52 protein-coding genes and 6 pseudogenes are annotated in these 53522 nt (G+C 36.8%); 44 read left to right on the top strand and 14 right to left on the bottom strand.

Annotated features, from left to right (window positions below; translation table 11 throughout):
* Positions 1-606: 606 nt before the first annotated feature.
* On the top strand, positions 607-1446 hold the full coding sequence (locus RMB03_RS02825) for a hypothetical protein (RefSeq protein ID WP_311073711.1): 840 nt from the start codon (positions 607-609) through the stop codon (positions 1444-1446).
* Between the two features lie 152 nt (positions 1447-1598).
* On the opposite strand, the gene RMB03_RS02820 is transcribed toward RMB03_RS02825, so the two are convergent.
* Positions 1599-1985: a hypothetical protein gene (locus tag RMB03_RS02820; RefSeq protein ID WP_311073708.1), complete on the bottom strand. Its 387-nt coding sequence runs from the start codon at positions 1983-1985 to the stop codon at positions 1599-1601.
* A gap of 889 nt (positions 1986-2874) precedes the next feature.
* On the opposite strand from RMB03_RS02820, the gene RMB03_RS02815 reads away from it, so the two are divergent.
* From RMB03_RS02815 to RMB03_RS02745, 15 genes and pseudogenes are all read left to right on the top strand, one after another.
* Positions 2875-3138: a hypothetical protein gene (locus RMB03_RS02815; RefSeq protein WP_311073717.1), complete on the top strand. Its 264-nt coding sequence runs from the start codon at positions 2875-2877 to the stop codon at positions 3136-3138.
* A gap of 102 nt (positions 3139-3240) precedes the next feature.
* Positions 3241-3387 (top strand): hypothetical protein, encoded by a 147-nt coding sequence (locus RMB03_RS02810; RefSeq protein ID WP_311073706.1) that lies wholly within the window; start codon positions 3241-3243, stop codon positions 3385-3387.
* 70 nt (positions 3388-3457) lie between these two features.
* Complete coding sequence (locus RMB03_RS02805) at positions 3458-4480, top strand: DnaJ family molecular chaperone (RefSeq protein WP_409070630.1); 1023 nt, start codon at positions 3458-3460, stop codon at positions 4478-4480.
* Positions 4481-4595: 115 nt separating this feature from the next.
* Entirely contained in the window at positions 4596-5708 is a 1113-nt protein-coding gene (locus RMB03_RS02800) for a hypothetical protein (RefSeq protein WP_311073702.1), read from the top strand.
* Positions 5709-5803: 95 nt separating this feature from the next.
* On the top strand, positions 5804-6097 hold the full coding sequence (locus tag RMB03_RS02795) for a hypothetical protein (RefSeq protein ID WP_311073700.1): 294 nt from the start codon (positions 5804-5806) through the stop codon (positions 6095-6097).
* 67 nt (positions 6098-6164) lie between these two features.
* A complete protein-coding gene (locus RMB03_RS02790) occupies positions 6165-7214 on the top strand; it encodes a DUF932 domain-containing protein (protein WP_311073698.1) in 1050 nt (349 codons plus the stop codon).
* Between the two features lie 152 nt (positions 7215-7366).
* Positions 7367-7762 (top strand): annotated as a pseudogene (locus RMB03_RS02785) (YqaJ viral recombinase family protein); the annotation flags it as partial.
* A 578-nt stretch (positions 7763-8340) separates the two neighbouring features.
* On the top strand, positions 8341-10044 hold the full coding sequence (locus RMB03_RS02780) for a ShlB/FhaC/HecB family hemolysin secretion/activation protein (RefSeq protein WP_311073697.1): 1704 nt from the start codon (positions 8341-8343) through the stop codon (positions 10042-10044).
* Between the two features lie 31 nt (positions 10045-10075).
* Positions 10076-16153, top strand: a complete 6078-nt coding sequence (locus RMB03_RS02775; protein WP_311073695.1) for a DUF637 domain-containing protein — start codon at positions 10076-10078, stop codon at positions 16151-16153.
* Between the two features lie 23 nt (positions 16154-16176).
* Positions 16177-16572, top strand: coding sequence for a hypothetical protein (locus RMB03_RS02770; protein WP_311073693.1), 396 nt, complete (start codon positions 16177-16179; stop codon positions 16570-16572).
* Positions 16573-16726: 154 nt separating this feature from the next.
* Positions 16727-17308 (top strand): imm11 family protein, encoded by a 582-nt coding sequence (locus RMB03_RS02765; RefSeq protein ID WP_311073691.1) that lies wholly within the window; start codon positions 16727-16729, stop codon positions 17306-17308.
* A gap of 100 nt (positions 17309-17408) precedes the next feature.
* Complete coding sequence (locus RMB03_RS02760; RefSeq protein ID WP_311073690.1) at positions 17409-17693, top strand: hypothetical protein; 285 nt, start codon at positions 17409-17411, stop codon at positions 17691-17693.
* A 399-nt stretch (positions 17694-18092) separates the two neighbouring features.
* Positions 18093-18365, top strand: a complete 273-nt coding sequence (locus RMB03_RS02755; RefSeq protein WP_311073688.1) for a hypothetical protein — start codon at positions 18093-18095, stop codon at positions 18363-18365.
* Between the two features lie 22 nt (positions 18366-18387).
* A complete protein-coding gene (locus RMB03_RS02750) occupies positions 18388-18792 on the top strand; it encodes a hypothetical protein (protein WP_311073686.1) in 405 nt (134 codons plus the stop codon).
* Positions 18793-19049: 257 nt separating this feature from the next.
* Positions 19050-19490, top strand: a complete 441-nt coding sequence (locus tag RMB03_RS02745; RefSeq protein WP_311073684.1) for an outer membrane beta-barrel protein — start codon at positions 19050-19052, stop codon at positions 19488-19490.
* A 651-nt stretch (positions 19491-20141) separates the two neighbouring features.
* Here RMB03_RS02745 and RMB03_RS02740 read toward each other — a convergent pair.
* Positions 20142-21047 carry a LysR family transcriptional regulator gene (locus RMB03_RS02740; protein ID WP_311073682.1) on the bottom strand — a complete coding sequence of 302 codons (906 nt, stop codon included), beginning with the start codon at positions 21045-21047 and terminating at the stop codon, positions 20142-20144.
* 249 nt (positions 21048-21296) lie between these two features.
* Between RMB03_RS02740 and RMB03_RS02735 the strand changes: the two genes are divergently transcribed.
* The 4 genes from RMB03_RS02735 (at position 21297) to RMB03_RS02720 (ending at position 24960) form a co-directional block, all read left to right on the top strand.
* Complete coding sequence (locus RMB03_RS02735; RefSeq protein WP_311073681.1) at positions 21297-22595, top strand: citrate:proton symporter; 1299 nt, start codon at positions 21297-21299, stop codon at positions 22593-22595.
* A gap of 12 nt (positions 22596-22607) precedes the next feature.
* Positions 22608-23960, top strand: coding sequence for an acyclic terpene utilization AtuA family protein (locus RMB03_RS02730; RefSeq protein WP_311073679.1), 1353 nt, complete (start codon positions 22608-22610; stop codon positions 23958-23960).
* Between the two features lie 5 nt (positions 23961-23965).
* Positions 23966-24286: a hypothetical protein gene (locus tag RMB03_RS02725; RefSeq protein WP_311073677.1), complete on the top strand. Its 321-nt coding sequence runs from the start codon at positions 23966-23968 to the stop codon at positions 24284-24286.
* A gap of 500 nt (positions 24287-24786) precedes the next feature.
* Complete coding sequence (locus RMB03_RS02720; protein ID WP_311073676.1) at positions 24787-24960, top strand: hypothetical protein; 174 nt, start codon at positions 24787-24789, stop codon at positions 24958-24960.
* A gap of 57 nt (positions 24961-25017) precedes the next feature.
* Here the strand turns inward: RMB03_RS02720 and RMB03_RS02715 are convergent, their stop codons facing one another.
* Together RMB03_RS02715 and RMB03_RS02710 are read right to left on the bottom strand one after the other, a co-directional pair.
* Positions 25018-26079: a hypothetical protein gene (locus RMB03_RS02715; protein ID WP_311073674.1), complete on the bottom strand. Its 1062-nt coding sequence runs from the start codon at positions 26077-26079 to the stop codon at positions 25018-25020.
* Positions 26080-27322: 1243 nt separating this feature from the next.
* A complete protein-coding gene (locus RMB03_RS02710; protein ID WP_311073672.1) occupies positions 27323-27553 on the bottom strand; it encodes an AlpA family phage regulatory protein in 231 nt (76 codons plus the stop codon).
* A gap of 549 nt (positions 27554-28102) precedes the next feature.
* Between RMB03_RS02710 and RMB03_RS02705 the strand changes: the two genes are divergently transcribed.
* Together RMB03_RS02705 and RMB03_RS02700 are read left to right on the top strand one after the other, a co-directional pair.
* Entirely contained in the window at positions 28103-28978 is an 876-nt protein-coding gene (locus RMB03_RS02705; RefSeq protein ID WP_311073670.1) for an inovirus-type Gp2 protein, read from the top strand.
* A gap of 167 nt (positions 28979-29145) precedes the next feature.
* Complete coding sequence (locus tag RMB03_RS02700; protein WP_311073669.1) at positions 29146-30054, top strand: hypothetical protein; 909 nt, start codon at positions 29146-29148, stop codon at positions 30052-30054.
* Positions 30055-30120: 66 nt separating this feature from the next.
* Here RMB03_RS02700 and RMB03_RS02695 read toward each other — a convergent pair whose 3' ends face one another.
* Complete coding sequence (locus tag RMB03_RS02695; RefSeq protein ID WP_311073667.1) at positions 30121-30342, bottom strand: hypothetical protein; 222 nt, start codon at positions 30340-30342, stop codon at positions 30121-30123.
* A 640-nt stretch (positions 30343-30982) separates the two neighbouring features.
* Here RMB03_RS02695 and RMB03_RS02690 point away from each other — a divergent pair.
* From RMB03_RS02690 to RMB03_RS02625, 13 genes and pseudogenes are all read left to right on the top strand, one after another.
* Positions 30983-31246, top strand: a complete 264-nt coding sequence (locus tag RMB03_RS02690) for a hypothetical protein (RefSeq protein ID WP_311073665.1) — start codon at positions 30983-30985, stop codon at positions 31244-31246.
* Positions 31247-31345: 99 nt separating this feature from the next.
* Positions 31346-31492, top strand: a complete 147-nt coding sequence (locus tag RMB03_RS02685) for a hypothetical protein (RefSeq protein ID WP_311073663.1) — start codon at positions 31346-31348, stop codon at positions 31490-31492.
* A 70-nt stretch (positions 31493-31562) separates the two neighbouring features.
* Positions 31563-32585 (top strand): molecular chaperone DnaJ, encoded by a 1023-nt coding sequence (locus RMB03_RS02680; protein WP_311073715.1) that lies wholly within the window; start codon positions 31563-31565, stop codon positions 32583-32585.
* Between the two features lie 81 nt (positions 32586-32666).
* Positions 32667-33365, top strand: coding sequence for a hypothetical protein (locus RMB03_RS02675; protein ID WP_311073661.1), 699 nt, complete (start codon positions 32667-32669; stop codon positions 33363-33365).
* Positions 33366-33425: 60 nt separating this feature from the next.
* Positions 33426-33755 (top strand): hypothetical protein, encoded by a 330-nt coding sequence (locus tag RMB03_RS02670; RefSeq protein ID WP_311073659.1) that lies wholly within the window; start codon positions 33426-33428, stop codon positions 33753-33755.
* A gap of 92 nt (positions 33756-33847) precedes the next feature.
* Positions 33848-34141, top strand: a complete 294-nt coding sequence (locus RMB03_RS02665; protein ID WP_311073657.1) for a hypothetical protein — start codon at positions 33848-33850, stop codon at positions 34139-34141.
* Between the two features lie 55 nt (positions 34142-34196).
* Positions 34197-35241 (top strand): annotated as a pseudogene (locus tag RMB03_RS02660) (DUF932 domain-containing protein).
* A 183-nt stretch (positions 35242-35424) separates the two neighbouring features.
* Positions 35425-36026, top strand: a pseudogene (locus RMB03_RS21035) (chromate transporter).
* A 389-nt stretch (positions 36027-36415) separates the two neighbouring features.
* A pseudogene (locus RMB03_RS02645) lies at positions 36416-36722 on the top strand (hypothetical protein); the annotation flags it as partial.
* 320 nt (positions 36723-37042) lie between these two features.
* Positions 37043-37342 carry a hypothetical protein gene (locus RMB03_RS02640; RefSeq protein ID WP_311073651.1) on the top strand — a complete coding sequence of 100 codons (300 nt, stop codon included), beginning with the start codon at positions 37043-37045 and terminating at the stop codon, positions 37340-37342.
* A 307-nt stretch (positions 37343-37649) separates the two neighbouring features.
* Complete coding sequence (locus RMB03_RS02635) at positions 37650-37985, top strand: type II toxin-antitoxin system HicB family antitoxin (protein WP_311073650.1); 336 nt, start codon at positions 37650-37652, stop codon at positions 37983-37985.
* A gap of 833 nt (positions 37986-38818) precedes the next feature.
* Positions 38819-39037: a hypothetical protein gene (locus RMB03_RS02630; protein WP_311073648.1), complete on the top strand. Its 219-nt coding sequence runs from the start codon at positions 38819-38821 to the stop codon at positions 39035-39037.
* Between the two features lie 151 nt (positions 39038-39188).
* Complete coding sequence (locus tag RMB03_RS02625) at positions 39189-39320, top strand: hypothetical protein (RefSeq protein WP_311073646.1); 132 nt, start codon at positions 39189-39191, stop codon at positions 39318-39320.
* A 70-nt stretch (positions 39321-39390) separates the two neighbouring features.
* Here the strand turns inward: RMB03_RS02625 and RMB03_RS02620 are convergent, their stop codons facing one another.
* A complete protein-coding gene (locus RMB03_RS02620) occupies positions 39391-39606 on the bottom strand; it encodes a hypothetical protein (RefSeq protein WP_311073644.1) in 216 nt (71 codons plus the stop codon).
* Positions 39607-39696: 90 nt separating this feature from the next.
* Between RMB03_RS02620 and RMB03_RS02615 the strand changes: the two are divergent.
* The 3 genes and pseudogenes from RMB03_RS02615 to RMB03_RS02605 all read left to right on the top strand — a co-directional run.
* Positions 39697-40008, top strand: a pseudogene (locus RMB03_RS02615) (putative metallopeptidase); the annotation flags it as partial.
* 172 nt (positions 40009-40180) lie between these two features.
* The gene (locus RMB03_RS02610; protein WP_311073642.1) at positions 40181-40354 is read left to right on the top strand and encodes a hypothetical protein; all 174 of its coding nucleotides are present in this window, start codon (positions 40181-40183) and stop codon (positions 40352-40354) included.
* A 149-nt stretch (positions 40355-40503) separates the two neighbouring features.
* Entirely contained in the window at positions 40504-40812 is a 309-nt protein-coding gene (locus tag RMB03_RS02605; RefSeq protein WP_281833926.1) for a hypothetical protein, read from the top strand.
* Between the two features lie 1373 nt (positions 40813-42185).
* Here RMB03_RS02605 and RMB03_RS02600 read toward each other — a convergent pair.
* Positions 42186-43142 (bottom strand): alpha/beta hydrolase, encoded by a 957-nt coding sequence (locus RMB03_RS02600; RefSeq protein WP_311073639.1) that lies wholly within the window; start codon positions 43140-43142, stop codon positions 42186-42188.
* A 710-nt stretch (positions 43143-43852) separates the two neighbouring features.
* Here RMB03_RS02600 and RMB03_RS02595 point away from each other — a divergent pair.
* On the top strand, positions 43853-43909 hold the full coding sequence (locus RMB03_RS02595; RefSeq protein WP_311073713.1) for a hypothetical protein: 57 nt from the start codon (positions 43853-43855) through the stop codon (positions 43907-43909).
* 62 nt (positions 43910-43971) lie between these two features.
* Here RMB03_RS02595 and RMB03_RS02590 read toward each other — a convergent pair whose 3' ends face one another.
* The gene (locus RMB03_RS02590; protein WP_311073637.1) at positions 43972-44916 is read right to left on the bottom strand and encodes a helix-turn-helix domain-containing protein; all 945 of its coding nucleotides are present in this window, start codon (positions 44914-44916) and stop codon (positions 43972-43974) included.
* A gap of 237 nt (positions 44917-45153) precedes the next feature.
* Between RMB03_RS02590 and RMB03_RS02585 the strand changes: the two genes are divergently transcribed.
* The 3 genes from RMB03_RS02585 to RMB03_RS02575 are packed head-to-tail and all read left to right on the top strand — an operon-like array spanning position 45154 to position 48097.
* Positions 45154-46173, top strand: coding sequence for a carbon-nitrogen hydrolase family protein (locus tag RMB03_RS02585; RefSeq protein ID WP_311073635.1), 1020 nt, complete (start codon positions 45154-45156; stop codon positions 46171-46173).
* 2 nt (positions 46174-46175) lie between these two features.
* Entirely contained in the window at positions 46176-47231 is a 1056-nt protein-coding gene (locus RMB03_RS02580; protein ID WP_311073632.1) for a phenylacetaldoxime dehydratase family protein, read from the top strand.
* A complete protein-coding gene (locus tag RMB03_RS02575; RefSeq protein WP_311073630.1) occupies positions 47228-48097 on the top strand; it encodes a transporter in 870 nt (289 codons plus the stop codon). Before RMB03_RS02580 ends, RMB03_RS02575 begins: the two co-directional genes overlap by 4 nt.
* 687 nt (positions 48098-48784) lie before the next feature.
* Here the strand turns inward: RMB03_RS02575 and RMB03_RS02570 are convergent.
* The 6 genes and pseudogenes from RMB03_RS02570 to RMB03_RS02545 all read right to left on the bottom strand — a co-directional run.
* Positions 48785-49231, bottom strand: a complete 447-nt coding sequence (locus tag RMB03_RS02570; RefSeq protein ID WP_311073629.1) for a hypothetical protein — start codon at positions 49229-49231, stop codon at positions 48785-48787.
* Positions 49232-49240: 9 nt separating this feature from the next.
* Positions 49241-49459: a hypothetical protein gene (locus tag RMB03_RS02565; RefSeq protein WP_311073627.1), complete on the bottom strand. Its 219-nt coding sequence runs from the start codon at positions 49457-49459 to the stop codon at positions 49241-49243.
* A 115-nt stretch (positions 49460-49574) separates the two neighbouring features.
* Entirely contained in the window at positions 49575-49736 is a 162-nt protein-coding gene (locus tag RMB03_RS02560) for a hypothetical protein (RefSeq protein ID WP_311073626.1), read from the bottom strand.
* Between the two features lie 38 nt (positions 49737-49774).
* Positions 49775-49966: a helix-turn-helix domain-containing protein gene (locus tag RMB03_RS02555; RefSeq protein WP_311073625.1), complete on the bottom strand. Its 192-nt coding sequence runs from the start codon at positions 49964-49966 to the stop codon at positions 49775-49777.
* A gap of 544 nt (positions 49967-50510) precedes the next feature.
* Complete coding sequence (locus RMB03_RS02550) at positions 50511-50696, bottom strand: hypothetical protein (RefSeq protein ID WP_311073623.1); 186 nt, start codon at positions 50694-50696, stop codon at positions 50511-50513.
* A 95-nt stretch (positions 50697-50791) separates the two neighbouring features.
* Positions 50792-51481, bottom strand: a pseudogene (locus tag RMB03_RS02545) (alkane 1-monooxygenase); the annotation flags it as partial.
* Positions 51482-52183: 702 nt separating this feature from the next.
* On the opposite strand from RMB03_RS02545, the gene RMB03_RS02540 reads away from it, so the two are divergent.
* Together RMB03_RS02540 and RMB03_RS02535 are read left to right on the top strand one after the other, a co-directional pair.
* Positions 52184-52564, top strand: a complete 381-nt coding sequence (locus tag RMB03_RS02540) for a VOC family protein (protein ID WP_311073620.1) — start codon at positions 52184-52186, stop codon at positions 52562-52564.
* A gap of 306 nt (positions 52565-52870) precedes the next feature.
* Positions 52871-53071: a hypothetical protein gene (locus tag RMB03_RS02535; RefSeq protein WP_311073619.1), complete on the top strand. Its 201-nt coding sequence runs from the start codon at positions 52871-52873 to the stop codon at positions 53069-53071.
* Positions 53072-53522: the final 451 nt, after the last annotated feature.

Raw genomic sequence — 53522 nt, 5'->3', positions numbered from 1 at the left:
TCCAACTCATATCTATATCTAATAAATATATTCATATATAAATATAATAATTAAATTAATAACCCAAACATCCAAGCCGAAACAAATCAAAAATCCATAAGGATATCCATTAAGTTTTCATTCATTTGTTGTGGTGAGCACTTAAATAGTTAGTCTCCTTTTAGTAGAAGTGGCTCATATAAAAAAATACGTATTTGGTGATCGGGGGCTAACAGGTCCAAGTATCAATTTGCCACTGCAGATCATCTTGTTGACTGAACAGAAAGATGTCAGAACATGAACAAGATTAGTAGATGGAAATCCAAAATTCACGGACTGAAGCCAAATCTAAAATAATATAGCTAGCGTCATTTATTACTTATTGATTTATATGTATTAATTGCTTGAAAAAAATTTACCTTTACAATTGAGGTGATTAGTGATTTCATCTGACTCAAGTAGATAAATTTGAGTTTATTGATCTCCTTGAGCTGACTTGAAGAGTGGATGATACTAAAATTGATCATTGTTTGTTAAAGGTGGATAATCCTATCTTAAGGTATTGAAATATCATTGAAAGATATTAACTTTAGTGATGTGGGTACTAACTTTGGAAGAGGTGACTAAGTGGCTGTAGTGATTCCAAGCATAGAGGAACTGAATGAATTGGAGCAGCATCTTTATGCCCAAGCATATTATTGTTTTGGTGTAGGGGCTAATAAAGAAATTTATACTGAGATTGAAAAGCAATCCATTCTAAGAAAACTGAGAGATAGGATACAGGCAAAAGAAGGTGCTGCATGTACGAGTAGTATTTTACTGGCCGAACTCATAAAGACATTCGAAAAACTAAAAGAGAGTGTAGAGCAAGCATCAGAGTTGAAAGAAAAAAAAGAAATTTTAAGTATGGTATTTAACCAGTATGATGATGCTTTCGACGATCTATATGGGTTACCAGAAGCTTTTATTCGTCGTGTAAGTGGGTTGAGGGGGGTAAAAAAGCGTAATCGTAAATTTTTAGATCGAAAATATGAAGTTTTTTATGGCATTTTAAGGCAGTATGTTGAGCAACATGGGAAATTTGATAATGCGGCACAAGCAGCTAAAAGTGTAATTCTAGAAGTTAAAGCAGCATTTCAACAATTTGATCGTGAGTATGCCTTAGAAAAAGTGGCTGAAATAGATGAGAAAATCAGAGATGAAAAGCAAAACTTAGAAAAACCAAAGTCTAAAGAATTTCCGATTAAACCTGTCTCGATTGAAAAAAGGATAAAGAAGTTAGAAAAACAAAAGTCCGACTGGTTGACTGCCATGAAGCAAAAAACTTTGTATAAATATTTCCCAACGATATTTATACTGAACTCTGAGAACTATCCTGAGGAGATACTTGCAAGACATCTTAAAGTTAAAGCTAATAAAACTATTTATGATCAAATTATTGAAAAGCCTCAGACAGAGAGTGTTTGATTTTAAACATTATTCAAAATGACAAACATAATCTACAACTTTATGGGTAAGGGGCTTGAACTGGCTATGTTCGGTGCAAGAGTTGATTTCTAAAAAAACATGCTTTAAAAAGTGAGAAGCTACGGCAGAGCCTCAACTTTATGAGTTGAAAATTAGACATCGATTGAGATTCTTTTTATAAAGCGCTGAACATAACTCTCACTTGGAAATACTAAAAAATGGGCAGATGTATTTACTTGGTTTTTTAGATAAGTTGGTAATGGATACTTGATCATTTCGAAAGCTTTAAAGAAGCTTCCGATTGATGACAAAGCTAAGTTGTGTTCGGTATGAAACTCTGACCATATTGTTAAGTCACTTGAGTCAAAGCCATGATCCCAAATCAAGTGAATTCTTCTTTTTGAACCTGGTTCTATTGTTCTTTCTACTTCTAAAATGATATCGATACGTTCAGAATGAGTCAGGTCTTTTGCTCTAAAAGTGAGAAAAATATAGCTTTCTGAAGCATTGGATAAAACAAATAGAAGGTCGTTATTCATTACTAAGGTTGAAATATTAAGTTAAGTTTAATGTGAGAGTTAATTTTATTGGTTAATTTGATTTAGTTAAAGTTAAATTTTGATAATTCAATCGAAACAAATTAAGAACAACTGCATAGTTAGGCCAAAGCTAGTTATTTTATTGCGTAGTCTGGTCTGGTGTTGAAGAGTCAGATCACTAACACGTTGATAAAAAAAGCCTGACTTATGGGTGGTCAGGCTTTCATTAAGTTTGTTTACAGGCTAGTAACCGCAAAGGATTTAATAAAAAATTAGTGAAATGTAAAGAGTTTCTATAAATTAGTTCTATGTCAGAAAATCAAGCTAAGAATACTCATTAGGATGAATAAGAGTGCAAGTATGTAGATTTAATGAGTCATTAGTTTTAAGGTCTAATCTAATAAAAAACAATAACAATCACTTTACGACTTAGTCGATAGATCATTGACACCTTAAATATTGCAGATTATCCTTTGCTTGCTGGCCTACATTGCCAGTCGGCTTTGACAGGCCGAATAGTAAAGTGCATTGAAAAACTTGTTTTTCGATGTAGGTACACCCGTCCCTCTTTTTGTTGCGGTAGGACGGAAGGGGGACGCCTTGTGCGTGCTGATCCTTTACTATCAGTCTGTCAACCCACTTTCGTTCTGCCACCATAATTCTCTAATGTTTTGGCAGAACTCCCCAAATAAAGGAGTTGGCTATGCATATTCTTTTTATACCCCCTGATTAGTTTTTAATCGGGCTTGATGAACTTCTGGTTCTTCAAGCTTTAGGTCTTTTCGTCTAAAAATTTAACTTAAAAAATGTCATGTGAGATACATCGTGGCAGGGCTTCGTGTTGCCAAAAAAAAGCCTGAGCTCCATGACGACATCACTGGATAAAATGATGAAAAATAAAATTTTGATGGGTCTGGTTGGTATCAGTGTGTGGATGATTACTGGTTGTTCTTCCGATTTTGAAAAGGGTATGAAACAAAGTTGTAGGAATACAGGAGGGAGTCGCAGTTTCTGTTCCTGTTTCTACGACAAGATGGAAAAACATTATGGCGAAGAGAAGCTGGAGGTGATTGGCATGATGCAAGTCAGGATGCCAGAAGACTTCGAAGAGGTGTCCTTTAAGTCTGGTCAGCAATGTGCACATAAACTTTAGAACAGCACATCTTCACATTCAATCTTAGTTTGCTTTTTGATTTCACCTGCTGCCATAGGGCAGCGGGTTGGACAGGCTGACCTAAAAAATGAGGAATTTACAATGAAACATCCCTTGATTGGCCTTTATTTCACAATTGTCATTGGTTATTGGCTGTATTTGATTTGGCAGTATCCCATTTATTCTGGTGGATATGCCTTGGGGCGGGCGCTTGTTTGGCCTGCTGATTTTCTACGTTGGATGTTTTAGTACCTAAATTGGGGAGGTTGCCATGACCATCATATCGAGAGAATCACTCCAGAAAAGCCGTTGGATGTTGATGCTAAGAGCAAGTGATAATATTTATTTTGCACCTGCTATTCCTTATAAAAAATTGCAAGGGGCCATGAGTTATCTCCCTCAAGGGATTCACCCAGATGAAATCCTCATGCTGATTGACGATACGGTATTTGGCAGTGCCAAAGCTGGACTTTGTGTGACGGCGACAGGACTCTTTTATAAAGAAAGCTTTGGAGATGAAGTGACTTACCTCTTTAAAAATATTCATCACGTCGAGGCAGAGATTGGGGTCATTAATCATGGCATCGTACTGAATCGGATGGAAACCTTAACCTTTACCCAACTGGATAAGGGGATCGTACGGACATTGGCTGAATTTTTAAATGAAGTCTGTCAATCCCAAGCTTCTCAATTAGGGCAGCAGATTCCAAATGCGAAACCTTTCATTCATCTCTATACCTATTTCATGTTGGGATATCGGGGAGAATGGCATGATAAAGCTCGTGAAGTCATGGCAACCATATTTGATCGGGATATTTTTAAGGCAACAGATAAACAATATCTTATCCATTTTATGCAATCGAATCAGCGTCAAGATCTCTATGAAATTGTTGATGAATTAAAAAGTATAAGTTTGGAGCTTCCGTTACAGATCAGAATGATGTGTCTGGATGATGCTATGGGGATTATTGTTTTACGTCACTTTCCAGATACAAATTGGGTTCTTGAGTTTGCTCCAGTTTGCCAAGCTTTAAATGTCTCTGAACAGATGGCTGAGTCGTTAATTAATAAATATGAACAATACTTTTCTTACACGGTAAATACCAAACAAAGCAAACCAAAGTTAACAGTTGAACAGCAACATGCATGTGAAATTTTAGATATTCAGCCTGAATCACTGACTGAGCAAAGCTTGCAATCTGCTTACCGAAAAAAGATGGCTGAGTTCCATCCGGATAAATACCAGAATTTACCTGAATCCGTTCGTCAGCTCATTGAAAGCCAAGCCCAGCAACTCAATCAGGCGAGGGCCATATTAAAGCGTTATCTGGACAATAACTGAAAATAAAGAAATTTTACTTACATATTACCCCTGTGAAGAGGGTACAGATCCTGATGGAAATCTCCTCATCAGCCTTGCCTATCACGAGAATAAATTCAAATTCAGAGGACTTAGCATGATGAAAAAACAATTACTTTGCTGCTGTATTGCCAGTATTTTATTTTTAGGTGGCTGCTCAAAAAAAGAGGAACTGCAAACGGCCCAGGATGAATATAGTGATGCCTCTGGTTCAGTTGAGACTGAAACCGAAACAGGAGTACTTTCACGAGTGATTCTTTCAAAAACCGCTGTTCAACCGTTGCCTTTGATTGATGGTGATATTATGGGTAACTTCCCAGAGGATGATTACCGATATGCGAGCCCAGCTAGATTCCCACTTAATCTTGTTGAAAGACAGAGTGATCAAGATATTCGTTCATTTGACCAAATCGCTGCAATATTAAAACGTAACTTGAAATTAGGTGACGATCAGATTTTAGTAATGGGGCGTGAAAGCGGACCGATGGAAGGGATGGATCAGGTTCTGTTTGATTTAACCAATGATCAGCTTTATCAGTTTGCTAATAATCTGGCGATCAACTATGTCCGCATGTTAAAAACACCGATTATTAAACCAAAAGGTGAGTTTGAAACCACGGAACAGTACCATTTACGTGTAGAGCAGACGAAAACAGAGTTGGAGGCTGATCAGGTTGATTATGATATCCATCTATTACAAAACGCATTAAATAAAGCCATGCGTCGACTTTATATCAATCAGGGATCTGTAAACCCAGATTATGAATATGATGCCGATAAAGGTATTCTGACCTTGAAGTTTGAAGAGAATGCATCGTCTCGAAAAGTGGAAACCTTATTAACTCTCCCTATGGCAGCAGCGGATGCACAGGAACTGGTAAAAGGTTCAGCAGGTTCAGGTTGGGCGCGAGCCTATATCATGGACTTTAAACAAAATCGCTTAAAAGTGTCAGGGGTACTGTTCTTTAAGTTTCGTTCCCAGATTACCCAACAGTACCGGGTAGGTGGTGAATCACTTCTCTATACCCAAGTGTATAAACCACTTAAGTTAGAACAAAAATCGAGTGATTCATGGCTAGAGCCGAATGTCGATTTTGCAACGCTACCATTACAGGATGTATTGAACTCACCAGCGAACCAGTTTGAATTTGGTATAAAGCATTATCTTTCAGCCGAGACTTATACCAAACAATGGGAAGCAAAACGTTAACAGGCTGAATAGCGCTATTTAAAACTTACCTATAACCGAGGACTTGCCAATCAGGCAGGTCCTTTTTTTATGCCTTTTATTTAAGGGAGAAGTACATGCACCAGTGTCCTTACTGTCACTCACTACACATCACATTACTCTGCAAGACTGAACCTACGTCAGGTGTGTTCGCAAAGCTTTCATCGTTCTCACCGATGTCTTTGGCAGCAGCCTGTATGCAATTGTCAAAGCGAAGTCCTGTTCATCCTTTGGTGGGTGGCTTTGCGGGCTTGGTTATTGGAGGGATGTTTCTACTCTACGTCCAGCACCAAGACAACATGGTGACGCTGTTTTACCAGTGTGAGCAATGCTTACAGCATTTTGAAATCCAGCAATCAGGCTTCGCGTAATTTTCATCGTTTACACCTTTCAAATTATTTAAAACACTTAATTTATATCACTTAAAGGAAAACAATCATGGCGCATCAATTAGAAACTATGGCTTTTGTTGGTCAAACCCCATGGCATGGCTTAGGCAATCAACTCACCCAAAACCAACCTATAGAAGTCTGGGCTGAGCAGGCAGGAATGGATTGGAAAATCGAATCATCCAATGTCAGTTATATGGCAAAGAATGAACGGGGACAGAGCATTATCATGCCGTATGAAGAACAGCGAGTGCTTTATCGTTCAGATACTCATGCACCGTTGTCGGTGGTGAGTCAGCGTTATCAGGAAGTCCAACCGATGGAGATTCTAGAGTTTTATCGAGACTTAACGGAGCAATCAGGCTTTGAGCTGGAAACGGCGGGTGTACTCAAAGGTGGTCGTAAGTTTTGGGCATTGGCAAGAACAGGCCAATTGGCAGCGTTAAAAGGCAAGGATGTCAGTCATGGCTACATTTTATTAGCCACGGCATGTGATGGGACACTCGCCACTACGGCACAATTTACCTCAATTCGCGTAGTGTGTAATAACACTCTGGCGATTGCCTTACGTGGGCAGAATAGCAGTGCTGGTGTGGTGAAAGTTCCACATAGCACCAAATTTGATGCTGAGAAAATTAAACAGCAATTGGGTATTTCAGTGCGTGCATGGGATGAACACATGTATGAAATGAAACAACTCAGCCAACGTAAAGTGACCCAGCAGGAAGCAGCCGCCTACTTTGATGCTGTGTTTAATAATACGAACCTGAGCATTGCTGAACAAGATGAAAGTATCATTCAGTTCTACCGTAATGTGGCAAGACCTCAACCACCCCATTCATCCAAAGCTGACAATAAAACTGAACCGAATGGTCGGGCTATGTCTAAGGTGATGACCATGTTTAACGGACATGGCCGTGGGGCCGAGTTAAGTTCAGCCAAAGATACGGCTTATGGGTTGCTTTGTAGTATTACGGAGTTTTGTGATCATGAGCGCAGAGCTATAAGTCAAGATCATCGGATGGATTCAGCATGGTTCGGGGCTGGAGCCAATATCAAACAACGCGGGTTAGAACAGGCATTAAGAATGGTGTCTTAATCATACAATCAATGATTTATTTAATTTAAGTTTGTCGATTTAGCCTAAGTCTATTAATTACGTTGCGTTTTAAAATTAATTCAAGTCTACCTTTAGCCATATTTCTCTCAATGTGGCTTTTTTTATGCCTTTAAAAATATAGGAGTATCCTTATGAGACAAATCATGACGAGTCAACAGCAACCCTTTATAGGTCCACCTGTTGAACCAAAAACTTATTCATGTCATAGCAGACGAAGTAACAAAGCCAAACGATTGGTTGAAACCAAACAGATGAGCCGTGAACAATGGCTACAAATCCGAAAACAGGGAATTGGTAGTAGTGATGCAGCAACAGCCTGTGGGTTAAATCCTCACATGTCGATGCTTGAACTGTGGATGATTAAAATAGGTCGAATGCAGCAAGGTGTTGAAGATGAGAGTGCAGGCTATGCTCCTTTATACTGGGGGAAAAGGTTGGAACCGCTAGTCGCTGAATATTACAGCATGCATACCAACCATAAAGTGCGTCGAGTCAATGCTGTGTTACAACATCCTGACGAGGACAAAGCATTGTTTTATTCTACTATTTATATTTATAGAGAAGTTCTCGGTTTTTCAATAATATTGTTGTTTATCAACTATGATGTTTATACGAAAAGCAATGTTGGTATATTTTTTGATGCGCTTTTTGCAATACTACATTTTATGTTTATTTTTTTTGTTTTTAGGAAAGTTTACGATATTAAAATAAATTATCTAAATTTAATTTGGAAATAGAAGGCGAAATAGGAAATGAAAAAAAATACTAGGTTTTGTCATTATCTTTTTTCTTTTATTGTTGGGAGCTTTTCTTGTCTTTTATTTTAGTGGTATTCATTAGGCCTTAGTTTTATATTTGTAGCTTTTTTTGTTTTATTTCTCAATTCCTAAGAAATTTGAGTTTATATCTCCTATCCAAGACAGTCTTTTCTTGTATATCTATAATCTTGATTTAAAGATTGGATTTCTTTTATATTTTTACCTTGAAACTTTGTTTTGTTTATTTTGTAGCCAAGTTTGAATTGGTTTATTGAGAATAAAGGTTGAGATATTTAATGTAATATTATAACATTTCATTGGTTCGCGGTTATATAACTTCATTATTAATGTATAAGAGATATTTATTCATCCCTTTGGTATTTTCATCGGGGGGTACTTATGCTGAAGATCAGGTGAGTCAACAACAGGCCAGAGATTATCTTTCGCAGAAACAGCAGATTGACCAGTTAACGCAATCCGTTGCGCCTTTTATCCAGCTACAACAGACGAAAGTTGATTCAAGCTATCCTTGGCTACAAAAGGAACCGATTTGTTTTGAGATATCTTCTTTAAAGGTTGATGTTCCAACTAAGTATCCGAGTATAAAAACAGCTGATTTTAATCGCATCTTTAAAGAACTAAAGTATTCAGACAATAAAGTTCTAGGCCGATGCATTGGTGAAAAAGGACTGGCTGGTGTTGTTAATTATATCAATGAGCGACTGGTTCAACTGGGTTATGTGTCTACTCAAGTCATCGTACCCGAGCAGGATCTTGCGACAGGACATTTACGTTTAACTTTGATCCCTGGATTGATTGGGGAAATCCGACTTAAAAATAGTAAAGATCAACCCTTAAATTATCGTTTGCCCATGCAAGCAGGCGATATCCTCAATATCCGTAAACTCGAACAAATCCTAGAAACCTTTGCCCGTTTACAAGGCATGCAGACCAGTTTCGATATTCTACCAAGCCAAAAAAGTGGTGAAGATGCGGGTTATAGCGATGTTGAAATTGTATGGGAGATTCAGGAAAGGAACTTTATCACTGCTGGACTCAATGATGCGGGCAGTAAAAGCTCTGGAAAATACCAAGGCTATGTCAGTTATGCTTTAGAAAACCCATTGAATGCTGCGGATAGCTTATTTGTTTACTATACCCAGTCAATCAATGACTGGAATACCGACCATACCGATTTTAATAATTATTTTATTTCCTACGAAGTTCCCTACAAGAATTGGTTACTTAATCTCAATGCCAGTCAATATACCAATATTCAGGAACTAGAAGGTTTTGATAAATGGCTCGATTATAAAACCATTAACAAAGATTTTAACCTTCAAGCACAGCGCGAACTCAGTCGTAGTAAATCCTACCGTCTCTCTGGCTATGTCCAACTCTATCGAAAATCAGTCTCCAGCTTTATTGATGATCTTGAAGTCAATCCTCAACGTAAACGCCTTTCAGGCTGGGAGTTGGGGAGTAAATATCAATACAGGTTTGGTCAACAAAACATCAATGTTCAATTCAGTTACCGCAAAGGTGCTGACATTTTTGGAAAAAATGAGGCGGCCGAAGATATTACCGGAGAGGGTGATTCTAGAGCTGGGATCTGGAATGCAGCTTTTCAATATGCAGTGCCCTGGCAGACCGCTAAAAATAACTTTATGTATCAGTTGAACTGGCAAGGCCAGTGGAGTCCGCAGAAAGTGGTCAGTCAGGAGACCTTTAATATTGGTGGCCGCTACAGCATTCGGGGTTATCGACCTGAGCAAAGCATCGTTGGCAGTAATGGACATTATTTACAACAAACCATGCATTGGCTCAATCCCATTCCTAATTTCTCACTTTACGCAGGGCTGGATCAAGGACTTGTGACTGGGGATGGCACTCAATATTACTCTGACCGTTATCTGTTAGGCAGCGTGGTGGGTGTAAGAACCCAATTCAAACATATTAATGGCGAGTTTTTCGTGGGCCGGGGACTGGTTGCACCAGAACATATCCAGAAAGACCTAATCACTGGATTTAATCTCTCATTTAATTACTAAGCAAATCCATGAATAGAAATAAGGTCACAATATGAATAAGCAATTTTATCGAACAAAATTTAATGCCAAACTTGGGACTTATGTTGCAGTATCCGAACTGGCAAAATCCCATCAGGGGGATACCTCTCCACATATTAAAGCGTCAATCAATACAGAGGTGACAGACTCAAGTATTGCGGCAACAGGACAAAGAACATTAAAACAATTGGTGTTGGCTCTTTCTAGCTTGATGGCGATTAGTCCGATTTATGCCAATGTTGTCGTCAATAATGGTGCTGCTGTAGCGCATAAAGCGACTGTACTTAAGGAAGGTAAGGTAGCCAACGTTTGGATTACGGCCCCTTCAGCATTAGGTGTATCACGTAATAGTTATACCCAGTTTGATGTAAATCAGAATGGTGTAATCCTGAACAACTCTCGCGGCGCAGCAACCAGTCAGATTACCAAAACATCCATTGCGGCGAATCCTAATTTGGCAAAAGGAGCAGCGACCACGATTGTAAATGAAGTCGTTTCAACCAACCCAAGTTTATTACAGGGTAATCTTGAAGTATTGGGATCAAGAGCGAATGTGGTGATTGCCAACCCAACCGGTATTACAGTGAATGGTGGTGGGTTTATCAATGCCAATCAGGTAACGCTATCAACAGGGATGTTGGGTTATAACAGTGATGGTTCGATCAAACAACATACCGTAAAACAAGGTGCAATCACGATTAATCCTGGTGCAAATAACCGAGGATTAGGAGGTAATGCCAATAATCCCGTTGCATTAGAACTGTTAGGCCGCTCTATTGCGATCAATGCACCAGTCAATGCCACGACAATTACTGCTGTTACAGGGGCAAACACAATTACTGCTGACACAGGTGAATTTGCTGCAACGACAGGAACAGGGATGAAACCTACAGTTGCGATTGATGTCGCACAGTTGGGAGGGCTTTATGCAAATAGTATTTATCTCTATGCCAATGAAGCGGGGATTGGGGTCAATAATGCAGGCATTATTAAAGCCAAAAATAATTTAGTCCTTAACAGCAATGGTAAAATTACCAATACCACAACAGGATTAATTCAAACCACAGATGCAAGCAATGGGTTAATGTCCGTTCAGACCAATCGAACGGATGGACATGGAGACATAATCAATCAGGGTAAAATCCAAAGTTCTAATGCCGTATTTGTTGATGCTGGACGTCATTTATATTTGCAGCAAGATAGTTACACAGGTGTAACCAATATAACTTCAAAGAACATTGTGTCTTTAAATACCAAAGGTTCGGTTGTTGGAACTGGCGCTGTGATTAAGCAGTTTGGCGATGGGCAAAATGTTTACATCAATGCAGATGGTGATATTAGTCTAACGGGTAAACAAGTAAGTGGGGCTCAAAACAATATTGGCAGTAATGGTGGCGTTTATCTTAGCGCAGGTCAAAAGATTAAAGTAACCGATGCTTCGATTAGTGCTCGCAATGATCTTGGTCTCAGTTCAAATAAACAATTAGACCTGAAAGATTCAAATCTATATAGTACCAATAATGGGATTTATCTCAATAGTGTTGGAACGGATATAGCCAATGCTGCAATCAATGTTACCAATGCAGTGCTTGATGCTAAAACAAAATTAGCCATTCAATCTTCAGGTTTATTAAATCTTACAGCTTTAAGTTTGCCAATTGTATCGGGACAAACCAGTACTCGTGTACAAGATGTTGTGTTCACTGCACAACAGAATCTAAATTTTAATCAAAACAAACAAATGCTACAGCCGATTAAAGGCAAGTTAAGTATTGCCGCAGGAGGAGATATCTCTTTGGCAACAGGGCTTACTGCCGCCAATGTTGAAGTGAAGGGTTTTGGAGGCATTGATATTGAAGGGAGCAATGTTAAAACTAAAAATATTACGCTATCCACGGCTGGAAACTTAAATATCGTTGCGAAAAAAGATGTTAACTTACAAGATAATACCCGTCTATGGTCATCATTAGGCAATATTAATGTCTCTGCTTTGGGTGGGAATTTGACCACAACCAGTCTGACTGCATTGGCCAATAAAGGCAAAGTTTCATTACTGGCAGATAAAGATGTACGTTTAAATATCGCTAAAATTAATAGTGCTGTAGAGGGAACCACTGCACTAGATCAGACCAATCAGAAATCAAAAATCACAGCAGGGCAAGATATTAATATTGGCTCAACTAACCAAGGGGCACTTTATCTCTATGCTGGAGATATCCAGTCCACGGCTGGAAATATTAATTTGATTGCTGATAAAAATATTAACTTATATCGTGCTGGAGATGTGAAACAAGTTAAGAACGCGGATGGGACTTTTATTCCAAAGACAACGTATTTATGGTCGAACTTAAAAGCAAAAGATATTTCAGTAAAGTCAGCGATTGGTAATGTCGAACTTCAATGGCTGAATGCCAATGCCAGCAATGATCTTGTGGTTGATGCAAAAGGTTTCAATCGCATTTATGGTGGTGAATTAAAAAGTGGTCGTAATATTGAGCTACATGGTGGAGACAATGTCAGACTCTGGGCGGTGAATAGTAATTCAGGTGCACATACTGCGGTTAGTTCAGACAAGAATACTTACTTAAATAGTGATATTGATGCCAAAGGTCAAACCAGTTGGGCAGCGGCTAGCACGGTCAATATGACAGCTGGTGGCTTACTTTCCTTAAAGAGTAAAGGTTTACAAGCACATCAACGTACCAATTTAAAGGGTGGTGTAGTTAATATTGAAGCGGGCACAAGTTTGGATTGGAAGGATAAATACACACTGACTGCAGTGGATAGTGCGATATTAAAGAACAATGCCGATCTAGCGCAATTCAATGGTGATATTGGTATTCAGACTGGAACTGGGAATCTTACCATTACGCCAACCAATATTACCCTAAATGCGTATGGCGATATTGATCTTCATGCTAAAGGTGGTGATTTAACGTTAGTAGGTACTGGTGGCACTACAGGAAATGGTTCAGAGCAAGTTGTAAAGCTGAATACAACCACCGGTGGTATTAGCTTGGCAGGCCAGAATGTAACATTACAAGGATCTGAACTTAAAGCGAGTAAAGATATTAACCTCGTTGCTACTACTGGTGATGTGATTGTGGATGGCGTGAAAAATACGATTCAAGATTCTACAAAGATTGCATCATTTGAAAGGCTGAAAGCAGCTCAGTTGGAAAAAGAAGTTTTATTACGTCAACATGAGCAAATGCGACAGGATAAGGATTACTTATTCCTCATAGACTCGTACGCTAAAAATAGGGGTATTGGTTTAAAGCATGAAGGAGAAGTTGATGTAAAAAAAATGTATGCGATAAAGGACGCATTAGAAGAGAAATACTTCGTAAAAATTTTTATTGACTATAGTCCTGCAAATGGGTATCGCGGTTCAGTATATTTTATTCATGCCTATGAAAAATATACGCCACGGATTGCATCTGCTGATCAGTTGATTAATTTCTATAGTAAAAATGTTAATGGTTATGAACATCAAGGCACAAACCTAATCTCAGGAAATGGGAATATTAATCTGATTGCAGCAAAAGGCGTAAGTATTAGCGGTTCAGAAGTAGATGCTCAGAATGGGACTGTTCGTATTGAGGGAGCGGGTACTTTAGCTGGAGCTGCACATAAAATCCAAGGGCAATATACAAGTGACAAACCGAGTAGCGTAAAACAAGGTCCGATAAAAGGCAGCATCATTATTGATGGACTGCAAGACTCTTATGAAATTGGTCGAGTAGAGCATGAGAACTACAACTGGCGTAGTCCTGTGAACATAACGACAATTAATGGCAATAAAGGAGTAAAGATCAAAGCTACAGGTAGGTCAGAAACTGATAATTTAATTTTACAAGGCACTGAAATCACCAGTCAGAATGGTAATGTCGATATTGAAGCTTATAAAAATATTATTTTTGATGTGGCGATAGAGAATGGTTATGACAAGAGTAAAAAAACTGAAACGAAAAGAAAATGGTACGGTAAGAAGAAAACCACGACAACCGTAAAAACAGCTGAAAAAAGTGGAGGAGTGTCAGTTGATATAGAAGCGAAAAATATCAATATCAAAAGTCAGGAAAAAAATACAGATAAAATGATGGGTCAGAATCGTACCAGTATTGATATGTATTCGAGTCATTTAACGGCAAATGGTGGAAAAATAAGTATTCAGGCTGGAGGGGACCTCAACTTTTTGACTGCAAAGAATGAAACCTTAAATACAACTGATATTAGTAAAAAGAGCTCATTTATTGGGATTAAACTGAATAATTCCAAGACCACGAATACGCGTAATATTAAATCAGAGCTTCCTGCTGTGCTGAATGCGGACTATATCGGCACAAAATCAGGATTTGATACTCGTCTGAAAGGGACTGTATTTAATTATTTGGAAGGTGCCAATATTCAAGCAGGTGGCACGATTAGCTTAGAAAAAGCATCGGAAATTGTTACAAATACTTCTACGAAAAAGAGCAATAGTGTTGTTTGGCAGTCGATGCAAGACAAAGGCTCTATTACAGAAACAGCAAAATTACCAAGTTTTAATGGACCAATTGAGCCAACGTTTATTGCTAAAGGTGGATTGACAGTACAAGTACCAGTTGTTTCTGGCAAAAATAATGATGTACGAGCAGAAGTAATTAAGCTGTCTAATCAGCCTGGTAATGAATATTTAAAGACTCTTATTGCTCGAAAAGATGTGAATTGGGAAGCTGTAAAACTCGCACAAGAGAATTGGGATTATAAGTCACAAGGATTAACTGGTGCTGGTGCAGCAATCATTGTCATTATTGTAACAGTATTGACATCAGGGGCTGGTACAGCAGCGGCTAGTTCAGTTGCATCAGCTACAGGGAGTGCGGCACTTGGAGCAAGTGCTCAGGCTGCGGTTGCGACATTAGCTTCACAAGCAAGTGTAAGCTTAATCAATAATGGTGGAGATGTTGGTAAGACTTTAAAAGATTTAGGTAGTAAGGAGTCCGTTCGTAATCTTGCGGTAAGTATGGTTACGGCAGGATTATTAAAAGAAGTGGGTACAGCTTTAAAACTTAAACCCGATAGTACTTACTTCCCTGATCGTTTAATGAATAATTTTACCAATGCTGTTGGCTCTACTTTAGTACAGACGGCAATTAATGGTGGAAATTTACAGGATAACCTCGAAAAAGCTTTACTGGCAGGATTATCTGGAGCCTTACAAGGGGAGTTAGCACTGGGTATTGGGGATTTCTTAGATTTTTCAAATCCTGATATTTGGGAATATACAATTCATAAAATTGCTCATGCTGCTGCTGGTTGTGCGGCTGCAGCTGCAACAAAAGCGAGTTGTGAGGCTGGTGCAATTGGCGCTGGTGTAGGTGAAATAGTAGCTGGATTAATGCCTGATCCAGTAAATGGTGATGAATATACAGTTGAAGAAAAATTACGAAATCGTAATGCTGGTAAGATAGCTGCAGGTGTTCTATCCGGCTATGCTGGTTATGATGTAAATACAGCTGCAAATGCGGCAGATATAGCAATTGAAAATAATAATAATACTAGAGGAGGACCGAAAAGATCATTATTCACGTATTTAGCTAAAAAAGCTGTTAATCACATTGCACCTGAAAAAAGTGCAGATCCTAAAGTTGTTGCTAATTTTTGGTTAAGAAGAACCGATAAAAATGCTTTAAAACAAATTGATATTGATCATATAGCACAAGGCCATATCACAACTAACAAAAATGGAGTTACAGCAGTAGGTTTTCATCATGAGCCGAGTGGAGGAGTAACATCAAGAGTTACTCAGGTTGTTAGTAAACCAGACTCAAATGGTGTTTGGGAAGGAGTAATTGAAGTTTATGATGCAAATTCAAAAAAATGGATACCTAAAGCTGGAAATAATGGGAAATCAACTTTCTTACCATCAGGATGGACAAAAGAACAAATGGAATTTGAGTTAACATCTGTTTTTAAAGCAGGAGAGGCGAAAGGTTTTGTTAAAGCTAAAAAAATCTTTGAAGCTATATCACCATCAGGCGTTAAAATTAAGTTTGTTCCACCTACTAAAAATGTACCCCAATGGCGTGCTTGGCCTGTTAAGTAAATTTTAATTTTTGGAGTTATGAAATGAAAGTAATATTTTTTTTAAATACAAGCCAAGAAGATGAAAGTATGGAAATTTTTAGTTTTCCAGATGTAATTATAGAAGATGAAAGAGTTGAAAGTGAGCATTTTACCGAAGCAGAATATTTTCTGATGTCTTTAGACTCCGTAAATGCAGCCTCAGAAATGCTAGAAATCATTAATTTTTACAATGAACAAAGCATGCTTTCTTTAACTGAAATCAAGGCTAGTGAAAATGTTAAAGCAATTATTTATGAACAATTTATCGCGTTTAAACGAATAACATCATCTAAATTTGATAATGAGATTTCTTTAGATATATTTTTAAATATATTGTTGAAATGGAAGGATTATTTATTAATTGGTGATAAGGCGGAAGTCGTATTTGAAATTAATTAGGTGTTATGGGAAAGAGTTAAGATTAGCTGTAAGTGGTAAAACAGACAAATACTAAAGAGATGCTGTAGTTGCAGCATTGGGAAGAATAAAATCAGAAGCTTTAGTTTCAGGTTCACAAGTTAATAAATGGTTAACTAAGCAATAGGAGATATTAATGAATTACTATGAAGTCAAAGCGGATTTTTATGAGTTTCCTAATCAATATTTTATAACAGAGATAGATGGCTTCGACAACCCGAGAGCTCAGTTAGATTGGGATGAGTTTCTGGTTGAATTTCTCTTAAATAAACAGAAAAAATATATTGCGACAATAGAAAGCGGTAAAGAGGAAGTTGATTTTACTACGACATTCTATGGGTTTTGTGTTGTTAGTGAAAAATTTGCAAATATATTGGCAGTAGAGAAAATTAGTGATTGTTTAATTGTTCCATTAGTTTTTAATAAAGAGTTATCACAGAAGTTTTATTTATTGGTGGATTCGTTAAGGTATGACTGTGTTGATGAGATTAACTCTGACTTTCAGAAATTTCTTGAGAACGATCCTGTAAGACCTGATCTAGCGGGAAGATATAGAGCCTTTTTTAAATTAATCATTGATGCTTATAAAACAGATAATGCTGACTTTTTTAGATTGGGAAATGAAGATGCAACTGTGATTGTGAGTCAGAAAATAAAAGATATTTATGATAAAAATCATTTGACTGGAGCAAGTTTTACTAAAGTAACGATCGACTAATTTATGTTTAGTTTGATATAAACGGGAGTAGTTCAAATCTGAACTGGCAGTTCTCCGGTTATATCAAAAGCTAATTCTTCATTTGGATGTTTTCTTTGGGTTGGCAGAAGCTGATATCTTAATTAACGAAGGAAAATTAACACAAAAGAGTATAATTGAGTCAACAAGGATTGATCTGGCAGATGGCGTGCTGAGAAATCCGAAGGTAGTTGAAGTTTTGATGAAGGATGGGTCTGATATTACGGATTGGAAGAAGTTCACAACAAAATCTGTAAGTACTCAAAATGGTCAATATCTACAGATACATTTTTATAAAAATATTAAAACGGATAAGATTGATTACGAAATACAAGATTACAAAGTGAAAGGAGTTGTGCGACCATGATTTTAAAATGTATTGATCCTTTTATTGATGAATTTAAATTAGATCATTTTTATATATGTCTAGCGGTAAGCTTTAGTGAAAATAATAAAACTACTGAAGAGACAGTAAGGCGAGATCCTGATGGAATACCAATAGGATCTTAGAAGGTTTGAGTTAGTCACACAAGAAATGCCATTTAATTGCACCTGAAAAAAGTGTAGATCCTAAAGTTGTAGCTAATTATTGGTTAAGAAGAACCGATCAAAGTGCTTTAAAACAAATTGATATTGATCATATCGCACAAGGACATATTACAACAAATAAAAATGGAGTTACGGCAGTAGGTTTTCATCATGAGCCAAGTGGGGGAGTAACATCAAGAGTTACTCAGGTTGTTAGTAAACCCGATTCAAATGGTGTTTGGGTGGGGGTGTTGAAGTCTATGATGCAAATTCAAAAAAATGGATATCTAAAGCTGGAAATGATGAAAAATCAACATTTTTTCCTTCAGGATGGACAAAAGAGCAAATGCAGTTTGAGTTGATTACTGTTTATCAACAAGGGGTTAAATCTGGTAAAGTGGGCACTTTAAATGCTTTTGAAGCTATTTCACCATCAGGGGTGATAAAATTTGTCCCACCGCCAAAAGGCCATACAACTATAACGCAATGGCGTGCTTGGCCTGTTAAATAAATTATGTAAAAGGTGTAGATAGATGAAAGTACAATTCAGCTTTAACTGGACACAAGAAGATGAAGGTGGAGAAATTATTCATTTCCCTGTGGCTGTAATTTATGCTGAGGATAGCAATGGTGAAAAAAAATATTGGTCTGATGCTACTCATTTCGTAAGCTCTTTTAATACGACTGAGTCTGTGTATAGACTTTTAAAGATTATTAACCTATTTCAACTTGAAAATATGATGCGAAAAGTTGAGATCTCACACTGGAATGATTTTGAAAAGGCAATTATTAAAGAATCACATATTGTATTTAAAGAAAGATTTGGTGATTCTTATCTAGATCAACTTGATTTGAGTTTATTTGAAAAAATACTTTATAAGTGGATTGAGTATTTGCAAAGTGTTGATAAAGATACAGTCGTATTTGAAGTTAATTAGGTGTTATGGAGTAGTTCCTTATTGCAACAATTCCCCCTTATCGGAAGAACTAATAATGTTGTTTTTAATTTCAGCATTGTGGGCAAACTTTTTATTGAGGGAGAGCATATAAAATAGGGAGGCAATGGAGCCTGTAAATTATTTTGTGTAAGTTCCATTTTTATAAATGATCTTTTAATCGATCATCGAACTGAATCGTAAACCAATTCATCGCTAAACGCCAATTGTGAATTGGCATTGTCCATTTCTTTGCGGCGTTGCTTATTATACTTATTTTAAATAACGACGTTGATGTTTATTTTTTAGGCATTAACAGTGGTGTTCAATTTAATCAATATTTTGGTGCTGAAGTATTCTGGAATAAGTCAGTAAACGATATTAAATTTGACGAAGATTTTGAGGATTTTGGTGTAAAAACCGATGCCGATGTTCAATATTATGGTGTTGGTCTTACTGGTAAATATCCTTTAGAAAATAATTTTTATGCAAAAGGTATGCTTGGATATATACGTGTTGATGTTGATGCAGAATTTCAAGGATACAGAGCATCAGAAAGTGAAGATGATGCTGGTGTGATTATTCAAGCTGGTGGAGGCTACAACTTCACTAAGAATATTACAGGAGAGTTATCATACACATATGTTAGTGCCTTTGATGGTTTTAATGGTATGAATCTTCAAGTGAAATATAATTTCTAAAATATACTTGAGGAAGATTAATAATTTCTTCTTCCTCAGGTTACAATCAAAAGTATGGTTATTGAATTGACTACTGTTAATAGAGCTGGGTTATTATGAGTTCGAAAACAGGATCGCTACAGAACGGTAATCGAACTCTAATTAGCTTAAAAATACGAACTGCTGTTTTGAAATAGGTTGAAATAAAGAAATTACAATGTGGTAAAAATAGTAGTAAAAAATTAAAAGTTAAATATTTTATTGTTATTTGTTAGTGGTTTATTTCTTTAATTTGACTGTCACCGCTTCCGCCAAAATTCTAAATAAGCCCTTGTTTTTACAAGGGCTTATTTTTTGTCTGTTGTTTTACCCCTCATACTACCCCACATTAAAACTTGGATTGGAATAGTCAAAATAAGAATAATTTAGATGACTTTGGATAGTAGGTAAATTGAGTTTAATTTGATCTTCTAGAAAACAAACTATTATTTAAGGTTATAGCTGAGTGACTTCTGGGCCGTTCCGAGCGAGGGTGGCGAAATTCTGAATAGATTTAAGTAACTTTCATAGATAGCCTAAGTTTAAAGTGTTTTTTGACTAAATAATTTTTATTTAAATGTGAGACTAGGATGAAATTAGGGATAAGAAAGAGCTAAATTAGGATTACTTAATTTAGCCTATATCTTTAAATGTATTAAGAACAATCTTGATAAATTTTTCAGTAATAATAGATTGATGTGTAGACTTTAGTTTAATCAAGTTAATGGTTCGACTAAATGGGAAATCAATAATTTTTTGTTTAATTACTTTATTCTCATATAGTGATATTGGGGTAGATTCGGGTAAAACAGCGATGCCAATATGGGAACTAATGAGCCCTATTGCTGTAGTTAAATATCTGACTTCGCATGCGACATCAATATTTTCAATTGATAAATCAATATTTTCAAGAGCACGATTAAATGTCTTATACACGCTACTTCCGGGCATGGTAACAATTTGAGGGAACGAAATGACATCCCTAAAATAGATTTGTTCTTTGAATTGTAGATCATGCCCCTCTGGGGAAAAAACTAATAGTTCATCATCAAATAAACGATAAAAAGCTAAGTGAGGATCAACAGTCTCAATAGTACCAATACCAATATCAGCTACAGCAGATTTGACAGCCCCATGAATTTCATTTGCATTTAAATCATGTACTACAATTTTGACTAGAGGGTATTCTTTTTTAAATTCTTGAATCCAACATGGTAGTAATGAACTGGCAATCGTTGGTAAAACGGCAATATTAATTGTTCCTAATACATGTTCGGAAATATTTTGACTAAGTTCCAATGCGTGCTCATATTCTAATAATACTGATTTCAGAGGAATGATCATTTGTTGTCCCTCTGGGGTAATTTTGACGCTATGACGAGTTCTATCAAATAACTTTAAATGAAGTTCATCTTCTAGTTGCTGAATCTGTAGAGTAAGCGTTGAAGGTGATATGCATAATTTATTAGCAGCTCGTGCAAAATTTTTGAGTTCAGCGACAGTGAGAAATGCTCTGATGTGCCTTAATCCTTGTTTCATTACTACATTCCATTGTTCAGAAATTTTAAATTAATAGGCTTTCTAAAGCTCAAAGATACATTATTTATTTTTTAAAGTTAAATTTTCTTCAATTTAACACTCATATCTCAGAAAAAACATAATATCCAAGATACTTTTTTATTTTATATTCAGAAAAATCGAATACTAAATTTGAATAATATTGATTCAGTGAAAGTATAAAAACACATAGGATAAAAGTGAAAATAGGAGCTAATAAAAGGGAATATTATGTTAGCAGGATTAGGATTAATCACGATTATTCTATTATTTGTCAGTATCTTGACAAAAAAGTTATCACCATTAATTGCATTAATTACCATTCCAATCATAGCTTCACTGCTTGGTGGCTTTGGATTAGAAACCAGTAAATTTATTATTTCAGGAATTAAAAATATTGCCCCAATGGCAGGGATGTTTGTCTTTGCTATTTTATTTTTTGGCATCATGACTGATGCGGGAATGCTTGACCCAATTATTAACCGTATATTGAAAACCGTTGGTTTAAAGCCAGCGAGAATTACTGTGGGAACTGCGCTTCTCGCTTTAATTATTCATTTGGATGGTTCAGGGGCGGTGGCATTTCTTATTACGATTCCTGCAATGCTGCCGTTGTATGATAAGTTGGGAATGGATCGACGGGTTTTAGCCTGTGTAGCATCTTTGGCTTGTGGGGTTAATTTTTTACCTTGGACTGGGCCAGTCATTCGTGCTTCTGCTTCTTTAAATATTCCGGTTACAGAAATTTTTACACCTTTAATCTGGGTCCAGATAATAGGTTTGATCTTTACATTTACTGTAGCTTATCTATTAGGAAAAAAAGAAGAAAAACGCCTTGGATTAAAAAATCTTTCCGGTGATTCTGATTTCTTAACATATGACATTGATGAACAAAGTCAGGCTTTACGTCGCCCACATCGTTTTTGGCCAAATGTTCTCATTACAATTTTTGTTTTAGGTGTAATGATCAGCGGCAAAATTGATCCAGTCGTAATGTTTATGATTGGTGTAGTTGCTGCTTTGCTTATTAATTACCCTGATATCAATGAGCAGCGACAACGTATTGATGCACATGCAAAGGCTGCTTTAAGCATGGTAAGCATTTTATTGGCAGCCGGCGTGTTTACAGGTGTGATGACAGGAACGGGCATGTTGAAAGAAATGTCACAACATGCAGTAAATTTTATTCCACCAAGTGCTGGGCAGCATATTCCATTTGCCTTAGGCATTGTGGCAATGCCACTGTCTTTATTATTTGATCCGGACTCTTTTTATTTTGGGGTGTTGCCAGTTATTGCACATACAGCAAGTGCATTTGGTATTGAACCCGTACAGGTTGCACAGGCTGCAATTTTGGGTCAAATGACTACAGGATTTCCAGTGAGCCCATTAACACCCGCAACATTTCTGATTGTTGGGTTATGTAAATTAGATTTAGCTGATCATCAAAAATATACGATTCCATATTTATTTGCAGCTTCTGTAATTATGACAATTGCTGCGGCTGTATTTGGCGTATTTCCATTCTAAAGGCGTAATATTATGAATATTTTAAATAAAATTCGTATAGGTAGTGGTGCGGGTTATGCGGGGGATCGAGTTGAACCAGCTATTGAATTAGCCGAAAAAGGTAACCTTGATTATTTGGTATTTGAATGTTTGGCTGAAAGAACAATTGCTTTGGCTAATCAAGCTAAACTTAAAAATCCGAATGATGGTTATGATGTTCTATTGGAAAAACGTTTCCGTGGTGTATTGCCATTTATTCAGGATAAAGAAGGTAAAACCAGATTTAAGATCATCAGTAATATGGGAGCAGCAAACCCTGTCGCTGCAATCCAAAAAATTCGGGAAATATTAACAGAACTTAAGATTGCTGATATCAAGGTTGCAGCTGTAATAGGTGATGATGTATTGACTGAGCTTACTGATCAATCTCTGATTCTTGATAATGGTCTAAGTGCTGGGCAATTGTCTTCACAGATAGTTTCTGCAAATGTTTATTTAGGAGTTGATGGAATTTTAGAAGCACTTGCACAAGATGCAGATATTATTATTACAGGGCGAGTAGCCGATCCCTCCTTATTTCTTGCACCTTTAATCCATGAGTTTCATTGGTCAAATACTGATTGGGATAAATTGGGGAAAGGCACATTAATCGGTCATTTACTTGAATGTGCAGGGCAAGTCACAGGTGGTTATTTTGCAGATCCTGGAGTTAAGGATGTGCCAAACCTAGACCGTTTAGGTTTTCCGATTGCTGAAGTTGATCGTCAAGGACAAGCTGTAATCACTAAAGTTGAAGGTTCTGGTGGTTTAGTCAGTGAAGCCACCTGTAAAGAGCAACTGTTATATGAAATTCATCAACCTAATGCTTATAAAACTCCTGATGTAACAGCTGATTTTTCTAATGTCTATTTTGAACAAATTGGACCAGATCAGGTTGCTGTTTATGGAGGGACGGGCTATGAGAAACCTCAAAACCTTAAAGTGACGGTTGGTTTTTCTGATGGTTTTATTGGCGAGGGACAAATCTCTTATGGTGGGCCAAATGCTAAAGCACGAACAAAACTTGCTAGAGATATCGTTCTTAGCCGTTTAAAACAAACAGATGTTAAGTTCGATGAAATTCGAGCGGATATGATAGGTGTAGATTCTTTGTTTGGTGACTATTCTCTTCAAGAAGCACAGAATCCTTGGGACGTACGATTACGCGTAGCCGCACGTTGTCAGCAAAAACATGATGCAGTTGCGGTAGCTAACGAAGTTGAATCTTTATATACCAATGGACCTTATGGTGGTGGTGGTGCAGTAAAAAGTGTAAAAGAGGTACTGGCTGTTGCATCAACATTTTTATCTCGTGATCGAGTTCAAGTTCAAGTCATTATGGGATGAAAAATATGAAATTATATGAAGTTGCACACAGCCGTACTGGAGATAAAGGCGACAGTTCCAATATTTCAGTTATTGCATTTGATGTGCAGGATTATGATGATTTATGTGCAATTTTAACTACGGACCTTATTGCTAGACAATTACAACCAGCCTTACAACACTTTTTGGTAGATGAATTCAGTATTGAGCGATATGAACTTCCTAGAATTGGAGCTTTAAATTTCGTAATTCGCGGAATTTTAAAAGGAGGTGTTACTCGATCATTATCATTGGATGCCCATGGTAAGTCTTTATGTTCTGCCATTTTAAATATAGATTTAAAATGAGAGTCAAATATATAGAATAGTCCTAAGGACTATAGTTTAATCTTATGGTATTTGTAGAGTTGGATCTCAAAAGTATTCTCCACAAATTCTAATAAGCCTTTGTTTTTACATCGGCTTATTTTTTATCTATTATTTCTTCTCTGTAATTTGGCCTTCATGAAAACTTGGATTGGAATAGTTGAAATATCACCACTTTAAACGACTCTAGGTTTTTGGTTAAAATTCATCCATGTATTATTAAACTATCATTAATTCATTTTTAAAGTGAAGATACAAAGTCAAAAGTGCTTCTTTGTATAGTTAACTGTATTGGATAATTTTTCTTGCATAAGCTTTTGCGTGAAACTTAAGAATACTTCGAGGCCTAAGAATTTGTGTAAGTGAATCTAAAATGAACAATTGAAAAGATAAAGCATAGTGTAGCGTCATTTAGAGACGCATTACTCTTTTAATTATGAAATGAGTGATTAAACTCTTTTTCTAGAAAGGAGTTTAGCAATATGGGTAAAAATTTAGTGCGTCTTATGCAAAGTGAAGGGGAAGAAGCTACTTTGAATTGCCAGCGTGATTCAAATAATGAAATTATTAGAATCTTTGATTTAGAAGGTAATGTTCTTCCTCTAAATCAACGGACGCGTTGCGTAATTTGGAAATCTCAAGTTTGGTATTTTTGAGTGATTTAAACTTATAGTTTATAAAGAGCCAGCATTGTGTCTGGCTCTTTAATATTATTAATATTTAAATTTTCCATTCGAGTCTGTATATTTTGAATATTCTTGAGCTATTAATTCTTCAATAATATTTTCTTTTTTTGTATTTTTAAGCTCTGCCAATTTTTCGAGTTGTGTTTGAGCAGCTTTTGTTAATGGAAGATGATAAGGCTTTCTTAATTTTCCTGAATTCCTATAATTTTGCTGACTCCATGATTTTTTAATTTTTTCAAAAAATTTAAAAATGGCAATTTCTTCTTGAAAAAAAATAAGAATATTTATATTGTCAAGTATAATAAGTAGCTTATTATAAGGAGTAAAATTTTCCTCATTGAAATAAAAACCATGTTTCATATACATCCCCTTTTTTTCTAAATAATTGAAAATCCATTTTATCTGCTCAATGTTATTTGAATCTATCCAACTATAATATTTATCATTTTGTTTAATGCTAATTTCCCATTGTTCTCGAATTTTTTCTAGTAGTTTTAATTTTTTTTCTAAATTTATATTTAATAAATCTATATTATAAATTAAAATTTCATATTTATTTCCAGATGTTTTTTTGGGTAAAGGCAATGGTATAGATATATTTATCTGATAAGAAGTTGGTGTAAATGTATAATCTTCTGTTTTTTGGTTTTTTTCATCTTGCTTTTGCGGTATTTTAAATTTCAAAATATTATCAAAATATCTATTATTTTGAACTTTAATTGTAGTATCAAATGAGTTATTAATGGCTAGTTCCTTAAATTCATTTTGTATTTTTGAAAATACAAAATTAAGTTGACGTTCATTTTTCTGATTTATCCAACTTATATGGTTTAACTCCAATATTCTATTTATTTTTATTTTTTTAATTTGTATAAGGAGAGGTTCTAAATCATTATTTTTATTGAAAAGATCAGTTAAGTCTGTTTTTATTTTTTCAAGAGGGGGGAGTAATGGAGCAGTATGATTATCATAGTTGTACTGAATATTTGGTTCTAAGTCAGGTCTGAAGTACACCCAGAAAAATTCTAATTCGCGATTAGAGTTTTCAGAGAAAAAGGAAATACTTTCTTCTAAATAATCTTGTTTCATTATAAAATCTACTAAACTTAATTTCCCTAATTATAACGGGAAATACATAGAAAAACTGACAATAGAAAATAAAAAATATGTAGTTTTTTTGTAGAAATACAGTGGATTTACAGAGTTAATATTATTGTGATTTTATACAATGTGCTTGGTGCTTGGTGCTTGGTGCTTGGTGCTTGGTGCTTGGTGCTTGGTGCTTGGTGCTAGTTTGAATTCATGGGTCAGCTTTCTGAAGAATTTATTAGATACCTTTACTTGCATTTATCAATATTTGTAATTTTGTCGGAATATACGTTTTATTTCTAGAAAGAACAATTTCATACTAAACAGGAAAAGATCGGATAATTACTCAAAGTAAAAAATTAATTGGGTTGAGATTTTGAAAGATTAACTCACGTAGTGATACCTATTTGTGTGGTTGTTTTTATTATATTTTTAAATAATCATTGTACTCTTCTATTCAATTGATTATAGGTGTGAATTTAATGTTAGGCTTGAACTGGAATTCTGTTAAATTTTCTAAAATAACTATATAAAACAACTTTATTTTTCTGCAGTTACTTGATGAGTAAATGTAATTTGTAAGTTATTTTTTATGTTCACTATAATGTTGTGATTTTTTTGATATATTTTTATTGAGATTTTTAAAATTCTTTGTCATTGATTGTATTGGTCCTAAGATTTTATGAAAAAAATAAATTTAGAAATGTAATCTTTGATCTTTCTCTATTTGGAAATGAAATAGTAATAGTTGGGGGAAGGGAGGTGTCAAAATTATTGAAGGACTTCTGGTATATATAAATTTAATGAGTAATTTTCTGTCGATATTTTATGTAGTGAAGATTTATGCGAAACTCCTTATCTTTCTATCCTTGATGGTGATTCAAATTGTTTGGCTTATTATCTCAATAACAGGATGAGTAAGAGTGTTAAAAAAAGGGTGAAGATATAGCTTTTATGCTATTAAATGATTTTAGATAAATGAAAATAATTTAATTGTTCAATTAAATATTTTTTATACTTTAGGGAGAGTTATGAAAGAAGAAACTACTCTTCCAAAAATAAATCTGAAAAAGTATTTAAGAACTTAGTGCTTCTATTTAGCACATCGTGATCTTTACTGCATACGCTACTCTCTTCCCGTGTCTCAAAAATCTATAAGAGGGAAACTTAATTATAAAGAGAGAAACTCTTCTAAACGTAGATTTTCACAATAATTTATTATCGAACAAATGACTAACACAACTCAACGTTGTGCTAGCTTTGATTCAATCCATATGTTGAGTTCTAACGCTGACCATCCTACGCGGTTTGTAGTTAAGCGAATTTGCTTAGGGAATGATGAATCGTAATATTCAGATTTTGGATCTAACAGGTTATAAATAGTTGCTCGACTGAGACCAGTGAAATCAATAACCTGTCTTAGGTTGATGATTTTATTCATTACAAAGACAGTTTGGTTTGTTGACGCATTCATGGTTTATTCCTTTCAAAATAATGCGTGCGTTTTGCACATACCATGAGCAACCCAATAAAAAATAAATGCTGGAGTATAAGAGGTTCCCTGATTTAGATTCAGTAGATCTCCGTTAGGGAGTTATATAACTTCAGTTTTACTTAGATTGATACGAAGGGATTTGTTGTAACTTTAGCTTGCTATGGATCTCATTTCTTGTAAGGCTTTCCTATCAGATGAACCTTCTTATTCTTCATAATGTCGTGAGAAGAATTTGTTTCCAGTGGCAGGTATATTAATTATTCTTGTCTAGTACTCTTATCTATTGGATTCATTCTTATCTAATACATAGATCTATTCTTACCTAAGACAATTAATCCATTTCAGTGTTAGTAGCTCAACATATAAATATGTATCTAGAAATCTATTCTCCTGTAGCTTAAGTGAAGAACTAATTCACCTTATTCAAACTATCTAAGCTCAATGCCTAAAAGCATAGAGCAAGTAATCACCATTAAAAAATAATCGATATGACTTACCTATGATTTAAACTTAACTTAGGTAAATACAATGTCTAACCAAGCTCAAACTCTCATTGCAATTGAAAGCTTCATCGAGAGAATCCAGAATAATCAAATCAGTAATGATCAGATTCTTAGAGAGTTACAAGAACTGATTCCCGCCTTTCATATTCAGTATTGTCCGAATGTGTGGTACAGCCAACACATTCAAATTTTTATTTGTTTAATTCACTTAATCGAGAGTTATTTACAAGGGCAAAGCTATGATGGATTAGATATGCTCCTAGAGCATCAAGTGGTGACTTTACGTCAAGTAATACAAACCAATTACTCCAATGTTCTTAATGAGTGTCATGCATTTCAAATGCAAGAGCTACGGAATCAACAACGCCTAACTGAATATATTAAGTGCGTTTTACAGCATAAATCCCGCTCTTTGATTGTACGCGTAGATTTGAAGTATCCAGATCATGTACAGAGTTTAGTAAATATCCAGTTATTTGATCAGCACATGAAAATTCTCCGTAATCGGATTTCAAATGGTGACCGTTGTTTTTCTAATTTAGAGGGGTTTGTTTGGGCATTAGAGCAGGGTGGACACTCAGCGGGATTCCATTGCCATTTAATGCTGATTTACGATGGACATAAACACCAGAATGATTTTGGTCTTGCTTTAGCTGTTGGGAATTATTGGCAAGAGATTACGAATGGGCTAGGTACTTTCTATACACCCAATGAACCTACTACCAAAGCTCGATTTGAAGAAAAAGGGACTTTAGCTCTTGGTCGTATTGAGAGAGCTAATACTCAGCAATGTCAGAATGTGATTGCATATATCCCTTATTTTGCTACTCCAGAAAAATACGATCAGCGATTGCGTGTCAAACTTAATTCGGGTAGTAGGACCTTTGGAACAGGACAGTAATTGATAAAAACTAAGGTTTAAAATTGAATAGAACTCACTTCACTTCGGTGGGGTGGGTTCTGTTAATGCGTAATGATCAAAGAGTTACTTATCTCTTATTTAGACAGAAAATAAAAAATTATCGAGTTGGTCTTCTTATGTAATTCAACCAAATTGGGAGACGTTAGATGAATTTAGCTACTCTTGAACATCAAGTAATTGTTCGCTTTGAACGTGATATTCATAGCCTTTTTAAAGCTATAAAGCTCAATAAAGAAGACATGGATATCGAGTATTGGCTTATTGTATTCAGTGCTTATATCGATGAATGGTATTACATCATGCAGTATTATATACATGCTGATTTTAGGATATGGATTCAAGAATTTAGAGAGTGTTATTTAGCAGTATTGCTTGAAAGAAACCTAAGAAGTTTTAAAACTGACAATACAGAATTAGCAAAAGAAATTATTGATTCGATATTACAACGATTAATTATTCGTTTCAGAACAGTAGCTTTTGCTGAAAAGTTAAAGTTTATTCATGAAGTGCATAGCAAGCGTGTAGAGCGAGAAATTGAGAAATATCATCAAGCGACTGCTCATTATTATCAATTAAGAATAGTCACACTTGGATTAGGCTACGACCAGAATATTGCTGATGCTATCCCTATTTGTACCATGGCTCAACATATCCTGACTTTTGAAAAACGAATTAAGAGAGATCGTCTATTAAAAGTAGGGCTTCGCTATGATTATCAAAGAGTCATGCATTTTTCTCAAAAAAATCAGTACATGATGTTGTTTGTGATGGTTTTTGATGAGAATGTAATTAAAGATTATCACTATATCCTTTCAAGAATCTGTGCAATATGGCAGGAAGTTGCAGGTATGGTTGGAGAAGTGTTCGGTATCGAAAAGTTCAAGAAGCTGCACAGTAATGATGAAATTGAAGCATTTACTTGGGAATTGCAAGATCCTGTTGATGACTTGGAAACTATGCTGAGAACGACATTCGGTACAACTGAACCAGAGAGTAGAGAACTACGAGTCTGGCTTCATGGTTTCAATTCATGGAAGAGTAATGTGATGAGATGACAGTAAAACTGTATCTAAAAGCTGCTAGGAGTTGATTTACTTATTTGTAGATCAACTCTTATAACTTTAATGATTTTTAGACTTTAATAATTGCAGCGCAAGGTTATATGCAACTGGTTTGGAAATAGATTCAGCCACAAAGTAAGATTGAGGAGGTGTGAAATCAAGGGATTGTTTACGGTACAGTGTTAGTTTACCAGTCTGTTTATCACAGAAGGTAAATTCATTAGAGGGGTGGGAATACTCCTGACCATATAGGGGGCCACCAATACATTTCAACCGTAACATTTTCCCTCCTGAAGCACTTTCATCCTGAAATTATAAGTTAGTTTAATATCTGGAATCATGTCTATGATTCTTAAAAACAACAAAATAGTATTGTAATTGTGTGCTTAATATTCATTAGCTAAATTTACTTAATGATCCGGTTAAAAAACTAATCTAATGAAAAATAATAAATATCTTCGCATTAAATAATCGGTACGAAGTTGACACCTTAAATATTGCACATTATCCTTTGCGTGCTGGCCTACATTGCCAGTTGGTCGTCGCGGACCATTCTTAGGAGTATTAAAGGTTTTACTTTTAGTACTCAGCCCCTCGTGCCCCCTCTCTGCGGTGGAACGGGAGGGGGACACCTTCGGGTGTGCTGGCCCTAAGACCAGTCCGCGAACCCTTTCTCGTTCTGCCACCATAATTCTCGAATGCTTTGGCAGAACTCCCAATATAAAGGAGTTGGCTATGCATATTCTTTTTATAACGCCTGATTAGTTTTTAATAGGGTTTGATGAACTTTTAGTTGATCAAGCTTTAGGTCTTTTCGTCTAAAAATTTAACTTTAAAAATATGTCATGTGAGCTACGCCGTGGCAGGGCTTCGTATTGCCTAAAAAAGCCTAAGCTCCATGACGACGTCATTGGATAAAACGATGAAAAATAAAATTTTGATGGGTTTGGTGGGTGTCAGTGTTCTGATGATTACTGGTTGTTCTTCTGATTTCGAAAAAGGTATGAAACAAAGCTGTAGGAATACAGGAGGTAGTCGCAGTTTCTGTTCCTGCTTCTACGACAGGATGGAAGAACATTATGGCAAAGAGAGGCTGGAGGCGATTGGCATGATGCAAGTCAGGATGCCAGAGGATTTCGAAGAGGTATCTTTTAAGTCTGGTCAGCAATGTGCACATAAACTTTAGAGCTCGTATTCACATTAAATCTTAGTTTGTCTTTTGATCTCACCTGCTGCCATAGGGCAGGGGGGTGAACAGGCTTATCTAAAAAATGAGGAATTTATAATGAAACATCCATTGATTGGCCTTTATTTCACCATTGTGATTGGTTATTGGCTGTATTTGATTTGGCAGTACCCTATTTATTCTCGTTCATATTCTTTGGGTCGGGCACTTGTTTGGCCTGCTGATTTTCTACGTTGGTTGTTTTAGTACCTAAATTTAGGAGGTTGCCATGACAATCATATCGAGAGAATCCCTCCAGAAAAGTCGTTGGATGATGATGCTAAGAGCGAGTGACAATATTTATTTTGCCCCTGCTATTCCATATAAAAAATTGCAAGGGGCTATGAGTTATCTCTCTCAAGGTATTCATCCAGATGAAATCCTCATGTTGATTGACGATACGGTATTTGGCAGTGCTAAAGCTGGACTTTGTATAACGGCGACTGGACTCTTTTATAAAGAAAGCTTTGGAGATGATGCTGCTTATCATTTTAAAAATATTAATCATGTCGAAGCAGATATTGGGGTCATTAATCATGGCATCGTACTGAATCGGATGGAAACTTTGACCTTTACCCAACTGGATAAGGGAACAGTACGAACATTGGCTTCATTCTTAAATGAAGTCTGTCAGGGACAAACAGAAACTGATCGGGCCCCACCACAGATTGATGCAGAACTTAAGGTAATTATTGATCTGTTTGCTTATTTCATCACATTCAATATGGGTAGATGGAATGCTGAATCTAGTCATGCAATATCAAATCATTTTGCAAAGCTGAATAATGAAGCATCACCGCACTATATTAAAAGTTTACTGACTGAACATCCCAACTTTGAATATGAAGATTTATTGCATCGCTTTGCAGAACTTAAAGATGTGCTGGCTTACAAGCTTCGTACGGAGATGATCGAACAACTGGTTTATGCAATGGCACTGGGTCAGGTTGAACAGACTCAAGCTGATCTTTTTATGACTCATTTGTGTCGTGTATCCAATGTTTCTAAAGCCGTATTTCCTGATCTGGTCAAAATTATCTATCAATGTCTGGCTGATGAAAAGCAGGCTAATGCTCCAGCGTTGAATAGTGAACAGCAACATGCATGCAAACTTCTTGATATTCAGCCTCAATTACTGACTGAACAGGTCTTGCAATCTGCTTACCGAAAAAAGATGGCTGAGTTTCATCCGGATAAATACCAAAGTTTACCTGAATCTGTTCGTCAGTTGATCGAAAGCCAAGCACAGCAATTGAATGAAGCATGGACTCTATTAAAAAGCTATTTGGGCAATAACTGAAAATAAAGAATTTTTACTTACATATTACCCCAGTGAAGGCAGCCCTAAAGCGCCGTATATCCTCTATTTCAAGGTAATGATATGAATATGATAAAGAACAGCACTAACTCAACTAAAAAGATATCACCGTTATATTGGTTGTTAACTGTAGTGATGATGGTTGTACTGATTGCAGGCGGTATTTTATTTAATCAACATCAAAAACGACAAACTGAACTTCAGTTAGCACAATTAGCTTTAGAACAATCTAAGGTACAAAATCAATCTGCCACAACACAAGCAGCATCAGAACCCGCTGAATCAGGTTTCACCGGAATTGAAAGTATGGTGGAAAACCCGGAATCAGAATCTACTCATTCACAAGCTGAGGACGAAGTGGTTGCAGGTGCAATAGCAGCTGTTGATCAGGCAAAAGCACAAGATGCGAATATAGGAAAGCTCAGTTCAGAAGTTGATGGTGAGTACCATGAAGGAAAAACCTTAAGCTCCAATGCTTCTCGCTATGGCTTAAAGCCAATCAAAACTGCGCCTAGTGATTTAAAGTCAACCATCCCGAATATTGATCAAATGCTAGCGTCACACCTCATGAATGTATGGGGCCGTTCAAGTCCGGATCAGGTGAGTAAGCGAGTAGAAGGATGGAGCCAGCAAGGCAATACCATGACCTATCGTGCTGCATGGGATTCTGACCGTTATCAATGTACTTGGTATGTGGTGAGTTGGGATAAGAACAGCAATCAAGTCCTTAACGAAGGATACCAGTCATGTTTTGGTCACTAACTTAAATAGCCTTTTAGTATTTATTGAATGATTACTTTTATTTACATCAGAGAAAAGATTATGAACTTTATTAAATTTATCACTTGTGGAATTTTAAGCCTTTCAATCAGTTCTATTGCCTTTGCTAAAACTGAGCAGGTTACACTTAAAGCCAATCTTTATTACGGTGAAGAATCAGTTGTATTTCCAACCACTAAAGGTGAAGTCATTTTAAATAGCTACGCCATACCAGCTAAAGTCGTTCCACAAGTTAAACCTTTTAAGAAAGGTCAGTGTTTAGAAATCAAATCGAAACATGGTTTCTTTAAAGACACTGGAGATGGGCAATATATTCAAAGTATCCAGCCTTGTACTAAGAAAGGTTTAGCGACTCCAAAAGTCACTCGTTAATCAGACATTCATCTAAAACGATATAAAGCTCAATCAAACCACAAGCATCTGCTTGTGGTTTTTTCATGCCTTTTATTTAGGAGGATAACTAAATGCATCAATGTCCTTACTGCCATTCGCGACATCTGAAATTACTACGACAGTCGGAGCAAACCCACCAAAGTGTATTTGCAAAACTTTCATCTTTCTCACCGATGTCTCTCGCAGCAGCCTGTATGCAATTGTCAAAGCGCAGTCCTATTCACCCACTAGTCGGTGGCTTTGTTGGTTTAGTTGTAGGGGGCATGTTTCTGCTCTACGTCCAGCATCAAGACAACACGGTGATGTTGCATTACCAGTGTGAGCAATGTCTGGAACACTTTGAAATCAAACAGTCGAGTTTTTAGTAACTCTTATTTTTACAAAATTCAAATTATTAAAATTAATTAAAGGAAATCAATCATGGCACATCAAGTTGAATCAATGGCATTCGTTGGTCAAACCCCTTGGCATGGTTTAGGGAATCAACTGATCCGAAACCAACCTATAGAAGTATGGGCACAGCAGGCGGGTATGGACTATGGACTGGCGAATTGAATCATCCAATGTCAGCTATATGGCAAAGAATGAACGTGGACAAAGCATCATCATGCCGTATGAAGATCAGAGAGTCCTTTATCGGTCAGATACTCATGAACCGTTATCGGTTGTGAGTCAGCGCTATCAGGAGGTACAACCGATGGAGATATTAAACTTCTATAAAGACCTGACAGAACAATCAGGGTTTGAATTGGAAACAGCAGGAGTACTCAAAGGTGGCCGTAAGTTCTGGGCACTGGCTAGGACAGGACAATCGGCAGCGTTAAAAGGAAAAGATGTTAGCAATGGCTATATTTTATTGGCTACGGCCTGTGATGGCACATTGGCCACCACGGCACAATTCACCAGTGTTCGAGTGGTATGTAATAACACCTTGAGTATTGCGATACGAGGACAAAACAGTGGAGAGGGTGTAGTAAAAGTACCGCACAGTACCAAGTTTGATGCAGAAAAGATCAAGCAGCAGCTGGGTATTTCTATTAAAACCTGGGATGAGCATATGTATGAAATGAAGCAGCTCAGCCAGCGTAAGGTAACTCAGCAGGAAGCTGCGGCTTACTTTGATGCGGTGTTTAATAACACAACTTTGAGTGTCACAGACCAAGAAGAAAGTATTATTCAGTACTATCTTAAAGCAGCATCCATGGACAAAAAATCAAACTCCAAATCTGAACCAAATGGCCGCGCCATGTCGAAGGCTATGGAAATGTTCAATGGGCAGGGGCGGGGAGCTGAGTTAAGTTCAGCGAAAGATACGGCTTATGGTCTGCTTTGTAGTCTTACCGAATATATTGATCATGAGCGGCGTGCGATTTCAACGGATCACCGAATGAATTCAGCATGGTTTGGTGCTGGAGCCAATATCAAACAACGCGGGTTAGAACAGGCATTAAGAATGGTGTCTTGATATAACATCTATTCATTTTACTTTAGGCTTGATGATTTAGCCTAAGTCTATCAATGACATTACGTCTTAAAATTAAGTATATCTTCCGGCATATCTACAAAGGTGTGCTTTTAAAATTTAGGAGAAACGTAGTTATTAGTGAGACTAGCACTAGCTTTACTAAGCCAGTGCTAGCTTATATTAATGAAAGTTACATTGATTTTTTTCTTTAGTTTACTGCCGATATTGCCTTTATTGGTCTCAATCACTCATAACCATCTCATCATGTTGATAGATAGTTTTTATAGGGCTGGGGCATTGGTTTTTGGTAGTGGGCATGTTCTATTACCGCTTTTACAGGCATCAGTGGTCGGTGAGGGGTGGGTTACCAATGATACTTTTCTAGTGGGTTATGGTGCAGTACAGGCTGTACTTGGTCCCTTATTCACTTTTGCTGCATATCTTGGGGCTGTTGCCCAACCCGCACCCAATGGCTGGTTAGGTGGAGTTATTACCCTAATCGTGATTTTTTGCCTGCATTTCTGCTTGTGTTTGGTGTAGTACCTTTCTGGCAGAAAATACGTCATTATCCTGCTGTACAACGTGCAATGATGGGAGCTAATGCTGTGGTCGTCGGTATCTTGTTGGCGGCGTTTTATCATCCAGTTTGGACGAGCGCGATACTGAGACCTATTGATTTTGCCTTAGCCGTAACGGCATTTTTGTTATTGACGTTTTGGAAATTACCACCTTGGCTTGTAGTTTTATTGGGTGCATTGGCAGGCATTGTAACGGTACAATTCTAATGAGAAAGCGATAACTTACTAGGATGAATATTCCTATATTCTCAAAGAGCTAGTGATTGTTTAGGCTAAGACTAGTTCTGGTTTGTTTTGTACAGTAATGAAGCGATGGAGAAAACGTACGGGCAAAATAGCTTAAAGAAGTGCTTCTATCATCCTTACGATGGTCCCCACGATCTTTAGAAGAGTTATCGGCTGAAAGCCCATTTAATTATAATTTAATTAGGGAAACAAAGTCATAAAATGGATGTTTTTAACTTATTGAAAACCTGAAACTTATTGAAATTTTGAAAATTAGCTCGACTCTGAAAATATTACGTTACTCATATTTTAAAATCTAGCTAATTTTTGATTTAATCATTATGAAAAGCTGCACTAACTCATTGATAGAAGGAGATACGGTTTTAGCAACACACTTAAGAGCCTGCGGAATCGATTTTGAGCAAGAATATGAATTCCATCCAAAACGCAAATGGAGAGCTGATTTTCTGATTATAGGTGCAAAGATTCTGGTTGAGGTCGAAGGCTGTATTTGGATGGCTGGAGGTGGACGCCATACGAAGGGGGAAAGATTATATCGGGGACATGGAAAAATACAACGAAGCAGCAATGATGGGTTTTACAGTTTTATGGTTCAGTACAGAGCAAGTGAAGTTGGGCGTGGCAATTAAACAAGTTGAGCAATTGGTAGGTAAAAAATGGATCAAAGTTGTTGTGATGTTCTATGTTGAATTTAAGTCAGAAGAGACTATCGCTAAGAAGCTTAGCATATCTGAATTCGCTGTAGCGCGTGATAAGATGCTAGGAATGGTTCGCCTCGCTACTAAATATCAATTTAAAAGTCGCTTATAGGAGCTTGAAAGTCAGGGTGTACTTTGATGTTATAGTGACCTTAGTGTGTGGCTCACTGACTTATTCAAAGCTCATCAAATGATGGGCTTTTTTATGGGCATTTGAAATTGGATTTTTAATGAATAGGGGGATTAGAATGGCAAAAAAGAAATCTAGTGGGAACGGTTATGAGAAAAATTATATTAATCTGCTTGATTGCTTTTGGAACTGCTGGGTGTACATCCAATGAACTTCAAGAAACTCAGTCAGATATAGAGCCTATTAAAAGTACTTATTGTCTTCCCATTGAGGCAGAAAAACTTTTAGGTCAACTTGTTCTAAGTGAAGACGATTTAAAAAGAAGAACTAATGCTGGAGTTATTCTAATCTCTTATAGAGGTGAACCTGTTAGTTCAGATTTGCGATATGATAGGTTGAGCATTGTGATAAATAGCGAATCAAAGATCATTTATGCAGCTTGTGTTTAAGGTTGGAACTATATCTAGAAGAGATCTTGGGTATTGCAATTTAATATTATTTTTATCACAAATTATTAAAATACAGGGAATTACTAGAGAAACTGGGAAATGTTAAGAATACATCTCCTTATAAAGACTTGGCGATTTTACTGAATCAACTTGGTTATGACAAGCGAGAAATGGCTAGATTAAGAATACGTTTCTTTAATACCATAACTAAAAGTATGATTTTATTGCATAGGCCGCACTCCGAGAATGAAATTAAGGGTGGTGCTTTAAAGGCCGTCAAGCAAGCACTGAAACAGGAGGGTTTGTTATGAGTTATTTAAAATACAAAGGTTATCTTGGGACGATTGAGCCAGATATTGAAACAGGTGAATTATTCGGCAAGTTAGCTTTTATTCGTGATTTGGTTACATATGAAGCGGAAACATTAAAAGAACTTGAAAGGGAGTTTCAATTTTCTGTGGATGGGTATTTAGCATCATGTGCGGAATTGGGTAAGTCTCCTGAACAACCACTTAAAGGAACGTTCAATGTGTGTATCCCTCCTGAATTGCACCGTAAAGCTGTGATGGCTGCAGGTGATAGTAGCTTGAATGCATTTGTTAGTGAAGCAATCAGTGAAAAGTTGGTGCGATTATACGATTAGATGCTTGACTGTACAGCACGCTTTGTCTACATCTTTGATACGGTGAGGAAGTTATAAGTGTTGCACCTATTTGATTTTTAAGCTCGCCAAAAAGTGGGCTTTTTTGTTGCAATGAAAAATGTTTTCCAGCTAGGAAACTTTAAGTGAAATAAGTTACGTGTTTTGCGATTACATGTTTAATTTGTGATGAAGTTTGCATTTATTGAATGGTTTTTTAGGCATTTCTCGCTTATGATGTGAATGGATACTTATTTTATTCACATGAGTTTATGCCCGTAGCCATCCGTAGATGCGGGCTTTTTTAATTATTGTATTTAAAATACTATAGATAACAAGAACCCTCAATGATCAGCGCAAATGTCATAAGGGGAAGCCTACTCGATGAGTAGGCTTTTTTATTCTGGATATAAAAATAAAAGAACTCGGCACTTTGGGGATGCCGAGTTCCGGTTGAGCCTGAACTGGATAAACACTTTTGAGGAGAGAATGATGCTGATCAGTCACGTATCAGAACATTTGCCAGTTCAAGAACAAATTATCAAGATATAATTTATTGCACAAGATAACAATTTATACAAAATACGTGTAATACGTCACAAAATTTTGCACATATTAACTTACATCTTATAATTATTGGATGGGTGCAGTATTGAAAATCATTTTAGGTGTTCGTTGTGTATAGTCTTTTATTAAAGTATTAATTACTTTACAAGAGAGGTTGAAGGCTATGATATATCCTTTGGGAAGGAAGCTAGAAATTTTATGAATAAACTCAAGAGCCATTAAGTAGACTGGTCTGATACTATCTGGATGAAGGGCTAAGGAGTGGGATTATGATTTTAAGTTTTTTAAAGGAAGATTATCTTAAGCAAGGGACGAAGCCATCTCAACTTTTAATCAGCTATGATATTTATTATGAAATTTTAAAGGGAGATGGAGCTATACAAAGTTGTTATAAGTTAGATAAGGAGGGAAAACTAGGGATCGATATTTGTGGGTGTCAAGTTTATGTGGTGGATTACCTTGATTCACCCTTTAAGTGGTTAGTTTAAACCATTCAATCTTTGCTGATCCATCCTTAGTAACTTTAATTCAGCAAAACCCCGCTAAATATCGATTATTGGCGGTTTTTTTTCTTTTATATCATTTCATTGTAAATAAATATGAGGATCCCATTATTGTGAATGGGTGACGGAGTTGGTTATGAGTAAATTAATGAGTGCAAAAGAACGTGCGGATGCGTTGGAAGGATATATTGGTGAAGACCTAGATAATAGTATTGATACACTTTATGATTTTGTCCATGTACAGCGCATTAAAAAGGTTGTTGTATAAATTCAGGAAGACAAGCTTCCTGAATTTGAAAAGCACTTATTTAAATTTTTCAAGAAGCATGGTTATAAGGCTATGATCGATTCTTAGCATTCTTGATCTCTTGTAGTACTTTGGGATCTATTTTCATAGCTTTCTTTTGGGCTTTAAAAGTAACTTCAATTTCTTTTAATGCTTGAATATAGGTTGAAATTAAGAATGATGCATCAATTACAGAATCCTTACTTTCATTAGCAATTTTAATTTTAGTTAACTCTAAAGCTAGAATTTCTTTAGTTTCAGTTTTCATGTTTTCTCCAATATTTATAGATAACTAAGATCAATGTTGGCACAAAGTCTTAATTTCATAATATCAGGGAAAGTATGCTTGGGCTTGAATATGAATGAGCTTGGTTTTTCTCTTTCAGTTAGACCAATACCGCCTGATTGGCTTTTTGAATTAGATCCCCCCAATTTTGCATCAGTACCTGAAATGTGGGATTGGATAAGATGGGTATTTTTAGATCCAAAATGTCAAATGTTTAACCCCGACCATATACATTTGCGGTCATTTCGTTATCTGAATATTGTCGTGACTAGATCTGGCTTTAGTAAACAAGGTCATCAGGTCATTGGCACCACTGAAAAAATCATGATCAATGCAGGTGGCTGGGAAAAAGAGCGGCAAGAGGAACAATACATTCAATGGTTCAGATGCTCATGTTGTTGAGTATTTGACAGATCAATGGAGCGTAAAGCTTGATGATTTAGCCAAAAAATGGCAACACAGCGTCGTGCTGCCCGTATTGCATCAGATCAAGCATAAGGCTCATGCCGGAATATGAGAGTGCTAGACGGCAAGAGCTTGGCATTAAGAAGACTATTTGGCTGCATTCTCATGCTGGGGAAAACCAAGACCCTCACACGTTGCTGCACATGGAAAAACCTTTGATGTGGTTAAGGGCATGTATTCGCATGGCCAGTGGGTTAAACCTGGGCAATTGAATTACTGCCGTTGTGGGAGTAAAGCAATTATTGATGAGACATCATTTCTATAACTAAATAACTGTATTAAGTGTGACTTAATCGTAAAAAATAGTTTTTTTTAACGATTGGTTCGTGCAATAATTTAGTTTTGCTTATATTTAATGTGCCATTGTTAATATTTTTTAACATATGGTTTTGCTTGAGTTTAAGGTTAGTTGAGATGAGTCAAATTTCAGAACTAGAAAGAGATGAAATATATATGCAAATTGATAAGAGGTTTAATGATTACATGAAAGCTAGAGTTCGACGCATTGATAAGGACTCCTATAAATATGAACTTTTTAATATCTTGGCTAAGACGGTGATTGAGCCTGCAAGTTTTAGAATTGAGCATTTCAGGGAGTATACCGCTCAAGAGAAGGTTGAAAAGACTTTGTACTGTTGCAGGAAAATAGGATTAGACCAATTTAATACGAAGAGTATGTTGCTCATCTGGTCAGATGACGTACTTAAATTATTAGATATCTGAGTCATTACAGGTGCTAGGTTTTAATCTTTTGGGCCCCCTTATTAGTGGGGTTTATTTTTATATGGTGAGTAAATGAATATAAAAATCGCAATGGGACAAATCCCAGCGACTAAAAGGTACTTGCAATAGTAAAGTTTAAAGAGGGGAAAGAACCTGAAAAGTTCATTATAGGATACAAAACTTATTTAGCTTTAATAGCGGATGAACGATTCACACCTCGAATCACTCGAGATGGAAGAGACTCTATGATTCGAAACTATAAGGGTATTAGAATCAAGGTGGTAACAGAAAAGTGGACTTTTTATGATTTAGACATAAATTTTCTGGGAAGCTTAGTAGGGTGAGGCCGAGGAATATGAAATTAATGGCATCAAAAAACCTAGAATATGGACAAGGCTTAATTGACAAGAACAAAGACATAAGGTGGTTAACACTGAACAAGATATCATCAAGCTCTGGTGATATAAAACTAACCTAGTGTGACAAAAAGTGATTAACTGCTCTATCTAAGTTGCGGGCGAGTGTTCTACATATGACTTGGTAATAATGGGTCAAATAAATGTGTAGTTATAGGTGGTGTAGTATATTATTAACTTCTGATGGAGTCTCAGAAGTTTGCTTGTAAATAAGTCTGATTAATCCTACACTTCTTATATTAGATGTCATCGTTTACCAAAAGAGATGTTATTTGGGGACATTTATTTAGAAATAATAGATTTAACTATTATTTTGATATTGCAATACTATATCTTATAAAAAGTTTAATTTGTTTTGTTAGTTGAATGTCAAAAAAGAAATTAAAAAATCTGTATTTGCGGAGAGGGGAGCACCCATTTGTTTTAAGTACTTTATTTGCCTTCACTGCAAGGAAACAAGGGTGGACTGTGGAAGAGGTCAATGAAGTATTTGTTGAAGCAAGAAAATATGATTATACATATTTCTATAAAACATTGGTTTCATATCTCCATAATGAAGGATAAGTGGAAAAGATGTAAATAATAGTTTTGATGCTATTGGGACTTTTTTAATAAGCACTCAACCATGTTATAACGTGAACTATTAAGTAGAAAAATTAGATGTAATATATTTGTGCACCTTAATGATTAGAGTATTAAAATTGTGAAACTTCTTTTGCTAAAGAGATTGTCATTAATTTGATTTGTGAGAAAAGCAAGAGGGACTCATGAAGTGGTCTTATTTCATTGTGATCAAATTTAATATTTTAAATTAAAGAGACAAAAGACTCGCTTGTCTATAAGGAGCGGGTCAAATATAGTCAAACTTTATTGTTATATATGACCACTTCTCCTCCAAAGTGATCTATTAAAATTATACTCTTTCTTTAGCCCAAACAAGCAACATGTAGGAAGTGTCTAGTCTTTTTTAAGAGGAGGGGCTGTAAAGGCCAATATAAGATCAATGAACTTTTGGCGATCTTTAGTGGGTTGCAAGTGTACATAGTGTGAGGCACCTGTAATTTCAATTACTTTGACTGATGCAGCATTTGTCAAGTGTGATTCTAGTGTGGTTATATCACTTGGACGCGACCAGAAATCGTGCTCTGAACGCAGGATCAGTACACGAGAGCGAATGAAGGAAGCATCGAAAATTTGACGACCATTTACCAATTTGAGTGTGTCGGCTACAGGACCAGAAGGAAATCGGAAACTTGGTGGTTCACGCGTATCTGTTGTTGAGTCGCCTTCCATTGACAATTGAACGTAGCGTGTTAGGAATGCTCCATTTATACCTTCACTACGCCAGCGACCTTCTAAATTCTCAGCTGTAGCGAGTCGGGTGGCACCATGCCTTGAACGATCAAGTTCTGCTGGTTGTTGTGGGTCACCAAATTCTTGTTGTAATTGCCACCCACCAGCTGGACCGCCATAGGCTGCATTGTAATAGATTAGGTGAGAAATATATTCTGGATAAAGTGAAGCATAATGCCCCAGCCATTGTGAGCCAGTTGCCCAGCCGATAGCCGCCAAGCGAGTTTCATTGGGATGACGATGATGAATCTCCTTCACTACTGCTGCAATATCAAGTACAACTTCATTTGATCGAACAGCAACAGGACCATTGTATATTTTAGTTGTATTTTGCATTTCAGGAGGAAACTGTGAGCGGCCAAAGCCGCGAGCATCCATTAAATATACAGTATGTCCAGCTTTTGCAAATTCTTGAGCTACCGATGTACTAGGGGCATCTACATCCCAACTGGCTAGCACGCCTGATCGTCCACCATTTATCATCAGTATTGGACCACGATCACCTGTTGTGATTGTATCATGTAACTCACGAACGAAAATAGTTAAACCATCATCAGTCATTGTGGTGAAATCATGTCTGATAATTTCTGCTCTAATAGGAAGTGCTAGGAAAAAACTTATACAAATTATTATAGTGAATATGGGCTTCATACATTCTCCTGATACAAACCAGCATGAACTTTTTAAATCACTTGATTTCATAAATTATGTAAAAATATAAGGTATTATTTTCATTCTTAATTCAATATTGTGTAAGGAACCATGACAAAGAAAAGGATTTTTACTTATATCTAGCTCTTATGGTATCTCTTTCTTCCGAGACTATAATCATATATACTATCTTGCTGAGAATACTGTTTATTTCAGTCTTTGGTTTAAAGGTAGATCTCCATAATTCATACTTTTTTTTACAAAAGGTATAATTGATTATCATATTTTTAATGCTTTTTTAGGATTTAATCAAAATCTCAAATACAGAAATTTACGGTAATAAATTCCTATGAATACATTAGTTAAAGTAATTGTCTTATCCATCTCTACTTCGATTATGGCTACTTCAGCATTTGCAGCATAACAAGATACTCATAAGACTGTACATCATAGTAAGCAACCTGTAGCACAAAAGCCACAGGTTAAGTATAATTCTGTAAAACCATCACGTGATTGGAAATCTGGACAAGCGATTCCCTCTCAATATCGTAGTGCTCATTCAGTAGATCATAAGCAATATAGATTGACTAATACCAGGTAAGAATCAGCAATGGTTAAAGGTGAATAGTGACTATGTACTTGTTAATACAAACACACATAAGATTGTTAAGGGTTAATTGAAGAAAGGCTTACGGAAGAAGCTAGCTTTTTTTAAACTTTCTCGTACCCTAAGCTATATTTAATTCCTTAATACTACTTTTGGCATAGTTCTAAATTGTTTTGGCGTAGAACCATAGCATTTTTTAAATTCTCGTGAAAAATATGACATGTCCTGAAATCCAGCTTGATATGCGATTTCTTTGATGGATTGTTGGTTGATATGTGATTCCAGCGCACGATGTGAATGTTCTAGGCGACTTTCTAGTAAAAATCTACCAAAGGTGGTTTCTTCTTGTTGAAATAACTTACTGATATATCTAGACGTGATCTTGAAATGACATGCAATATCGTGAATATTTATATCTGGATGATTAATATTTTTTAATACCATATTCTTAATTTGCAAAAGTAATGAGCTATTATTTCTATTATTTAACTTTGACTCTGAAAGGATGGAACTCAGTAAGTCCATATATTGACATAGAATACTATCTTGCAATTCCTTGTGGATATCACTAGAGAGCAAATATAAATTTTGGAGAAAATCACAATTTAATTTTTGCAAAGGATGATGTTCACCAAAACTATGCGCTGTTAAAAACTCAATTTTTCCATAGCGTTTTTCAAATAATTTTCTAGGCAGCATTAATACCATTTGTCTAAAATTGCCCAATAGATGTAGATCATAAGGGCGATGAGTATCATAGAAACCAAATTGACCAACATCAAGTAAGGTTTCTCGACCATCTTGAGCGAGTCCCATTTTTCCAGCTAAGATTAAACTCATTAAAATAGAGTCATGATCATCTTTTTTTATAATTGAGTGCTTTCTTTGTACATGTTGTGCTGATCCAGAAACATCCACAATTCCCCAATCTGACCAAGATTTACACTTTAATGCACCAGAAAAGTTCATGGATGACTCAACTGTGCAACTAAGCGGAACAAATGTTTGGCTGATCGCATCCTGCCAATAATCATGACGATATTTAAGTTCTAACTCTCTTGTATCAAAATCTAACATTATTTCAGTCCCTTTACTGATTTCATCATGAAATGTCAGCTTCACTACAGAAAAGGATGCAGCAGTTTCTGTTAAAAAATAGCAGCAAGTTGTATGCCAAATCTGTAGCTGTTTTATCTAAATAACTCAGTTCCTTCTGAGTCAATTTTTTGTTCTTTTTCAGAATAACTATCCAAATGAAATTAATTCTATAACTAAATAACCAATTTAAATACGTTATAGGCAAGGGGAATATCAATGGAAAAATTAGTTAAAGTTGCATGTGTACAAGCGGCACCTGTATTTCTCGATTTATCAGGAACAGTTGATAAAACAATCGCTCTGATTAAAGAAGCTGCGGACAACGGAGCAGAACTCATCGCATTTCCTGAAACATGGATTCCTGGTTATCCATGGTTTTTATGGTTAGATTCACCGGCTGCAAATATGCCACTGGTATATCAATATCATCAAAATTCTCTCACTCTAGATAGTGGCCATGCTCAAAAGATTACAGATGCTGCTAAGCAATATAATATTTTTGTAGTGTTGGGATTCAGTGAAAAAGACCACGGCAGTTTATATATTTCACAATGGATTATTGACAATAAAGGTCAGACTGTTGGCAATCGCCGCAAATTAAAAGCAACACATGTAGAACGTACATTATTTGGTGAAAGTGATGGTAGCTCTTTGCAGGTTTATGAAACAGACTTGGGGCGTGTCGGTGCATTGTGCTGTTGGGAACACCTACAACCTTTAGGCCGTTATGCGATGTATTCCCAACATGAACAAATCCATATTGCTGCATGGCCAAGTTTCAGTCTATACACAGGTACAACAGCGGCATTAGGCCCAGACGTAAATAATGCTGCTTCCCGTTTATATGCAGCAGAAGGCCAATGTTTTGTGATAGCGTCTTGTGCGATTGTATCGAAAGAAATGCATGAGTTCTTATGCACTGATGATACCAAAAAACAATTATTGAACATCGGTGGCGGCCATGCTCGAATTTATGGACCAGATGGTAGTGACCTCGTTGAACCGTTAGCCGAAGATGAGGAAGGCATACTTTATGCAACATTAAATTTGGCAGCAATTACATTTGCTAAAACTGCCACAGACCCTGTTGGACATTATTCTCGTCCAGATGTCTTCCAGCTAGTATTTAATGCCAAGCATAAACCAAAAGTTATTCAGCAAGCACCTATCCAACGCATGCCAGTCGATCCAGCTCAAGATACAGTCGATTCCGAACTGGAACTTCAAGGAGAATAAGCATGGAATCAGCTATTCCTGAATATCTTCGTGTAGCCAAGACTCGCCCAAATTCAACGCCTAAAGGCTATACACCGCCTTTTCCAGCTTGGACGACACGTTTTGCTGAAGATACTAGTCAAGTGGTGATGATGTATTTTGGTATACAATCCAAACAAAAGATAAACTTTCAGCAGCTTACGGTGATCATTGATTATCTCAAGCAGGATCATTCGCCTGGTTATTGGACACCTGCTGAATATGTCGATGCACAAGGCTTCCATCATTTAGTTATTACTGCATATTGGGTTGATCAAGTCATATTTAATGACTGGTTTAAACAAAGTGGTTTTGAAACATGGTGGAATGCTGTCGAACGAGAACAAGGACAGGTCGGTTACTTTTTAGAAATCACTTGCCCAAGTATTTCCGAATTTGAAACCATTTTTTCTAATCCAAGTTCGCCTGAAGGTATTGCCCATTTAAGCAATGTCATGAGTGAGGAAATCTTGGAACATGGTTATTACGGTAGTATGCGTGATCGCCTACCGATTGCACAGTCAGATCCGTTGATAGGTTCTACGCTAGACAAGCATAAACTGCAACCCAAATCAGCACATCGTGTTCAGATCATGGGCAATGATTACCTCAGTTTAATTCGTTCAGGTCAGGACTGGACAGAAACGGAAGCTGAAGAACGTGCATTATATTTGAACAATGTCGAACCGATTTTAAATCAAGGTATGCAATTTTTGCGTGATGAAGGATTGGCAGAAGGTTGTTTGAACTGTCGCTATATGACCGTTCTTGATCCAGAAACAGGGTTAGCGACCGATAAAAGTTTTGGTTTAGCGTATTTCCAAGATTTACAATATCTTGAGAAGTGGGCCAAATCTCATCCAACTCATGTCGCTATCTTTGGCGAGTTTATGAACTATGTCCAGAGAATGAACTTTCAAATCAAACTCAAATTGTTCCATGAAGTGATTTCCGTACCTGCTCAAGCTCAGTTTTTTGAATATATCAATTGTCACTCACAGACTGGGTTAATGAACGCATTGAACGGAGAGGCAAAATGAAATTAAAACCATCTTTTAGTCTTATTATGGGAACGCTTGGGCTCAGTACACTTGCTCATGCAATTGAAGTTCAACCTGGCGATTTTGAGGTTTTACCCGATAGCAAAAGTCTTGCCTTGCTTTATTACACCCATACTCAGGGAGATCAGCTCTATCAAAATGGTGAGAAATTATCTGATCGTGCCAAGTTACAAACGGATATTGGCATAGCACGATTTATTTCTGCCATCCATCCGATTGAAAATCTGAGTCTAGAACCTCAAGTAATTTTACCTTTTGGTCAAGTAAAAACCTCTGATGATATTGCAGCACTTGGTAAAGCATCTGGCATCGGTGATGTCATGATTGGTATGCCGATCAAATATGCATTATCGCCAGCCAACACAATGGCTATTGCCCCCTTTATTTCAATCCCTTCAGGCTCTTACTATCAAGATAAAGCACTGAATTTAGGGGAGAATCGCTGGAATGGCACGCTTCAAACTGCTTGGTTACATCATTTTGATCAAGATATTACTCTCGAAAACATTTTCGATGCGACGATATACTCAAATAATGATCGCTATAGTCGTCAATCACTCACTTTAAAACAAGATCCGAAATATGAATACCAACTTTATCTACGCTATAACTTATCGCCGATCACTGCATTTGGTATAGGTGGTGGCTGGATCGGAGGCGGAGAAACCAAGCTGAATGGCGTTAACCAAAACGATAAGGTTAATACGACCTACGCAAAAATTACAGCATCTCATTTTTTTACACCGCTTTTTCAAACCAGTCTCACAATTGGACGTGATATTAAGGTCGAACAAGGCGTGAAACAGGATTCTGATTTCACGCTACGTCTTGGTTATTTATTCTAGACAGAGAGAGGGGATTTATTGCTAAATTTAACACGGAACATAGAGATTAGGTATTTCAATTTGGAAGTAGCAGCACCTAAGAAATATCTTTCAAAGAACTAAATCTTCTATTGTGCTCCATCCTAAGATAGGTTGAAAGTATTTCATCTCAAACTGAGTTAAGCAATTAACTCGGTTTGTGTGTCTTGATGAGGAAATTTTAAAATTCCAATGATAGGGAAATCTACATGATAAATATTAGAAATTTTCCAGAAAACGCCAAGTAAACTCACAGCCTGTGATCTGATAGTCTTCTGCAAACATCTCAAAAAAAGAACGTTCATCTACTCTACGTAAAACGCATGACGATGCTTCGCATCCCAAATAATAAAAGCGTTCGCCCGTGTGGTGCCGACTACAAATGGTTGCTCGGAGGTATATTGACCATTCAGCATTTTGCACCAGACTAATGGATGAGTAGCCGTTAGACCTGCTCAGCTTCCACGGGTAGTTTCATGACATAACTATAGTGATAAGTCGCTGTTTCAAATATAGAGTCATCTTGCGGTTTCTTTAAATTAAACCAAAAAGCCATGTCTGCTCCGGGAAAATAATGATGATGTGTTGATGATAAATATCCAAATACTTTATTTTATTACGAACAAAGTACATGTAAGAAGTCTGTCGATGGATAGAATGCCCCGCAACTCATAAATCTGGTTTGACTATATTTGGCAAATCATGTGATGCTAATGATTGCCAAGGAAAACGGCCAAGCCTGTGGCGCAGTTGGTATGATAATGAGCCATGAAGATTTGCGGCGTGCCAGCCCAAGTAGGTCATCGATGTAACATTGAAAATCCAGTATTGATCCGAGATAGGATCAATCGGTTTAGGGGTATCTAGTTTGACATCTGCCGCAACGTGTCCTTCTCCATCCTCGAGGCTCAGCCGTGCAAGAATAGGTCCTTCATAATCACAGATCAGAGACTCACCGATCATTTCTGTTTCCCAGACGATACCCGGTGCTATCGGAATATTACAGCGTATTTTACCGACGTGTGCAGCATGAGCTACCGGTACTCCCGTCAGCCTTGCGACCTGTCCGGGCAATTGATACTGTTGCCGGCGGTAGAGAGCATGTTCTCGTTGCATGAGCCGACCTTAGGCCCAAAGCCAGTTAAGAGGCAATGACCACCAGCACATGCCGCCCAGTACCAGTTGTACATCTTTGGCGCGTACGCGTGCGGCCGTACGTGTACGCGCCCATTCCCATCCAGACATGAGTCCGATCTTGGAGTCTAGGGTTTGGCATGTGACAACACCATCGTCATCACCTCCAACATAAAAATTTTGTTCCCACGGTTGGGATATCCTTGTCATGCAGGTGTACCAAACCATTGGGTTCTGCCAAGAGATAAGTACCGTAGGTGTGATTGCCTCTTATAGATAGAAAGCCACCTGCAATGATGACCTCCAACTCTCTTGCCAAATCTCATCAATTGAAATGGCCTGCCATCGATAGGCGTAGGAGTAGTGCGCAAGATGGGTGAGTAGACATTCGGGGAGGTAAGGCTTCAGGAACGACAATAATTTCTGGCGTGTGCTCACGATAGGCATCGCGAATCAGTGCTTCCACATGGATCAGATTGGCGTCCACATTACCGAGCATTAAGGTGGGCTGTACAACGGCGATCTTTAGTCATAACATACTCTAGAGATTTTTGGGGGTAGGCGTAACATTGAAGGGGTTTTTCCTGTAATGCGTTTAAACGTGCGCGCAAAGTTTGCTGAACTACTGAACCCAAGAATTTGTGCGATCTCTGCGATCGGTTTTTGTGAGTGTTTAATTAGCTCTTTGGCGTAGGCAATGCTGACCTCATCTAGCAACTGTCTGAACGTTGTCCCTTCCTCTGCCAGTATACGATACGATATTTTTCAGCTTGCCTGCGATGAATTCCGTATTGATGATCCGCTGCTCATCCAGTGACAGGCACAGTAATTGTCTGATTTGCTGACTCATTGGTTTATTGTGATTTTTCTGAAGCCTTGTGTAGAGCTCTGCTTCTAGCAGGCGCTGCAAAGTAGGACTTTGAATAAGAGGGGTACTTCACATTAGCACCTTTGTGATGACGATGCTATTTTTAGCAGCCTCATCTTGAACGCGTACTTGGAAAAATTCTTCATATAACTTTTTTCATAGGTTAATGTATGGGCAAATTTGACACAGACATCGTCCATAGGTGTAAGCATGAACGGCATGATGCTATGTAGAGCACCCATTACTAATTCTGTGAAAAAGTATTCTGATCACCAAAGTCCGTGACCTTTTTAAATTTACATAGACCTAATTACCTAACCCAGCATACCATGCGCGGGAACGCATCAAGTATTTGGAATATTGCCGGACGATCAGGCCTGCAGTACTGTTGAGTCAAGGTATATAAGCTTCTAGGAACTGCTCACCATTGATCGTGCTGCTCTCATTGAGTAGTTCCTCATGACTTACACGACATTGTCGATGGAAACCTAGCAGATCACCTCCATTTGATCGAATCAGCGCATCACATACATCCAGATATTGAATCGGAAACTGTAAGGATTTTAGTGGAACTATCATGGTGTCAATCTAAGCATACGAGTTAAGTCCGCAAAAAAATCGCCTTGGAGTCTGTGGCCATATGAACACGATCACATTACATTAAACAAGCAATTTCATGTCCCTTTGTCGACAAGAAGCTCTTTCTTACCAAGTTTGGTGAAGATTCTCATCAGGGCTTTCTGATTAACATTTGCTTTGCTCAGATCACCTTGGTAATGATCAAACACGCGTTGATCCATGAGCTTGAACCACCAAGCCGGAATAATAGCAGGTAGGATTAGTTTAGCATAATCACTTGGGAGCTGGGGTACATTGTCAAAATGTCGCAATGCCTGAAAGCCGCGAGTTGGGTGGGCATGATGATCTGAGTAACGCTGTATTTGATATAAAAACAGATTGGTCACCATATACTATTCCAGCTGTATTCTGGCATGGTACGTTCATACTGACCATTGGGAAGCTTTTGGTGTAGCAATCCATAATGTTCTACATAATTGATGACTTCAAATAAGGTAACGCTGTAAAGTGCCTGAGTGATTTGGAACGGAATGACACGGCGCCCAAACAAAGCAATCAATCCAGCGTGGAAGGCTACACTCATTGCCGGATCTTGCAGCAGCCCATTGTCCAAAGACCACCAGCCCGCGCTAGGCGTTTTTTTCAATTTGGATGGCTGATTTGATGCTGCCAATGATTGAGCGTGGTAGGAATTGTCAGAAAGGCTCTCCCAACTGAGCAGAGGCGGCATCCTCTGGGGGCGCGACATGCTTATGGTGCCCATAGGGATGCTCTACCAGGAAGTGGGTAGAGGTAAAATATACCTTGATATTCATATCCTGTGATTTCCGCTATGCTTTTCGCATGCAAGGAGGTGAATTTTACAATTCTGACTAGGCAAGTAGTTTCTTTTATTAGATCAAATTTTGATATTCTATTGGTGTCACATACATTCAATTTATGTCATCTTTGTTAATTTCAGTGAAAAAATGCACCACTTTAGCTTAGCTTTTTCGTATTTGATGCATTAGATATAACTCCTATCGTACCGGCATTCTCAGTTGCTGTTTTTTCTTACTTCTTATTTGGAGCATCTTGTTCTCTATGTGGTTATGATAGGAATTGGCTTGGATTTGACTATTCAAGCCCTAAATAGCTTTACGTTTAAGCGCAGAAATTTGATTGATTTTTACCCCAAGGGTTATCCACAGGAATTGTGGATAGTTTCAGAAGTGTGACCGTTGAGAAATCAGGAAAACTTCTAGTTTTGGTTATTTATTGATCTATTTTGTGGTGAAAAGATATCAGAACTACTCAAAAACGAAGCGATTTGGAAGCAAGTCGCTTTTTACAGATGAATGACCATTTTTTAATATGTTAAGATTTTGATTTATGAACTAGATTTGAGGGGAACATTAGTTAAATAGATAAAAGTTATGGTTTTTTATATACTAGTTTCTGTGGTAACTTAATTTTAACTATTGATTCTATAAGTGAAAAGTAAATATATGAGCAATCCTATTAGTTGGTTTGAAATTTATGTTAATAATATTCAAAGGGCTAGAATATTCTATGAGACCGTTTTTAAAATTAAACTTACAGATTTTTATAATCCATTGATCTCAAATGAGATACAAATGAAACATTTTCCCTTTGATATGCATGGATATGGTTCTACTGGAGCATTGGTGCAAAGGAATGATATTCCTGCTGGTGGTAATAGCAGTATTGTTTATTTTTGTAGTGAAAATTGTGAAATTGAAGAAATGCGAATTGAAGAGTCTGGTGGAAAAATTTATCAAACAAAAACTTCAATTGGGGAACATGGATTTACAGTTTTAGCTATAGATACTGAAGGCAATTTATTTGGTATTCATTCTATGAAGTAAAAGTATTAATAATTAAAATAAGATTGATTAAGTTGTAATTTTAGATAAACATAAGCTAAATGCTTGAATTTTTCCTTTTCGTATCAATATCATAAAGTACATCGTTATAGGGCCCAGCATACCGGAACGGCTCTTTCTTCATTTAACAGGAAGCAGTTTTTAATCAAGCATATCCCAGTCTAGGTCGATGCCCCTGATGGACTCGATTACTAGCTGTTACGGTCCAGACGTAGAAATGGATGGGGGATTCACGAGAATCAAGTTGCATCAGTTAAGTATGGTCTGTAGTTGCTGGCAAAATGGAAGATGAACCTTAAAGCCAAGAATAAAGATCCTGAGCTCAAGCCTGCCGTAGATGAGGTTTTATTACTACTTAATACCAAATCTGGAGTGCGTCAGGAAATGATGGCTTTGTTAAATGCCTGTGAAGTGTTGAAGCCATCGGTTGGTGTATTGGTCATGGATGTTGCTATCATCATGGGGGCAACAATGTTAATCAATTATTGACGGGTATCTCCTAATGCAGCAAATACTCTATAGTATGTTATTAACTTTCTTTGCGATACCAGCGTTTGCATATAGTCCAAAGTTGGTACTACCCGGGATTATAGATAACATAGGACAAGCTTATATTGATGAGGAGTCCTAAAAATACTAACTAAAGAGTTAATAAGTATGGTTGTTCATGAGAAATATAATCAACCGATAAGGGATGACTTTGCATCAAGTTACAAGACTATATATTAGACAAGTAATTGTTGAATGTATAAATAAAATTATTGCTGAAGACAAGGTTGGCTATTTTTCAGGGCAAACACCAAACTCTAGCCTCATTACTATATATGAGAGTTTCCTAGTTTTCGTTGTGCCTGATGATACTAAGGCTAGGAGCAATCTTATGCCAAGATTTAGCTCCTGACGATATGCTAATCATATTCAATAGTTACAGTAGCCATTG

The organism is Acinetobacter sp. V91_7 (assembly GCF_031799075.1).
GTDB classification, from domain to species: domain Bacteria; phylum Pseudomonadota; class Gammaproteobacteria; order Pseudomonadales; family Moraxellaceae; genus Acinetobacter; species Acinetobacter calcoaceticus.
The sequence above is the reverse complement of the archived record's forward strand: the minus strand, read 5'-3'. Positions and strand labels throughout refer to the sequence as shown.

Excerpts from the sequence above, each read along its gene's own strand:
- RMB03_RS02820 (WP_311073708.1), bottom strand. The coding sequence starts at position 1,985 with ATGAATAACGACCTTCTATTTGTTTTATCCAATGCTTCAGAAAGCTAT.
- RMB03_RS02815 (WP_311073717.1), top strand. The coding sequence starts at position 2,875 with ATGAAAAATAAAATTTTGATGGGTCTGGTTGGTATCAGTGTGTGGATG.
- RMB03_RS02810 (WP_311073706.1), top strand. The coding sequence starts at position 3,241 with ATGAAACATCCCTTGATTGGCCTTTATTTCACAATTGTCATTGGTTAT.
- RMB03_RS02805 (WP_409070630.1), top strand. The coding sequence starts at position 3,458 with ATGCTAAGAGCAAGTGATAATATTTATTTTGCACCTGCTATTCCTTAT.
- RMB03_RS02800 (WP_311073702.1), top strand. The coding sequence starts at position 4,596 with ATGATGAAAAAACAATTACTTTGCTGCTGTATTGCCAGTATTTTATTT.
- RMB03_RS02795 (WP_311073700.1), top strand. The coding sequence starts at position 5,804 with ATGCACCAGTGTCCTTACTGTCACTCACTACACATCACATTACTCTGC.
- RMB03_RS02790 (WP_311073698.1), top strand. The coding sequence starts at position 6,165 with ATGGCGCATCAATTAGAAACTATGGCTTTTGTTGGTCAAACCCCATGG.
- RMB03_RS02780 (WP_311073697.1), top strand. The coding sequence starts at position 8,341 with ATGTATAAGAGATATTTATTCATCCCTTTGGTATTTTCATCGGGGGGT.
- RMB03_RS02775 (WP_311073695.1), top strand. The coding sequence starts at position 10,076 with ATGAATAAGCAATTTTATCGAACAAAATTTAATGCCAAACTTGGGACT.
- RMB03_RS02770 (WP_311073693.1), top strand. The coding sequence starts at position 16,177 with ATGAAAGTAATATTTTTTTTAAATACAAGCCAAGAAGATGAAAGTATG.
- RMB03_RS02765 (WP_311073691.1), top strand. The coding sequence starts at position 16,727 with ATGAATTACTATGAAGTCAAAGCGGATTTTTATGAGTTTCCTAATCAA.
- RMB03_RS02750 (WP_311073686.1), top strand. The coding sequence starts at position 18,388 with ATGAAAGTACAATTCAGCTTTAACTGGACACAAGAAGATGAAGGTGGA.
- RMB03_RS02740 (WP_311073682.1), bottom strand. The coding sequence starts at position 21,047 with ATGAAACAAGGATTAAGGCACATCAGAGCATTTCTCACTGTCGCTGAA.
- RMB03_RS02735 (WP_311073681.1), top strand. The coding sequence starts at position 21,297 with ATGTTAGCAGGATTAGGATTAATCACGATTATTCTATTATTTGTCAGT.
- RMB03_RS02730 (WP_311073679.1), top strand. The coding sequence starts at position 22,608 with ATGAATATTTTAAATAAAATTCGTATAGGTAGTGGTGCGGGTTATGCG.
- RMB03_RS02725 (WP_311073677.1), top strand. The coding sequence starts at position 23,966 with ATGAAATTATATGAAGTTGCACACAGCCGTACTGGAGATAAAGGCGAC.
- RMB03_RS02720 (WP_311073676.1), top strand. The coding sequence starts at position 24,787 with ATGGGTAAAAATTTAGTGCGTCTTATGCAAAGTGAAGGGGAAGAAGCT.
- RMB03_RS02715 (WP_311073674.1), bottom strand. The coding sequence starts at position 26,079 with ATGAAACAAGATTATTTAGAAGAAAGTATTTCCTTTTTCTCTGAAAAC.
- RMB03_RS02710 (WP_311073672.1), bottom strand. The coding sequence starts at position 27,553 with ATGAATGCGTCAACAAACCAAACTGTCTTTGTAATGAATAAAATCATC.
- RMB03_RS02705 (WP_311073670.1), top strand. The coding sequence starts at position 28,103 with ATGTCTAACCAAGCTCAAACTCTCATTGCAATTGAAAGCTTCATCGAG.
- RMB03_RS02700 (WP_311073669.1), top strand. The coding sequence starts at position 29,146 with ATGAATTTAGCTACTCTTGAACATCAAGTAATTGTTCGCTTTGAACGT.
- RMB03_RS02695 (WP_311073667.1), bottom strand. The coding sequence starts at position 30,342 with ATGTTACGGTTGAAATGTATTGGTGGCCCCCTATATGGTCAGGAGTAT.
- RMB03_RS02690 (WP_311073665.1), top strand. The coding sequence starts at position 30,983 with ATGAAAAATAAAATTTTGATGGGTTTGGTGGGTGTCAGTGTTCTGATG.
- RMB03_RS02685 (WP_311073663.1), top strand. The coding sequence starts at position 31,346 with ATGAAACATCCATTGATTGGCCTTTATTTCACCATTGTGATTGGTTAT.
- RMB03_RS02680 (WP_311073715.1), top strand. The coding sequence starts at position 31,563 with ATGCTAAGAGCGAGTGACAATATTTATTTTGCCCCTGCTATTCCATAT.
- RMB03_RS02675 (WP_311073661.1), top strand. The coding sequence starts at position 32,667 with ATGAATATGATAAAGAACAGCACTAACTCAACTAAAAAGATATCACCG.
- RMB03_RS02670 (WP_311073659.1), top strand. The coding sequence starts at position 33,426 with ATGAACTTTATTAAATTTATCACTTGTGGAATTTTAAGCCTTTCAATC.
- RMB03_RS02665 (WP_311073657.1), top strand. The coding sequence starts at position 33,848 with ATGCATCAATGTCCTTACTGCCATTCGCGACATCTGAAATTACTACGA.
- RMB03_RS02640 (WP_311073651.1), top strand. The coding sequence starts at position 37,043 with ATGAGAAAAATTATATTAATCTGCTTGATTGCTTTTGGAACTGCTGGG.
- RMB03_RS02635 (WP_311073650.1), top strand. The coding sequence starts at position 37,650 with ATGAGTTATTTAAAATACAAAGGTTATCTTGGGACGATTGAGCCAGAT.
- RMB03_RS02630 (WP_311073648.1), top strand. The coding sequence starts at position 38,819 with ATGATTTTAAGTTTTTTAAAGGAAGATTATCTTAAGCAAGGGACGAAG.
- RMB03_RS02625 (WP_311073646.1), top strand. The coding sequence starts at position 39,189 with ATGAGTAAATTAATGAGTGCAAAAGAACGTGCGGATGCGTTGGAAGGA.
- RMB03_RS02620 (WP_311073644.1), bottom strand. The coding sequence starts at position 39,606 with ATGAAAACTGAAACTAAAGAAATTCTAGCTTTAGAGTTAACTAAAATT.
- RMB03_RS02605 (WP_281833926.1), top strand. The coding sequence starts at position 40,504 with ATGAGTCAAATTTCAGAACTAGAAAGAGATGAAATATATATGCAAATT.
- RMB03_RS02600 (WP_311073639.1), bottom strand. The coding sequence starts at position 43,142 with ATGACTGATGATGGTTTAACTATTTTCGTTCGTGAGTTACATGATACA.
- RMB03_RS02590 (WP_311073637.1), bottom strand. The coding sequence starts at position 44,916 with ATGTTAGATTTTGATACAAGAGAGTTAGAACTTAAATATCGTCATGAT.
- RMB03_RS02585 (WP_311073635.1), top strand. The coding sequence starts at position 45,154 with ATGGAAAAATTAGTTAAAGTTGCATGTGTACAAGCGGCACCTGTATTT.
- RMB03_RS02580 (WP_311073632.1), top strand. The coding sequence starts at position 46,176 with ATGGAATCAGCTATTCCTGAATATCTTCGTGTAGCCAAGACTCGCCCA.
- RMB03_RS02575 (WP_311073630.1), top strand. The coding sequence starts at position 47,228 with ATGAAATTAAAACCATCTTTTAGTCTTATTATGGGAACGCTTGGGCTC.
- RMB03_RS02570 (WP_311073629.1), bottom strand. The coding sequence starts at position 49,231 with ATGCAACGAGAACATGCTCTCTACCGCCGGCAACAGTATCAATTGCCC.
- RMB03_RS02565 (WP_311073627.1), bottom strand. The coding sequence starts at position 49,459 with ATGACAAGGATATCCCAACCGTGGGAACAAAATTTTTATGTTGGAGGT.
- RMB03_RS02550 (WP_311073623.1), bottom strand. The coding sequence starts at position 50,696 with ATGATAGTTCCACTAAAATCCTTACAGTTTCCGATTCAATATCTGGAT.
- RMB03_RS02540 (WP_311073620.1), top strand. The coding sequence starts at position 52,184 with ATGAGCAATCCTATTAGTTGGTTTGAAATTTATGTTAATAATATTCAA.
- RMB03_RS02535 (WP_311073619.1), top strand. The coding sequence starts at position 52,871 with ATGAACCTTAAAGCCAAGAATAAAGATCCTGAGCTCAAGCCTGCCGTA.